The sequence below is a fragment of the Streptococcus infantis genome, from assembly GCF_047460405.1.
In the GTDB taxonomy this organism is placed as follows: Bacteria; Bacillota; Bacilli; order Lactobacillales; family Streptococcaceae; genus Streptococcus; species Streptococcus infantis_Q.
Window position 1 is genome coordinate 1 of the sequence record NZ_JASHGH010000003.1, and the last position, 57,671, is coordinate 57,671.

General features: G+C 39.4%; 45 protein-coding genes, 1 other RNA gene, 1 pseudogene and 1 riboswitch (1 of these 48 running past the window's edge). Of the genes and pseudogenes, 11 read left to right on the top strand and 36 right to left on the bottom strand.

Annotation, left to right across the window (positions count from 1 at the left end):
- Positions 1–7,312: mucin-binding protein (locus tag QM928_RS01770; protein ID WP_414294430.1), on the bottom strand; the 7,312-nt coding region annotated here is incomplete at its 3' end.
- Positions 7,313–7,927: 615 nt separating this feature from the next.
- Between QM928_RS01770 and QM928_RS01775 the strand changes: the two are divergent.
- Positions 7,928–8,728 (top strand): annotated as a pseudogene (locus QM928_RS01775) (transposase); the annotation flags it as partial.
- A 443-nt stretch (positions 8,729–9,171) separates the two neighbouring features.
- Here QM928_RS01775 and QM928_RS01780 read toward each other — a convergent pair.
- From QM928_RS01780 to QM928_RS01860, 17 genes are all read right to left on the bottom strand, one after another.
- A complete protein-coding gene (locus tag QM928_RS01780; RefSeq protein ID WP_398577615.1) occupies positions 9,172–9,354 on the bottom strand; it encodes an alpha/beta fold hydrolase in 183 nt (60 codons plus the stop codon).
- On the bottom strand, positions 9,323–10,129 hold the full coding sequence (locus QM928_RS01785; protein WP_398577614.1) for an alpha/beta hydrolase family protein: 807 nt from the start codon (positions 10,127–10,129) through the stop codon (positions 9,323–9,325). The genes QM928_RS01780 and QM928_RS01785 overlap by 32 nt, the downstream gene beginning before the upstream one ends.
- 40 nt (positions 10,130–10,169) lie before the next feature.
- Positions 10,170–10,802: a response regulator transcription factor gene (locus QM928_RS01790; RefSeq protein WP_075232081.1), complete on the bottom strand. Its 633-nt coding sequence runs from the start codon at positions 10,800–10,802 to the stop codon at positions 10,170–10,172.
- Positions 10,803–10,813: 11 nt separating this feature from the next.
- Positions 10,814–11,812: a sensor histidine kinase gene (locus QM928_RS01795; RefSeq protein WP_414294431.1), complete on the bottom strand. Its 999-nt coding sequence runs from the start codon at positions 11,810–11,812 to the stop codon at positions 10,814–10,816.
- Entirely contained in the window at positions 11,809–12,507 is a 699-nt protein-coding gene (gene liaF, locus QM928_RS01800; RefSeq protein WP_414276714.1) for a cell wall-active antibiotics response protein LiaF, read from the bottom strand. The genes QM928_RS01795 and liaF overlap by 4 nt, the downstream gene beginning before the upstream one ends.
- Before the next feature lie 94 nt (positions 12,508–12,601).
- The gene (gene fni, locus QM928_RS01805; protein ID WP_414294432.1) at positions 12,602–13,603 is read right to left on the bottom strand and encodes a type 2 isopentenyl-diphosphate Delta-isomerase; all 1,002 of its coding nucleotides are present in this window, start codon (positions 13,601–13,603) and stop codon (positions 12,602–12,604) included.
- On the bottom strand, positions 13,581–14,594 hold the full coding sequence (locus tag QM928_RS01810; protein WP_414294433.1) for a phosphomevalonate kinase: 1,014 nt from the start codon (positions 14,592–14,594) through the stop codon (positions 13,581–13,583). Before QM928_RS01810 ends, fni begins: the two co-directional genes overlap by 23 nt.
- A complete protein-coding gene (mvaD, locus tag QM928_RS01815; RefSeq protein ID WP_414294434.1) occupies positions 14,581–15,534 on the bottom strand; it encodes a diphosphomevalonate decarboxylase in 954 nt (317 codons plus the stop codon). Before mvaD ends, QM928_RS01810 begins: the two co-directional genes overlap by 14 nt.
- Positions 15,516–16,394, bottom strand: coding sequence for a mevalonate kinase (mvk, locus tag QM928_RS01820; protein ID WP_414294435.1), 879 nt, complete (start codon positions 16,392–16,394; stop codon positions 15,516–15,518). Before mvk ends, mvaD begins: the two co-directional genes overlap by 19 nt.
- Before the next feature lie 123 nt (positions 16,395–16,517).
- Positions 16,518–17,567, bottom strand: coding sequence for an N-acetylmuramoyl-L-alanine amidase family protein (locus QM928_RS01825; protein ID WP_153225678.1), 1,050 nt, complete (start codon positions 17,565–17,567; stop codon positions 16,518–16,520).
- 95 nt (positions 17,568–17,662) lie between these two features.
- Positions 17,663–18,352, bottom strand: coding sequence for a DNA-binding response regulator (locus QM928_RS01830; protein WP_153225679.1), 690 nt, complete (start codon positions 18,350–18,352; stop codon positions 17,663–17,665).
- An 11-nt stretch (positions 18,353–18,363) separates the two neighbouring features.
- Positions 18,364–19,788, bottom strand: a complete 1,425-nt coding sequence (gene gndA, locus QM928_RS01835; RefSeq protein ID WP_003017375.1) for an NADP-dependent phosphogluconate dehydrogenase — start codon at positions 19,786–19,788, stop codon at positions 18,364–18,366.
- Between the two features lie 76 nt (positions 19,789–19,864).
- Positions 19,865–21,328 (bottom strand): cell division site-positioning protein MapZ, encoded by a 1,464-nt coding sequence (gene mapZ, locus QM928_RS01840; protein ID WP_414294436.1) that lies wholly within the window; start codon positions 21,326–21,328, stop codon positions 19,865–19,867.
- A gap of 12 nt (positions 21,329–21,340) precedes the next feature.
- Positions 21,341–22,498, bottom strand: coding sequence for a THUMP domain-containing class I SAM-dependent RNA methyltransferase (locus tag QM928_RS01845; RefSeq protein ID WP_414294437.1), 1,158 nt, complete (start codon positions 22,496–22,498; stop codon positions 21,341–21,343).
- Positions 22,499–22,579: 81 nt separating this feature from the next.
- Positions 22,580–22,960, bottom strand: an RNA gene (gene rnpB, locus QM928_RS01850) — RNase P RNA component class B.
- Positions 22,961–22,978: 18 nt separating this feature from the next.
- A complete protein-coding gene (gpsB, locus tag QM928_RS01855; protein ID WP_311522587.1) occupies positions 22,979–23,308 on the bottom strand; it encodes a cell division regulator GpsB in 330 nt (109 codons plus the stop codon).
- Positions 23,309–23,377: 69 nt separating this feature from the next.
- Entirely contained in the window at positions 23,378–23,905 is a 528-nt protein-coding gene (locus tag QM928_RS01860) for a DUF1273 domain-containing protein (RefSeq protein WP_414294438.1), read from the bottom strand.
- A gap of 67 nt (positions 23,906–23,972) precedes the next feature.
- Between QM928_RS01860 and recU the strand changes: the two genes are divergently transcribed.
- Positions 23,973–24,569, top strand: coding sequence for a Holliday junction resolvase RecU (recU, locus tag QM928_RS01865; RefSeq protein ID WP_414273236.1), 597 nt, complete (start codon positions 23,973–23,975; stop codon positions 24,567–24,569).
- Positions 24,566–26,728, top strand: a complete 2,163-nt coding sequence (pbp1a, locus tag QM928_RS01870; protein WP_414273237.1) for a penicillin-binding protein PBP1A — start codon at positions 24,566–24,568, stop codon at positions 26,726–26,728. The genes recU and pbp1a overlap by 4 nt, the downstream gene beginning before the upstream one ends.
- A gap of 339 nt (positions 26,729–27,067) precedes the next feature.
- Here the strand turns inward: pbp1a and QM928_RS01875 are convergent, their stop codons facing one another.
- The gene (locus QM928_RS01875) at positions 27,068–29,050 is read right to left on the bottom strand and encodes a peptide ABC transporter substrate-binding protein (protein ID WP_371608133.1); all 1,983 of its coding nucleotides are present in this window, start codon (positions 29,048–29,050) and stop codon (positions 27,068–27,070) included.
- Positions 29,051–29,252: 202 nt separating this feature from the next.
- On the opposite strand from QM928_RS01875, the gene QM928_RS01880 reads away from it, so the two are divergent.
- Positions 29,253–29,735 (top strand): S-ribosylhomocysteine lyase, encoded by a 483-nt coding sequence (locus tag QM928_RS01880; RefSeq protein WP_006151868.1) that lies wholly within the window; start codon positions 29,253–29,255, stop codon positions 29,733–29,735.
- A gap of 58 nt (positions 29,736–29,793) precedes the next feature.
- On the opposite strand, the gene QM928_RS01885 is transcribed toward QM928_RS01880, so the two are convergent.
- Complete coding sequence (locus QM928_RS01885) at positions 29,794–31,896, bottom strand: AAA family ATPase (RefSeq protein WP_414294439.1); 2,103 nt, start codon at positions 31,894–31,896, stop codon at positions 29,794–29,796.
- Positions 31,897–32,375: 479 nt separating this feature from the next.
- On the opposite strand from QM928_RS01885, the gene QM928_RS01890 reads away from it, so the two are divergent.
- Positions 32,376–33,761: an IS1182 family transposase gene (locus QM928_RS01890; RefSeq protein WP_414294440.1), complete on the top strand. Its 1,386-nt coding sequence runs from the start codon at positions 32,376–32,378 to the stop codon at positions 33,759–33,761.
- 109 nt (positions 33,762–33,870) lie between these two features.
- Here the strand turns inward: QM928_RS01890 and pflB are convergent, their stop codons facing one another.
- The gene (pflB, locus tag QM928_RS01895; RefSeq protein ID WP_049527379.1) at positions 33,871–36,186 is read right to left on the bottom strand and encodes a formate C-acetyltransferase; all 2,316 of its coding nucleotides are present in this window, start codon (positions 36,184–36,186) and stop codon (positions 33,871–33,873) included.
- A 236-nt stretch (positions 36,187–36,422) separates the two neighbouring features.
- Between pflB and dinB the strand changes: the two genes are divergently transcribed.
- Positions 36,423–37,484: a DNA polymerase IV gene (dinB, locus tag QM928_RS01900; RefSeq protein ID WP_414294441.1), complete on the top strand. Its 1,062-nt coding sequence runs from the start codon at positions 36,423–36,425 to the stop codon at positions 37,482–37,484.
- A 34-nt stretch (positions 37,485–37,518) separates the two neighbouring features.
- On the opposite strand, the gene QM928_RS01905 is transcribed toward dinB, so the two are convergent.
- Positions 37,519–38,364 carry an undecaprenyl-diphosphate phosphatase gene (locus QM928_RS01905; RefSeq protein ID WP_414294442.1) on the bottom strand — a complete coding sequence of 282 codons (846 nt, stop codon included), beginning with the start codon at positions 38,362–38,364 and terminating at the stop codon, positions 37,519–37,521.
- Positions 38,365–38,425: 61 nt separating this feature from the next.
- Positions 38,426–40,318: a DUF2207 family protein gene (locus QM928_RS01910; protein WP_414294443.1), complete on the bottom strand. Its 1,893-nt coding sequence runs from the start codon at positions 40,316–40,318 to the stop codon at positions 38,426–38,428.
- Positions 40,319–40,448: 130 nt separating this feature from the next.
- Between QM928_RS01910 and QM928_RS01915 the strand changes: the two genes are divergently transcribed.
- Both QM928_RS01915 and QM928_RS01920 read left to right on the top strand, forming a co-directional pair.
- A complete protein-coding gene (locus tag QM928_RS01915; RefSeq protein WP_414294444.1) occupies positions 40,449–42,014 on the top strand; it encodes an ABC transporter substrate-binding protein/permease in 1,566 nt (521 codons plus the stop codon).
- Positions 42,014–42,754 carry an amino acid ABC transporter ATP-binding protein gene (locus tag QM928_RS01920; RefSeq protein WP_000081949.1) on the top strand — a complete coding sequence of 247 codons (741 nt, stop codon included), beginning with the start codon at positions 42,014–42,016 and terminating at the stop codon, positions 42,752–42,754. The genes QM928_RS01915 and QM928_RS01920 overlap by 1 nt, the downstream gene beginning before the upstream one ends.
- A 455-nt stretch (positions 42,755–43,209) precedes the next feature.
- On the opposite strand, the gene QM928_RS01925 is transcribed toward QM928_RS01920, so the two are convergent.
- The 13 genes from QM928_RS01925 to QM928_RS01985 form a co-directional block, all read right to left on the bottom strand.
- The gene (locus QM928_RS01925) at positions 43,210–43,425 is read right to left on the bottom strand and encodes a hypothetical protein (RefSeq protein WP_001140700.1); all 216 of its coding nucleotides are present in this window, start codon (positions 43,423–43,425) and stop codon (positions 43,210–43,212) included.
- Positions 43,426–43,530: 105 nt separating this feature from the next.
- Positions 43,531–44,427: an SPFH domain-containing protein gene (locus QM928_RS01930; RefSeq protein ID WP_281335138.1), complete on the bottom strand. Its 897-nt coding sequence runs from the start codon at positions 44,425–44,427 to the stop codon at positions 43,531–43,533.
- 82 nt (positions 44,428–44,509) lie between these two features.
- Positions 44,510–45,760, bottom strand: coding sequence for a threonine ammonia-lyase IlvA (gene ilvA, locus QM928_RS01935; protein WP_045763620.1), 1,251 nt, complete (start codon positions 45,758–45,760; stop codon positions 44,510–44,512).
- Positions 45,761–45,840: 80 nt separating this feature from the next.
- The gene (ilvC, locus tag QM928_RS01940) at positions 45,841–46,863 is read right to left on the bottom strand and encodes a ketol-acid reductoisomerase (RefSeq protein ID WP_000290683.1); all 1,023 of its coding nucleotides are present in this window, start codon (positions 46,861–46,863) and stop codon (positions 45,841–45,843) included.
- Positions 46,864–46,928: 65 nt separating this feature from the next.
- The gene (gene ilvN, locus QM928_RS01945) at positions 46,929–47,405 is read right to left on the bottom strand and encodes an acetolactate synthase small subunit (protein ID WP_001253809.1); all 477 of its coding nucleotides are present in this window, start codon (positions 47,403–47,405) and stop codon (positions 46,929–46,931) included.
- Complete coding sequence (locus QM928_RS01950) at positions 47,398–49,098, bottom strand: acetolactate synthase large subunit (RefSeq protein WP_414294445.1); 1,701 nt, start codon at positions 49,096–49,098, stop codon at positions 47,398–47,400. The genes ilvN and QM928_RS01950 overlap by 8 nt, the downstream gene beginning before the upstream one ends.
- A gap of 211 nt (positions 49,099–49,309) precedes the next feature.
- Entirely contained in the window at positions 49,310–49,999 is a 690-nt protein-coding gene (gene rplA, locus QM928_RS01955; RefSeq protein ID WP_001085672.1) for a 50S ribosomal protein L1, read from the bottom strand.
- 96 nt (positions 50,000–50,095) lie between these two features.
- Positions 50,096–50,521, bottom strand: a complete 426-nt coding sequence (rplK, locus tag QM928_RS01960; RefSeq protein WP_001085808.1) for a 50S ribosomal protein L11 — start codon at positions 50,519–50,521, stop codon at positions 50,096–50,098.
- A gap of 193 nt (positions 50,522–50,714) precedes the next feature.
- The gene (locus QM928_RS01965; protein ID WP_194251830.1) at positions 50,715–51,197 is read right to left on the bottom strand and encodes a GNAT family N-acetyltransferase; all 483 of its coding nucleotides are present in this window, start codon (positions 51,195–51,197) and stop codon (positions 50,715–50,717) included.
- Positions 51,172–51,591: a chromosome partitioning protein ParB gene (locus tag QM928_RS01970; RefSeq protein WP_153225062.1), complete on the bottom strand. Its 420-nt coding sequence runs from the start codon at positions 51,589–51,591 to the stop codon at positions 51,172–51,174. The genes QM928_RS01965 and QM928_RS01970 overlap by 26 nt, the downstream gene beginning before the upstream one ends.
- Before the next feature lie 26 nt (positions 51,592–51,617).
- Positions 51,618–52,268, bottom strand: coding sequence for a phosphatase PAP2 family protein (locus tag QM928_RS01975; RefSeq protein WP_414294446.1), 651 nt, complete (start codon positions 52,266–52,268; stop codon positions 51,618–51,620).
- Positions 52,258–52,821, bottom strand: coding sequence for an ECF transporter S component (locus QM928_RS01980; RefSeq protein ID WP_248034657.1), 564 nt, complete (start codon positions 52,819–52,821; stop codon positions 52,258–52,260). The genes QM928_RS01975 and QM928_RS01980 overlap by 11 nt, the downstream gene beginning before the upstream one ends.
- Positions 52,822–52,979: 158 nt before the next feature.
- Positions 52,980–53,198: riboswitch (FMN riboswitch) on the bottom strand.
- Between the two features lie 48 nt (positions 53,199–53,246).
- Entirely contained in the window at positions 53,247–53,750 is a 504-nt protein-coding gene (locus QM928_RS01985; RefSeq protein WP_045763706.1) for a tRNA (cytidine(34)-2'-O)-methyltransferase, read from the bottom strand.
- Positions 53,751–54,143: 393 nt separating this feature from the next.
- On the opposite strand from QM928_RS01985, the gene trkA reads away from it, so the two are divergent.
- The 3 genes from trkA to QM928_RS02000 all read left to right on the top strand — a co-directional run.
- On the top strand, positions 54,144–55,493 hold the full coding sequence (gene trkA / locus QM928_RS01990) for a Trk system potassium transporter TrkA (RefSeq protein WP_414294447.1): 1,350 nt from the start codon (positions 54,144–54,146) through the stop codon (positions 55,491–55,493).
- 3 nt (positions 55,494–55,496) lie between these two features.
- The gene (locus QM928_RS01995; RefSeq protein WP_414294448.1) at positions 55,497–56,936 is read left to right on the top strand and encodes a TrkH family potassium uptake protein; all 1,440 of its coding nucleotides are present in this window, start codon (positions 55,497–55,499) and stop codon (positions 56,934–56,936) included.
- A gap of 163 nt (positions 56,937–57,099) precedes the next feature.
- Positions 57,100–57,671 carry the 5' portion of a hypothetical protein gene (locus tag QM928_RS02000; protein WP_281335143.1) on the top strand. Its footprint extends 61 nt past the window's final position, so 572 of the gene's 633 nt are visible here — the first part of the coding sequence; its start codon is at positions 57,100–57,102; the stop codon falls past the right edge of the window.

Below are 57,671 nucleotides of genomic sequence, written 5' to 3' on the forward strand. Positions count from 1 at the left end.
TTGGTACGTAGATAATTGGTGTGTCGTCACCTGGGTTTTCAGGAGTGATTGGTTTTCCTGGTTCTACTGGTTTACCTGGTTTGCTTGGATCTTTTGGATCTGGCAAGTATGGTTTGTAGCCTGGTACATTAGGAACAACTGGTTGACCTGGTTTCGTTGGATCCGTTGGATCATTTGGATACTTCACTTCTGGTGTTGATGGGAAGTTTGGATCGTTTGGTGTCTCTGGTTTTGGAACCAAGTTTCCAAGTGGTTTGTAAGTTACAGTTTCTTCGAGATTTTCTTGAGTGACTGTCTTAGAAGCAACACTTGCTTTATCCGCATAGTATCCAGTAACACTTGGCGTTGGAACTGCATCATAGTTAGTCTTATTAGTTGTCCATGCTTCATCAGGGTTAAGAACTTTACCTGTAACTTTATCAAGTTTTAAGGTACGTGTCCATTGTGCATTTTGAACATTGTCTGCTGGTGTTTGACTACCTGCACCTACATAATGAACAGTTGACATTACATCTTTCTTCCATTGATCTGTCGCTGGGTATTTAGGACTGTTTGGATCATTTGGATTGATTGGATCTGTTGGATTATGTGGATCGTTTGGTCCAACTGGAGTTTCACCATGTTTCAAGGTTACTGTCCAGGTTTGATCTACTGATGCATCGGTATCGAAGTGAACTCCTGCTGGGAATTCATCGCTTACAAGAACATAGCCACGATCTTCATAATACTTGATCTTGTCCGCAGTTGAGTAGTTGATTGCCTCACCTGATTTACCACCGACTTGATCATTGGCAAGGGTTTGACCTGTTGTTTGGTCAACGTACTTGATAATAGCTTTTTGTTCCGCCTTACGGTAGACAACAGGTGTATCAGATCCTGGGTCATTAGGTGTTACACTTGGTGTATCTGTCACATAACCTGGGATAACTGGAGTTGGAGTCTCGCCACCCTTAGTTGGATCTTGTGGATCATTGTTGTACTGTGGAGTTGGTGCTTTAGGAATTGGGTTTCCTTCTGGATCAACTGGAATGATCTTACCAAGTGGTTTATAAGTAACCTTATCCGTAACTTCTGGTTGATCTGGAGTAACTGTCTTAGATCCAGCTTCCTTCTTATCAGCGTAGTAACCTTTAACTACTGGAACTGTTTCTTTACCATAAGTGTGATTAGGTTGATCCCATGTTGTCGTACCATTTTTTTGTTTACCAGTAAAGGTGAAGTTATCTTGAACCTTATCAGCTGGAGTAGCTGTTCCTGCTCCTTCAAACGTTACCGTTTGTTTAGTTGGTTGCGTCACATCATTTGTTTTTGGTACATAGATGATTGGCGTATCTTCCCCTGGTTTATCAGGTGTTACAGGTGTTCTTGGTTGGATTGGTTGACCTGGTTTCGTTGGATCGTTTGGATCTGGAAGGTGTGGTTCATAACCTGGTACATCAGGAACGACTGGTTGACCTGGTTTCGTTGGATCTGTTGGATCGTTCGGATATTTAACACCTGGTGTTGATGGGAAGTTTGGATCGTTTGGTTTCTCTGGTTTTGGAACCAAGTTTCCAAGTGGTTTGTAAGTAACAGTTTCTTCAAGGTTTTCTTGAGTAACTGCCTTAGAAGCAACACTTGCTTTATCAGCGTAGTATCCTGTCAAACCTGGTGTTGGAACTGCAGCGTAGGCTGTCTTATCTGATGCCCATGGTGTCGCTGAAAGTTCTTTACCTGTGACTTTATCCAAGGTAAGGGTACGTGTCCATGTCGCGTTTTCAACATGATCTGCTGGGGCTGCTACCTTACCATCTGATACCACATACTTAACAGTAGATGTGACATCTTTCTTCCATTGATCTGTCGCTGGGTATTTAGGACTGTTTGGATCATTTGGATTGATTGGATCTGTTGGATTATGTGGATCGTTTGGTCCAACTGGAGTTTCACCGTGTTTCAAGGTTACTGTCCAGGTTTGATCTACTGATGCATCGGTATCGAAGTGAACTCCTGCTGGGAATTCATCGCTTACAAGAACATAGCCACGATCTTCATAGTACTTGATCTTGTCCGCAGTTGAGTAGTTGATTGCCTCACCTGATTTACCACCGACTTGATCATTGGCAAGGGTTTGACCAGTTGTTTGATCAACGTACTTGATCACTGCTTTTTGGTCTGCCTTAACATAAACAATCTTCGTATCTTGTGAAATTCGATCTGGATCACTTTCATCATTTGGTTCAATAGTTTTATCAACAATATTGTAACCCCATGCTTGTGGTTGTTCCTCCTTAATCACATATCCTGTTGGTGCATCTGGAATTTTAGTTTCTGCTGCTTCTTTAGGATTCAATGGGTTATTTTCATAAGTCTTAGATACTGAACCTGGAATAACATTTCCTGATTCATCTACTTGAATAATCTTACCAAGTGGTTTATAAGTTACAACATCTTCAGCATTAGGATTGGTTGGAGTGACTGTTTTACTACCTGCTTCAGACTTGTCAGCGTAGTAACCAGAAACTACTGGAACACTTTCCCTACCGTAAGTATGACTGTTTTCAGTCCATGTTGTTGTACCATCAGCTTGATTCTTCTTACCTGTGAAAGTATAGTCATTTTGAATCTTATCTGAAGGTACCTGAGCTTTACCATCTGTACTTGTGTACTTAACAGTTTGTTTTGTTGGTTGCGTCACATCATTAGTTTTTGGTACATAGATAATCGGCGTATCTTTTCCTGGATTTTCAGGGGTGATTGGTTTTCCTGGTTCTACTGGTTGACCTGGTTTACTTGGATCGTTTGGATCTGGCAAGTATGGTTTGTAGCCTGGTACATTAGGCACAACTGGTTTACCTGGTTTTGTTGGATCGTTTGGATCATTTGGATACTTCACTTCTGGTGTTGATGGGAAGTTTGGATCTTTTGGTGTCTCTGGTTTTGGAACCAATTTTCCAAGTGGCTTGTAAGTAACAGTTTCTTCAAGATTTTCTTGAGTAACTGTCTTAGAAGCAACACTTCCTTTATCAGCGTAGTAACCTGTCAATCCTGGTGTTGGAACTGCATCATAGTTAGCCTTATTCGATGCCCATGGAGTAGATGAGAGAACTTCACCTGTCACCTTATCAAGTTTTAAGGTACGTGTCCATTGTGCATTTTGAACCTTATCAGCTGGGGCAGTTGCATTACCGTCTGATACCACATAATGAACAGTTGACGTTACATCTTTCTTCCATTGATCTTCCGCAGGGTATTTAGGACTCTTTGGATCATTTGGATTGATTGGATCTGTTGGATTATGTGGATCATTTGGTCCAACTGGTGTTTCACCATGCTTCAAGGTAACTACGAATTCTTGATCAACTGACTCATCCTTGTCATAGGTAGCTCCTGCTGGGAATCCATCACTTACAAGAACATAGCCACGATCTTGGTATTTCTGAATCTTAGCTGCAGTTGAGTAGGCAATAGCTTCACCTGATTTACCACCTACTTGATCACTTTCAAGTGTTGCACCAGTATTTTGGTCTACATACTTGATAGTAGCTTTTTGATCTGCCTTGCGGTAGATAATCGGCGTATCTTCACCTGGTTTATCCGGTGTTACAGGTGTTCCTGGTTCTACTGGTTGACCTGGTTTCGTTGGATCGTTTGGATCTGGCAAGTATGGTTTGTAGCCTGGTACATTAGGCACAACTGGTTGACCTGGTTTGGTTGGATCGTTTGGATCATTTGGATACGGCACTTCTGGTGTTGATGGGAAGTTTGGATCTTTTGGTATCTCTGGTTTTGGAACCAATTTTCCAAGTGGGTTGTAAGTTACAGTTTCTTCAAGATTTTCTTGAGTGACTGTCTTAGAAGCAACACTTGCTTTATCAGCGTAGTAACCTGTCAATCCTGGTGTTGAAACTGCATCATAGTTATCCTTATTCGCTGTCCATCGTGCATCAGGGTTAAGAACTTTACCTGTAACTTTATCAACATTTAAGGTACGTGTCCATTGTGCATTTTGAACCTTATCAGCTGGGGCAGTTGCATTACCGTCTGATACCACATAATGAACAGTTGACGTTACATCTTTCTTCCATTGATCTTCCGCAGGGTATTTTGGACTCTTTGGATCATTTGGATTGATTGGATCTGTTGGTTTATGTGGATTATTTGGTCCAACTGGAGTTACATCGTGTTCTAATCTAACTACGAATTCTTGATCAATGTTTTCATCATCATCAAATTTCTTTTGATCTGCAGTTGAGTTTGTAAATCCATCTTCTACAAGTTTGTAACCTTTATTAACAAAATCAGCAATCTTAGCATCCGTTGAGTAGTTAATGACTTCACCAGTTGGACCTTCAACTTCATCTTTTGCTAATTCCTTATTATTAGCACTTGTATCAATGTATTTGACAATAGCTTTTTGTTTTACTTTTTTATAGACAACAACTGTTTCATAGACACCCAAATCAGATTTGGCTACAATATTACGCCAATAGGTATCTGAAATAGTACGTCCACCCGCTTGAGATTCAATAAGCGTTTCTGGTGCATTGCTTGAATCATATGAGATAGAAACGGAATCAGCTTTAGCCCCAGCTACTAATCCTGGAACATTACTTGACTTGATTTCTGCTTTATAGCCTTCGAGTTTTGGCGAAGCGATAGTACCATAATTATAAGTACCTGAATTTGTTCCATCAACTTTCCAACCAGTATCAGCTATATGATCTCCATCAATATCAGAAATGTGATACTTAGCCTTACTGTAGGCAGCTAAGAACTCATCACCATTAGTAACACTTGAATTTTTTAAAATCTTTTTAAAGCCTTCTTGGTCAATAGAGACATCCAAGGTACGGTTCCAATTTGATGACTGAATAACATCTTCTTTAACTGGAGTTCCATCTTCGTAAACATATTTGATGACATTTTTATGAACACCAGTAGGGTTGATTTTTGATCCATTTGATACCCAAATATTTTGACGGTTATCACCTACCGGGTCAATACCATAAGTCCTATCTGTGGCAACAACTCCCCCAGTAGAAGAACCTGTTGGTACAGATGTGGCATTAGCAGGTTCTATGTGTGCTCTATTATTTTGGAAACCAGCAATAGACATAGATCCGCCCTGGATATTCATCCAAACAGAACTCTGTTTATTATGACTTTGTGCATCCCTACCATCCTTGTTCATGGAATAAACCGTATAGGTCCCAACACCTGAATTATTTGTCGGACCATTAAATTCGATTCGGTTCCCTGAAGCTTCTGATTTATTTGAGATATAAAGAATATTTCCGTGGCCAATATCCTGTGGATTGTTCCCTTGAGGAATAGTTATTGGTAGTTTCCCGGTAATTTCACCTGCTGATGTACCATCTGATTTTGTGTATCTCATAAAGGAAACATATAGCGGATTATTAAACTGGAAATAAGTGTTTGTACTAGCTCCCAATGCTACTGAGATCAACTCAGCATAGTAGTTAGTATTATCATCTCGAATATCTACAATAGAACCCTTATTCGCTTGAAAAACTGGTTCACTCTTGCGACCATTCCTAGAATCAAGGGAAATCACATCATCCCAGGCATTATCTCCACGATTGTCCATTTGCACACGGAAAGTAGCAAAGTCATCTACAAGAATCTTACCGTTCTCATTTAGACCGATATAGTTATATCCGTCATAACTTCCAGACGGACCACCGCCGCTCTTAGGCCCTTTGCCTACAGAATGGAAGGTATTGTTTGAATGTTTTCCAAAGACTACTCTTGAATCATTTCCGAAATCAAGGGCAACACCACGACCTTTATTTTCAAAGCGAACTTTGGCATTTTGACCTGTGACAAGTTCTGAGTGATTTCCCATCATAATCCCATCACGGCCATGAAATTCAAAAGTTCCACCATCGCCAATAAGAACTCGACTCGGTCCATTTTTTCTACCGTGGTTACCTGCAACATATCCACCGTAACGATCCTTATCAGTGATACCATCAGCTGGACGATTTACACCAATTGAAATCCCTTGTCCGATACTAGTATTCAAGACTAACTTAGAATCCTTACCAGTTTCCACGGTCCCACTATCAGCCATGAAAATACCAGCATTATGGTAGCGAGCATTTTCAGATCGATTGTCAGTGTTCATGTTAATAGTAAGGCTACCTTTATCTTTTACACTGACCTTAGCTCCACTTTCAAGAGTGATAGCATCCCCTTGAGAAGAGCGATTAAGCGTTAAACTAGCTCCCTCAGCAACTGTTACAGATTTAGCATCGTGAATATTTGACTCACGACGTTGGTCTGAACGGCCAGCAGCTCCAACATTGCGTTGTACGTGTTGAGTTTGACCATTTGCAGCTTGATAACTGTCACTAACTGTTGAAGTTGTAGTTCCTTTGATAACAACATGGGTGTTACCACCACCACCATAAAGTGATGAACCAACACTTGTCACGTTTTCAAAGGTTACTGTATTTGACCCACTGGTACTTGATAAATCAATCGGACCTTTAGAATTAGCAGTCGCTATTTTAAGGTTTTTAAGATTTAGTTCCCAGCTAGCTCCTGTCAATTCCAAAGTATGCGACAAAAGATCTAGACGAGCATTGCCGTCCTTACCTTGGATCGTAACTGGGCGAGATTGTGCATGAATAGTAGTCCTACGGTCAACAGATCCTGAACGTCCATTGTCGGTATTACCATTATCACCTTGAGCTACAACATCACCATTTACAGTGATTTCGCTGACATTTCCATCCTCTAAGGCTGAAACAAACTCACTCCAATTTGATACTTCACGTTTATTTTCTGAAGTAGCTCGACGTGTACGTGTTGAACGGCGTGCTTCAGCTGGAGCTTTATCAGTAGACTTATCATCTTTTTCAGCAACTTCAACTTCAGCTTTACCTTCAGTTGTTTTTGCCGTATCTTCACTTGATTCTTTAGCTGATACTTCTGATTTCTCAGATTTTGGACTTTCTGTTGCAACTTTTTCAGAATCTGAAGAAACTTCAGTTGTTTCTGGTGTTACAACAGCTTTATCAGCTACTGTTGGTTTTGAATCGGCAGTTTCTGGTGATAGAGCAGACTTATCTGCTACTGTTGGTTTTGATTCAGAAGTTCTTGGTACTGAAGATTCCGATGTACTTGTTGAACTTTCTGGACTAACAGATACTACGGAGGTGAGCAATGTTTCTGAAACATTTACCTCATCAGCACTAGCAACTTGCCCACTCAAAAAGAAGGCAGTTCCTAAAAGAACAGAGGCTAAACCAAAACTATACTTACGTAAAGAAAAGCGTTGACGCTCATTAAAATGAAACTTCATGTTTATCTCCTTTAATTTTTTTACACAAATTTAGTATATCACTATATTTATAAAAATCAAGTGTTAGCGGTTACTTTTTTATAAAAAACGCACTATATATATTGAATTCAATATTTTTTTACATCTTTTATCGGAAACTTAGTAATTCTTTAACAAATAGAACTAAAGAAACAAACATGCATCTAGTAATGTATTTCAGCCATACTATAAGAGATTTATCCATTTTTATATTCATACAATTTATTTAACAGTATTAAAAATTTTTAGTAAATATTTTTTTCCGAGATTTATAGTTTTATCTTTTAGTTTTTCAACAAATCCTTCTATCTCTGGATATAAAAATGGAGAGAACAACGACTGTCCTCTCCAGATGTTATAGTAGATTGAAATAAGGTATGAACAAATCGATTAGGAAAGTCAAACTAATTTCTAGAAATATTTTTAGCAGTCTTAGTATCCTGTTCTAGATTCATTCTACTATAGCTTTTTTCAACACTACAGTTGAAAAACATACTAAGATTAGTAGTGAGAAAATCTACGACGGGAGAAAGTACTCACTACTTTTTCGTTATGTTAAAGTAGTGGTGTCTTGTTAAGTCGATAAGTCCTTTGGCGCTAACTGAGGATATTGTCTGCGCTAAAAATCGTCTGCACAAGGTTTTACAGGTCACTTTTCCTGAATTGGAAAACATCTTGTCGGCACCAACTGGGGAACAATATTGGAACTTGGTCATGACTTTTCCATGTAATAGTTTTGTACTGGAGTCAGATGACGCCGCATTAAGAGCTATCATCCGTCAGTCTACGGCGAAACGCATCTCTGAAAAACGTGTGACTTACTTAGTAGATAAGCTTACAAAACTAGCTAATCAGTCTTATTGTGCGGTCAAAAAAACCTCTCCAGTGATAGAAGAGGTCAAATACTATGCAGGGGAGTTACTTAGGCTTTCTGAACACAGACAAGGTGTTTTAGAGGAGATGGTAGCATTGGCTCAATCTTTGCCAGAATACGAGATTCTTCTCTCTATTCCTGGAATAGCTGAAACCACAGCGACAAGTATTATTGGCGAACTTGGTGACATTCGTCGATTTCACTCTGCCAATCAAATCAATGCTTTTATCGGCATTGACCTCAGACACTATGAATCTGGAAACTTTCTAGCCAAGGAACATATCACTAAACGTGGGAATCCCTATGCCAGAAAGATTCTCTTTAAGTGCATTCATAACATCGCTTCAGCTAGCCACACCAATCCCTGTCATATCGCAGACTTCTATGAGAAACGGAAAAGACAATCGCAAGTGACTTCAACCAAACCACACACGATTGCCTCTATACATCGTCTCATTAGAACAATGTATTACCTTATAACGCATAACAAACTTTACGATTATACTTCTACCCAAAATCGGTAAAATTGTTTATGCCATATTATTGTAACACCTTATCAAAAAAATCACCAGATAAGGTGTTGGTTTAGTGTACACTTTTTTCACTAAACTTTAGTTCAGAAAAAGACAATTTCCTTAGTTTGACTATGGAAATCAAACTATTTTTCATCAAATACCTTGATATACTTGACAAATGGTAGAAAAGGATTTAGTCTTCTAGCATACCGAACTAAATCCTTGGTCTAAATCCTTGGTCTAAATCATTTGTCTCTTTTTGCAGTCTGAACAACAGCGCTAGGCTCATTTGACAGACATCTTTCTCGAGATGATACTCTCTATTGTCTAGTTGTTAACAACTTCTATTAGCTACCGCCTAATATGTTTTTTTCTGGTTAGAACCGAGTTTTTAGGACTGCTTGAGGTACTTGCTCACTTCTTTGATACTAAGGTCAGCTACTAAAAATTCTTTACTCTGCCAAAAAGTTCTGAATGGCTGGTATGGCGATTTTACCAAAATTCTCATCAATACGATGTCGTCCCCCCTCAACTGTGACCAATTTAGCATTTGGAATTCTTTGACTTGCATCTACTGAATATTGATAGGGAGCAGTTGTATCATTAGTTCCATGTACAATTAGAGTAGGAGCCAATAATCTTCCTCTGTACATCTTCAATATCAATATCTAGTGCATCTGTCAGATAAATTTTACCCAAGCTAGCATTATGACGTGTCAAACTATCAGGGAGTTGATCAAATGATGGACTTCCAAGATTTTGATAAGTTTCCTTCACATCATCAAATAAAACATAAGCGGGGAAAATCAGGCCGAGCTTGTAGATTTGTTCAGGATTAGTAGCTGCATACAGGCTAGCTACCACACCACCCTGACTGACACCTATTATGCTCAGATGATCTTTATCAACATAACTTTCTGATGTCAGTTTATCTACTACATTCGTTAAGTCTATTAACTCTGTTTTAACTGACATACCAAGCATATCTTGACCACCACTTTTAGAATTACGGCTTCCTCCATAATAGTCAAATCCATATACTAAGAATCCTTGTTTCACTAATAATTGAATATAATCCTTATACATATCAAATGTATTATTAAAGCCATGTGAGATAAGTACTACTGGTAATTTTTCATTTTTATAATCTCTAGGTGCAGTGATTTGACCATACAGTTTTTTATCTTCATAAGCAACCGTATATTCCTCGGTAACAATATCTTCTGTCGGAACTAGATGACTCTCTTGAATTTTAGGTGATCGTTTCACTTCTTGACTAGAAGCAGATGAAATACTTTCTTCAACTTGACTACTTGACGACGTATTTTCTCTATTTTTCCAAATAAAGATCGCCCCTCCTAGTATAAGAATAATCGTTAAAATGCTTATAATATATTTCGAAAATTTCATAGATTTTCCCTTATTGTTATTTTTTTATCTTATGCTAGTATTAGAAATCCTCCTGCCCTACTAAGTGGTGCTGAAAGGCATAAACTGCTGCCTGGGTGCGGTCGCTAACCTGAAGCTTCGCTAAAATGTTGGATACATGGGTTTTAACAGTTTTGAGGGAGATGAACAATTCATCGGCGATACGCTGATTTTCATAGCCCTTGGCGATTAGTTGAAGGACATCTCGTTCACGCGCAGTCAGCTCTTCATGTAATTCAATATGATTGCGGTTGTATTCTACCTTTTTACTCACCTCTTGTTCAATAGCGAACTCACCGGCTGCTACCTTACGAACAGCGTGTAACAATTCATCTGCGCTCGAAGTCTTAAGCATATATCCTCTAGCTCCAGCATTCAAGACTGGCATGATTTTTTCATTATCTAGGTAAGATGTCACAATCAAGATTTTAGCCTCTGGCCATTCTTTGAGAATAGCTAGTGTCGCATCAATCCCATTGACTTCAGGCATGACAATATCCATGACAATCACATCTGGACGAAGCTCCAAGGCCATGGAAATTCCTTCCGCACCATTGGTTGCTTCTCCTACAACCTCTACATCATCTTGTAATTCAAAATAACTTTTCAAACCAAGACGCACCATTTGGTGGTCATCTACCAATAATAGTTTCATCTTACTTCCTCTTATCTATCCAAATCAAGCAAGGGAATACGAATATCCACTGCCAAACCTTGCTTGGGAGCTGTTAATAATTGTATAGTCCCAGCCATATCTTCCACTCGTTCTTTGATATTTCGCAGACCATAGCTCAGTTCATCAACATCATCCAGCTGAAAACCACGACCATTGTCTGCAACCTTCAACTGTAATTCCGTTTCCGTTTGATAAAGGTAAACATCTAGACATGAAGCTTGTGCATGCCGAAGTGTATTACTAATCAATTCTTGTACAATTCGGAAGACATGCTCCTCAATCTTTTTAGGTAGTGCAGTTACCTGATATTTAAAACTTACCTTCAGCTCACTTTTTTCTTCTAGCTCTTTGAGGAGTAGCTGAATCCCCTCCACCAAGCTTTTTTGTTCCAGTTCAATTGGTCGTAGATGCAAAAGAAGAATGCGCAAGTCTCTTTGAGCTGTCTCTAAAATGGCAGTCACACTATGAAGCTGAGTTTGCATCTTCTCTCTGTCTAATTTAAAAGCTTGTTGGCTGAGCCCCGATAAAATCATGTGGGCAGCAAAAATTTCTTGGCTGACTGTATCATGCAAGTCACGCGCGATTCGCTTTCGCTCCTTTTCGATAATCTGTTCTTCCTTGATCAAGGCTTGATTGTCCGCTTTTTGAATAGCTTCTGTCAATAAACCAAACTTGCCTGACAAGTTTCTAAAACTTGCGTCTAAGTCGGCATCCCCAAGACTTTTAATATCTTTACCAGCCAGCAGATTCTTAAGGTTTACTTGGATTTTTCTACGTAAAATCTCGTCAACCATTGTCCAAAACAAGACCAATAAAAAGGCTAGGGCAAGACTAAACATCAGGGCTAGAAAAAGGACTTTTTCTGTCTTCTCTATATCCTGGAAAAGAGAAGTCCACTCCAAATCTAAGATCTTAAAAATACTTCGAAACAGAAAAGCGACAAAGAGAAAAGAGGTGAGTCCAATTAAAATATAGGGTTGCTTTTTCATCCTCTCACCACCTCAACATCTCCAACCATAGTTGTCAAAAGAATCTTAACACTCTTAGGACTCTTGAGATAGTCTCTCGTTTCTTGATGAAATTGCTCATTACGCAAAGCACGTTTAGGCTGGTCAAAAAAGGTTAAGTCTCCATACAGAGAATTGACACTAAGGCTGACTTCAACATCCACTGGTACGATAATTCTTGTCGTACCCACCAGTTTTCTCAAAATGATGACATTATCATGATTGCTCAAAATCACATGCTCTAGATGAATGGTATCCTTCCCCATAAGGCGAAAGAGATTGATATCATCAAAACGACAGGTCTGATAGCTTGAGAAGTGATGAAGACTTCCAAACCAGCGATTTTTCTCCCTCTTTACTGTCACTACTTCTTCAAAGAACAGATTGGTTTCTTCTCTTTCCTGGTTCATCATAGGATAAAGCAGGAACAGGCTGTATATCAAGGCCACAAAGATAGCTAAAATGACAAAGGGATTGAGCATGATGATAAAGAAAAATAGGATGCTCACCGCCACTAAAATAAAGTTATTCCCCTGTTTTCCAGTATAGTATCGAATCAGCAGTAAAAACAAGAGCAAAATCAGTAGAAAACGGGAAAAATGCTCTGATACCATCATAATCAGAGCTCCTGTCAATAAACAAGCTTCAATAAATAGAAAAATTTGAAATTTTCGCATGTAACCGTCCTCTCTATTTTATTGTATCACAAAACCAAAATGTCACATCAGTCTGAGGAATGATAAAAAGACCGGGACCAAAATCCCGACCTCCTTATAGTTGATCTTTTGCTTCTTTTAATTTTCCATACAGGAGATAGTCAACCTCTTGTAAATCCTCAATTCTTGCACAATTAAGGGCGCACATAATCAAACGTAGGTCTTCCTTCCAGCTTTCAACAATAGAGATAACGACATCTACTGGGTAGTTTTCGACCAACTCTAACATGGTGCGTGATAGCCCAACTGCCCTTGCTCCAAAGACCAAGCATTTGATAATATCTAGTGGATTGCGAACCCCTCCGCTTACCAGAAGCTCTATTTTATCTTTCCAGTCTTGGGCATTGATAAGAGCCTGCATAGTTGATTGCCCCCAATCATTGAGGTAGTCCCGTTGCCCGCTACGACGGTTTTCGATATAGGCAAAGCTGGTTCCCCCACGACCAGACAAATCAACCGTACGTATGCCTATCTCGTATGCCTTAGCAATGGTCTTCACATCCATGCCAAAGCCGACTTCTTTTAAAATAAGGGGCACAGAGATTTGATCAGCATAATCTTTCAGATTATTTTGCCACAATCTAAATTGACGCTCACCTTCTGGCATGAGCAATTCCTGCATGACATTAACATGGACTTGTAAGAGAAGAGGATTCATCTCTTTTACCGTTTGTATCCCCAATTCAACAGGCTTGTCTAAGCCGATATTGGTTCCAAGAAGGAGGTCAGGATGATTTGACTTGACAGAGAAAGAGTCATCCGATGGGTTCTTTAGGGCAGCGCTGTAGGAACCTGTCACAAATAAAATCCCACAAGCCTCAGCCACCTGGGCTAATTTTTGATTGATTTCTTTCCCCTTTTCACTCCCACCTGTCATGGCATTGATATAAAAAGGAAAGTCCCATTTTCGCCCTGCAAATTCTGTCGAAAGATCAATTTCATCTAAGTCATATAAGGGTAGCGAGGAGTGAATCAATTCCACTTCATCAAAACTATTATAAGTACTGTTTTGTTCAAGGGCATAGCGGATGTGTTCATCCTTCCGATTTATCGTCATGTCCCATCCTTTCTTGATACAAGAGCTCAATTCCTAAATCAGCCCAGCGTTTTTTCAGTAATGTGGTCGAATCTTGGCCAAAGCTAAGTGCAATCCCACAGTCTCCTCCACCAGCACCACTACTCTTAGCAACAGCTTTTAAGTCTCTACTGGCATCTTTTAATTGTCTGAGCGAAGGTGTGTAAATATCTGAACTCAAGCCTTCTAAAAGTCGGCTGGCTTGTCCCAGCAAGTCAATAATGGTTTCTTCTTGACCTACCTCCAAAGCCTTTACCAAATTAGCTACTGTTTCTTTTGAAGCCTGTAAAAAGCTAGCGTTCATATTATCCTTGATTTGCTTGACCATATGACTTGATACAGCCACTTCCTTGGTCCAACCAACCAGAAAATCAAATTTCAAAGCTGGTTCAACACTCCTAATAGAAAAGCCCCAGTCACGTGCTAATACAGCTTGCAGTTCTTCTTTTTCTAGCCATTGTGCCACTTTCTCACGGTCAAATGACTGATAGAGGACGAGGTCTTCTGATACGATACAGGCAATATCCCCCATGGAGCCATTGTCCCCACGTTTAAGAAGTACAGCACTCGCCAATTTAAACAAGAGTTCTCTGTCAGCTAATCTTTCATAGAAGGTAAGCATGGCCTTGATGACCAAGACAACTACACTGCCACTAGAACCCAGGCCGAACTTCTTGCCCTCACGCTCCATTTTCCCACGAATGTCTAGGGAGAAAGGCTGTAGTTCAACTCCTTGAGCAGTCAGGTATTCCTCTACTATGGCAACTGTTTCTTGAATCAAGGCATAAGAAGAATCCGGTCGCAAATCTACACTATAGGAAAACATATCTGAGTAGAGTCGATAAACATCAGACGCTTTAATCTCAGCCGTCATATAGATGGGAATAGCCTTTATTAGTGCCAACTGTCCTGGTTCTAAAATGGCATACTCACCAGCCCAATAGAGTTTCCCACAAGTTTTAACAATCGTCATCTTGGCTCAAGTCCTTTGTTTTTGATACGATCAAGCGATAGCGTTGGCCTAAGAGTTCTGATAGATGTTCCAAGTCTTTTTCTAAACAAAGAACCTTGACATTAGGCCCCGCATCCATAGTAAAGTAGCAAGATTCACCTTGTTCTCTAAGCTGACGAACGAAATCCATAGCCTCATAACTCGCATCTGTCAGATATGAGAAGGATGGAGTTGCTGTCTTTGTCGTCGCATGCATAGCTAGAGCATTCTTCTCTGTTAATTCCCCAACTTTTTTAAAGTCATTTTCCTTGAGGTAGACCAACATATCCTTGTAGTCTTGTTCAGATTGACGAATCCACTCATCAAAAGTCGTTGAAGTTTCCACACAGAGTTTCATCCCATCTCGACTAGAGATTGGTTTTTTCTGGTCTTCCAAGACCAACATAATCATGGCTAGTTTCAAGTCAGTTTCAACAGGATAGATTTCTCCACTATCCTTGTCCCAAGCTGCTAAGGGGCCATAAAAACTACGTGATGAAGAACCCGATGCAAATTTAGCTTCCAAGGCCAACTCTTTACGATCTAGTTCTAATTGGAAATAGGCATTACAGGCTTTTACCAAGGCAGACAAACCACTGGAACTTGAAGAAAGACCCGCCGCTGTTGGCATATTGTTCTTAGTGTCAATACGAACAAAACCTGCTCCTTCAGGACGGTAGCGGTCAATGATTTTACTCATCTTGGCATGCTCTGCCTCGTTTTGCAACTGACCATTGATGTAGAAAGCATCCGAGCTTGCATCTGCTGGTAAAGGAGAAAGTGTTGTCTCCGTATACATATTTTCTAAGGTTAGAGAGATACTGCTAGTCGCAGGAACCATCTCTTTTTCTGCTTTCTTACCCCAATATTTGATAATGGCAATATTGGCATAGGAACGTACTGTTACAGGCTTTCGATCCATGTCTGAACAGCTCCTTTCTCTTCTAATCTTTCTGCTAGTTCTTGCGCTTGGTTTACATTAGCAACCAAGGCGATGATGCAGCCTCCTAGACCACCACCACTCATCTTGGCACCTAGAGCTCCATGTTCAAGAGCAGTTTCAACCAAGGCATCAGCCTCAAGGCTACTAACTCCAATTTCCTTTAGATTTCCATGAGCTTTGGTTAGACTTTCTCCCAGCTTCACGGCATTTTTTATTTTTATTGCTTCTTCAGCTTGCTGGGTCAACTCTCCTAGTGCATGCAAGAAAGGTAAAGCTTCCTTTCCTTTACTCTCTACAACTTGGATAGCTTCCCGAGTATGTCCATAGACTCCCGTATCAGCAATAACCAGATAGGCAGATAAATCCATGGCTAATTCTTCAAAACCAACATTCTTGATAAAACGAATAGGCTGGTCACTTAGACAAGTCTTGGCATCCAATCCACTTGGATTCATATGGGCAATCATCTCTGCACGATTCACCAAAATTTCTAAAACATCATGCGGAAGTTCGGCTTCAAAAAAATCAAATACCGCACGAATGGCTGCAATGCTTATGGCCGCTGAAGACCCCATCCCACGTTTTTCAGGAATAGCCGAATCAATTTGACAACGGATGCAAGCATCTTTGATATTCAGATACTCGAGAGAAGCATAGACAGCCATAGACAAGGTATCCTCTTCAAAAAGACGCCATGGTGTCGCTGCAGGAACTACCCGACAAGTCACCTCTACCTCTAAAAGCGGCAAAGAGATTGCTGGGTAGCCATAAACCACCGCATGCTCTCCTATTAAAATAATTTTACTATGTGCCTGACCGACACCAACTTCTTTTGTCATTTAATCCTACTATCAGATGAAAATCATCTGTTTCTAGATAAAATTTTAGAACTTTATTCCTTTCTATTTTATTATATTTTCACAAAAAAAGCGATTGTTTCCTTTCACAATCGCTTGTTTTCATTATTGTACCCACTCACCATTATAGTTGACGTAGTAGCCACCTACTGTGGTATTTACAGCTAAGGCACCAGAACTATAGGCATAGTACCATTTACCATTAACTTGGAACCAGCCTGTCACCATAGCTCCTGACGAACGAAGATAATACCAAGTATTATCGACATAAATCCAGCCAGTTTTCATATCACCATTTTCAGCATCTAGATAATACCAAGTTGAACCTTCTTGATACCAGCCTGTTGCCATGGCTCCTGATGAACGGAGATAGTACCAATAGCCATTGATAGACACCCAACCTGTTTTCATATCACCGTTTTGAGCATCTAGGTAATACCAAGTCGAACCATCTTGATACCAACCTGTCGCCATAGCACCTGATGAACGAAGGTAGTACCATTTGTTACCAAGATATTGCCAACCTGTTTGCATTGCAGCAGTTGTTGGATCGAGATAGTACCAAGTTGAATTGTCTTTAATCCAACCAGAACGTTTCTCACCACCAAGGTAGTCTTTCCCTGAAGAACCTGTTTTTGCTAGGTAATACCAGTTAGACTGATCATAAAGCCAACCTGTTTTTAAAGAATGGTCTTGATCAAAGTAATAGTATGCTAATTTAAGAACTTCTGGGCCTTCAAAGCCTTCACCATGTTTTTTGCCAACATTTAACGAATCCTTAGCCTCTAATTGTTGCCAACCAACAAATTCTTGTAGTACGCCATCTTGATTAAAGTAATACCATTTTGACATTGGCATATATTCTAATCTGATACCATTGGGGTAAGGACCAATGGTACTACCTTCATCTGGCATAGGAATATACTGCCAACCTACTACCATTTCTCCCATATAGTCAAAAAAGTAGGTTTTCCCATCGATCACTCGCCAGGCCGTTTCTTTGATGTCACCCTTCTTGTAGTAGGTTCTACCATTTTCTTGAACAAATTTCCAGCCTTCAGAATTCAAATCATCCGCAAATACTGTACTTGTTGCTAACAGACCAAAGAAGAAGACTGCTAGAGCAACTTGCATCATTTTTTTCAAAAATTTCATTCTTGTTTCCTCCAAAATGATTCTAGCAAAGTTCAAATCATATGTCAACATTTCAATGACTCAAAAAAAGCAGTTACAAAACTGCAACTGCTTTTCTATTCTTGCATGGTATAACCAACACCACGCACGGTTTTAATGTAGCTCTTTTGACCTTTCACGTCAAGTTTGCTACGTAGATAACGGATATAAACATCCACAATATTGGTTTCGGTCGCACTTTCATACTTCCAAACACTTTCCAGCAATTGCTCTCGAGTTAAAACCTTCTTACTTCCCATAAGGGTAGCCAAAAGATCATATTCACGCCGAGTCAGGGCAATCATTTCCTCGCCACGATAGACGGTATGATGTTCTACGTCCATACGCAGATTGCGATAGGCTGTCGGAACTTTCATCTGACTACAGTGTTGGTCGATGAAATCTCGACCTCGGAAGATAGCTGAAATACGACTGACCAAATCATCGATAATGATTGGTTTATAGATGTATGAAACAGCGAAACGCTGGATTGTTTCAAGTTGGTCTTGCAATTCTTCTCGATGGTCCACGACCATGATTACCGAAGCTGGCTTGGTCCGACTCAAGTTATCCGCAAAATCCTGGGCTGTCATATCCCCTAGGTAAGCATTCAGTAAAATCAAGTCATAGTCAGTCTGAAGAGCCATGGAGAGGGCTTTTTGTCCCTCTTCTACCTGATCAACTCGGTATTGCTCTTTTTGGAGTTCCAGACTTAAAAAATGAGCTAGATTTCTTTCTTTCTCAAGTAATAAAATCCGTTTCCCCATGGCTGACCTACTTATTTTTCGTCATACCAAGAGTAGTGGAATGTTCCTTCTTTGTCTTTACGTTGGTAAGTGTGGGCACCAAAGTAGTCACGTTGTGCTTGGATCAAGTTCGCTGGAAGGTCAGCTGAACGGTAGCTGTCAAAGTAAGTGATAGCTGCTGAGAATGTTGGTACTGGTACACCAGCTTGAACAGCAAGAGCTACGATATCACGAACTGATTGTTGGTACTTAGCAGTTACGTCCAAGAAGTACTCATCCAAAAGAAGGTTAGCAAGATCTGCATCACGGTTGTAAGCATCTGTAATCTTTTGCAAGAAACGTGAACGGATGATACATCCATCGCGCCAAATAGAAGCGATATCTGCAAATGGCAAGTTCCAGTTGTTTTCTTTAGAAGCTACACGCAATTGCGCAAAACCTTGTGCATATGAGATGATTTTTGAGAAGTAAAGGGCTTGACGGATTTTTTCAATCAATTCAGCCTTATCGCCTTCAAATTTGAAAGCGGCTGGTTTTGGAAGCACCTTGCTTGCATGAACACGTTCTTCTTTGTAAGTTGAGATGTAACGTGCAAATACTGACTCAGTAATGAGTGACAATGGCACACCAAGATCAAGAGCTGATTGACTAGTCCATTTACCAGTTCCCTTGTTTCCTGCAGCATCCAAGATGTAGTCTACGATTGGTCCATCTTGACCTTCATCGTCTTTGCGTCCAAGGATATCAGCTGTAATTTCAATCAAGTAGCTGTCCAATTCACCCTTGTTCCACTCAGTAAAGATTTCAGCCATGTCTTCTGCAGAAAGGCCAAGCAAGTGTTGCATAAGATCGTAGCTTTCTGCGATCAATTGCATATCACCGTACTCGATCCCATTGTGGACCATTTTTACATAGTGACCAGCTCCATCAGGACCGATGTAAGTTACACATGGTTTTCCATCTTCTGGTGCTTTAGCAGAGATTTCTTCAAGAACATCTGCTACCAAGTCATAAGCTTCTTTTTGTCCACCAGGCATAATAGAAGGACCTTCAAGGGCACCTTTTTCTCCACCAGAAACACCTGTACCGATAAAGTTGATACCTGAGTTTGCCAATTCTTCATTACGACGGATGGTATCTTTGTAGAAAGTATTCCCTCCATCAATCAAGATATCACCTTTATCCAAGTGTGGAAGAAGGGCTTGAATGGTCGCATCTGTACCAGGTCCTGCTTGAACCATAAGCATGATACGACGTGGTTTTTCAATTGAGTTTACGAAACTTTCGATATCATAGCTTGGCACGAAGTTTTTATCAGGGTGGCAAGCAATCACATCTTCAGTTTTTTCTTTACTACGGTTATAAATAGCAACTGTATAACCACGGGATTCAATATTAAGGGCAAGGTTACGACCCATTACGGCCATACCAACAACACCAAAGTTAGCTTTTGTCATGTGACACTCCTCTTGTTTAATATGTTTTATTTTATCATGTTTATCTGTGAAAAGAAAGAATTTTGTAACAATTTGACTAGTAGTCTAAATCATCCGCATGTCCAGAACCATTCCCTACAAAGTAACCTGTCTTACAATTAAGGGTAAAGAGATAGGTTCCATCTGGTTTATAAAGATTATAGTAGCCATTGCCATTAACAACATTCACAGGTTCCAAAATGTATTGGTTACCCGTAATGTAGCCACGCGCACGTGAGGTCGCAAGGATTTGCTCCAGAACACCATCCGTAAATTCCCAAGCAGGATTACTGCTATCATTAATAGCTGATTGGTTATAAGGAACACGACTAACACCTCTTTGTAGATTGACGCCATCACTTGATAATCCACTATCAAGGATATTGTTAGCCGAAGCAGATTCACCAGTGGAAGTTGATGGACTAGTGGAGTTGCTAGCATTACTTTCAGTTGCTGAGTTTGACTCTGTTTGGCTTGATGAACTTGATTGACTACTGCTTGAGCTTGTAGAACTTGAAAGTTGACTCTTACCGAGACTAATGGCCTTATCTAGCAGTTTATCAATTTCAGTATTCCCAGTCTTAACTTCGGTAAATTTAGCATCTGCCTTTACTTTAGCATTTGTATTTAGAACACCATCTGTGATAGCTGGTGTTTCAAATTGAGCATTAACATCTTGTACCGCTTTGATTTGTGTTTCAAGGCTATCGTATTTTGATTTGGCAAGAGTATGCTCACTAGCTCCCTCAAGTTTATCTAAAAGTTCTTTGAGCTGATTCAGTTGACTAAACTGACTATTTTTTAGGGCAGTTTTATTCTCATCAGTATAAAAAGTATCATAAAGACTGTTAAATTGATTGAGAATTGTTTGATTGCTTACCAAACCTGCATCAGATGACTGAGACTGAATTTCTTGAGAAGAACGAGTAATCTGACGATAAACGTAGTAGCTACCCCCAATAATCAAGACAATAATCGCTAAAAGAGTTGACAAGATGACCCACAGCTTTTTGTTTTGTGGCTCATCTTCTGCTTGAGCAGAGCGAGATAAGGATTGATATTCCTCTTGCAAAGCATCATCATCCTCGACCACAAGGGGCTCAGTTACAGGTTCCACTAGGTTTTTATCCATAAGTAAGGTTTCTTCAAGGGGTGGAAGGAGAAATTCTTCCATTACTACTTCCTCTTCTTCAGCATCAATCTCTAAGTCAGGGACTTCTTCTACTGGTTCAACCTCTTCATCAATTGTTTCTTTGGCGTCTTGAAGCAAATCATCTAGACTTCGAAGTTCCTCTTTCTTCGCCTGAATGTTAGTAAATTTATCAGCTTCGATTTCTTCACGGTGTTGTTTAATGTATTTGTCCAAAATCGTATCATCAGGAGTTACTCCTGCTTCGATTTCTTCATTTTTTCGAATAACCTGTCCAACTGTCAGATCCTTAGCTTCTTCAAAATCAAACTGAGGCTCCTGAAAGGTTTTCTCAGGTTCTAACAACTCTTCTTTTTTATCCTTTGGATCCATGGCAACTCCTTTCTAATCTGTCAAATTTCTTTTGACACGTTGACCAAAATATTGATATAAATCAACTTTCAAAGTACCATTGTAGAGTTTTCGTTTTTTGTCCGCCTGACTACCATATTTGCTTTCAAAGGCTTCGTCACTAGTCAGGATAAACTTACTCCACGTCTTGAGAGGCTCAAAAACCTCACCCATTTCAGCATAGAGCTTGGTAACCCCTGCATCATCTGACAAGCGTTCACCATAAGGCGGGTTAGAGATAATCACCCCATTAATCTTATCCGTACGCAAATCCTGTACGCGCATCTGTTTAAAGAGAATATCTCCAGATACTCCTGCTGCCTGGGCATTGGCCTTGGCAATTTCTACCATACGACCATCAATATCACAGCCCATAATATCCAGTTCAATCTCTCGATCTATCTGCTTACTAGCTTCAGTTCTGACTTCTTGAATCAAACGGTCACTGACCCAGTTCCATTCTTCAAAGGCAAAGGAACGACGTAAACCAGGCGCCATCTTGCGCGCAATCATAGCCGCCTCAATACAAAAAGTTCCCGAACCACAAGTTGGATCAATCAAAGGCTTATCAGGGTACCAGTTAGAAAGTTGCAAAATCGCAGCTGCCATATTTTCTTTGATCGGAGCTCCACCTTTTTCAGTACGGTAACCACGTTTAAAGAGACTTGGCCCAGTTGTATCAATCATAACAGTCGCTACATCTTTCAAAATGGAAACTTCAATCTTGAACTCTGGACCATTTTCCATGAGAGGAACGCCCTCTGGTCGTGCATAATGTTTTTGTAATTTCTTAACAACTGCCTTCTTAGAAATCGCCTGCACACTTGGCTCATTGTGTAATTTTGATTTGACACACTTAGCCTTTGCAATTGGGAAACGTGCTCCAAGTGAGAGATAGTTCTCCCAATCTAGAGCAAAAACACCTTGGAAGAGTTCTTCAAATGTTTTTGCAGGAAAAGTTCCCACGACGATTTTGATTCTATCCGCAGCTCTTAGCCACAAGTTTGTTTGGATGATTGCTTTCACATCACCTTGAAAACGGACACGACCGTTTTCAACCTGACAATCGTAGCCCAAATCTCTTACTTCACGCCCAACTACAGCTTCCAAACCCGCCGCAGCAGTCGCAATTAAATTAAATGTTGTTTTCATTTCAGTCTTTTATAGACCTTTCTTTATTCACTTTAAAAAATGAGGTTGAGAATATATCTCAGCCCCAACCTATATGCAATTTTCTATAAGCCATGTTTTGTTCCAGAAGTGACTAGGACCACTTCCTTCGATAATCATCTGTCTACCACTAGCAGCTCTAGCTGATAGCAGTCAGAGTACTACGTTCGTTTCCGCGCACTCCATGCCCCGACCAAAATTTGGGTTGCTAGCTTGAGGGGTTTACCGCGTTCCACTCTCTCCGTTTCCAGAGAGACTCCGTCACTGTGGCACTTTCAAGCCTACTCTGACCTATCAAAAGACTTAGCCATTTCAACTGCCGTAACGATTTCTCGTCCCTAGGCTTATGGTTTCGCCTAGCACAAACACTACAGGCATCACAGCCTGTGCTAGCATGGACTTTCCTCATGAAAAGAAATTCTCTTCACGCGATTATCCAAAAATTGCACAACAAAATCATTCTTAGAAATCAGAATTATCCAAGATTTGTTTACCAAATACTTCTTTTTCAAGACGATTCAAACGTTTCAAAATATCAAAGTTTGTCATAGAAGTCGTACTTCCATGATCTGCTGATTCAGAAGTTGCTGGTGCCACTTGAGGTTTTTTCGCCAATTCTTCTTTGAGCTCCGCGATTTCTGAACGCAATGATTTTACTAATGCTGCATAAGTTTCATAATCCTTGATGACATCATCCAAGAATTCATCAACCTCTGCTTTACTATATCCACGTACTTCTCTTCCAAAATCCTGCTCAAAAATATCTTTTGCTGTAAAAATAATACTTGCCATGTCTCTCTCCATTCTCAGTTGCTAGTATTATTATATAAAAAAAGGCAAACAAAAAGCAAGGTCAAAGGCTCAATTTTCGGAAAAATTTTCAGCTACTTCGTTTAATTCCTCAAATGTTAATCTTTTTGTAATATAGTTGTCTTTCTTTTTCATCAGTTCGTAAAAATACTTCAGTTTTGTTTCATTTTCTTCATCATAAAAAAGATAGGCTCCATCTGTATTTTCAAGTAAGAAAAGTTGATAGTCTCGTAATTGACCCTTGTGTTCATAGTTCGGATAGGCGTATTTTACAAAATCAACTTGTTTAAATTCACTCAGTTTGACCTGATTCCCCTCATTCCAGTTTGCCCCATGAGTTTCGAAATCAAAGATAGTCGCAAGTTGGAAACCAAAGTCATCTTTCATATCTCTGGCCACCTCTAAAACCCAGTGTTCAAATCCCAGAGTTCCCGTAAACACCAACCATTTCAACCCTTCATCTGCTAGTTTTTCTAAATCTCTACGAATGGCTTTTTTAATAATTTTTAAACGAATATCTTTGTCATTAAACAATCCTAAATCAAAGCTAGAATAGCCTAAAACCAAGGCTGTATGCATTTTTTCACCCTTTCTGTTCACTTTTATGGTATAATAGAGTGATGTTATTGTACCAATAAGGAGAATTATGGTCAACTATCCTCATAAACTTTCATCGAAAAAAAAACAAGAAGTCACCTCACAAACTAAAAATTTCGCAAATCGTGGGATGACCTTTGAAAAGATGATCAATGCTACAAACGAGTATTATCTGACACACGGTTTGGCTGTTATCCACAAAAAACCAACTCCTGTTCAGATTGTCCGCGTAGACTATCCTCAGCGTAGTCGGGCTAAGATTGTTGAAGCTTATTTTAGACAAGCATCAACTACCGATTATTCTGGAGTTTATGAAGGGTTTTACATCGATTTCGAAGCCAAGGAAACCAAGCAAAAACATGCGATTCCGATGAAGAATTTCCATCCTCATCAGATTCGGCATATGGAACAAGTCCTTGAACAAAAAGGGATTTGCTTTGTCCTTCTTCATTTTTCTTCTTATCAAGAAACGTATTTATTGCCGGCACTTGACCTCATCCGTTTTTATCATCAGGATATGGGTAAAAAGTCAATGCCGCTTGACTATATCAAAGAATTCGGTTATGTGATTGAGCAGTCTGCTTTTCCACAAATTCCTTACCTTGATACAGTCAAACAACATTTACTAGGTGGTAAAACAATATGAACAAACAAACTATCTTGCGCATCGTTAAATACCTCAGCATTGTTACGATTAGCTTATTTATCGTAGCTTTCCTACTTGGCGGTGGTGTATTTCTTCACTATGCAAACAAGGCTCCTGAACTCTCTGAAAGCAAACTTGTTGCAACTACATCAAGTAAAATTTATGATAGCAAAAATGAACTCATCGCAGATTTAGGTGCTGAACGTCGTGTCAATGCTCAAAGTAGTGACATTCCTACTGATCTTGTCAATGCGATTGTCTCTATCGAGGATCATCGCTTCTTTAACCACAGAGGAATTGATAGCATTCGAATAGCAGGAGCTTTCCTACGTAACCTCAGTAGTAATGGTGGTCTTCAAGGGGGATCAACCTTGACCCAGCAGTTAATTAAGCTGACTTATTTTTCAACATCAACAGCTGATCAAACCCTATCCCGTAAAGTTCAAGAGGCTTGGTTGGCTATCCAGCTAGAGCGAACTGCAACTAAGCAAGAAATCTTGACCTATTACGTCAATAAGGTCTACATGTCAAATGGTAACTATGGTATGCAGACAGCTGCGGAAAACTATTATGGTAAGGACCTCAAAGACTTGTCCATCCCACAACTTGCACTCTTAGCAGGTATGCCACAGGCTCCAAACCAATACGATCCCTATTCTCATCCCGAAGCAGCCCTTGAAAGACGAAACCTCGTTTTGTCAGAAATGCAAAAGCAGGGCTACCTTACCGCCGAGCAATATGAAACAGCAATCAATACCCCAATCACAGATGGACTTCAAAGTCTAAAATCTGTTAATAGCTATCCACAGTACATGGATAACTATCTTAAAGAAGTTATTGACCAAGTAGAGCAAGAGACAGGTTATAATCTATTAACAACAGGTATGGAAGTCTATACAAACGTCGACCAAGAGGTACAAAAACGCCTTTGGGATGTTTACAATACAGACGAATATGTTGACTATCCAGATGATGACCTTCAAGCTGCTTCTACTATCGTTGATGTTACAAATGGTAAAGTCATCGCTCAACTTGGTTCTAGACACCAATCAAGTAATGTTTCATTCGGTATCAACCAAGCCGTCGAAACAAACCGTGACTGGGGTTCTACTATGAAACCTATCACAGACTACGCTCCTGCACTTGAGTACGGAATCTTCGACTCTACTGCAGCAACGATTAATGATGCCCCTTATAACTATCCTGGAACAGACATTCCTGTCTATAACTGGGATAAGACCTACTTTGGAAATATCACTCTCCAGTACGCAATTCAACAATCTCGTAACGTACCAGCCGTTAAAACACTTGAAAAAGTTGGATTAGACCATGCTAAGACCTTCTTAAATGGTTTAGGAATTGATTACCCATCAATGGTATACGCAAATGCTATCTCAAGTAATACAGTTGAATCTCATAAACAGTACGGAGCAAGTAGTGAAAAAATGGCTGCTGCCTATGCTGCCTTTGCTAACGGCGGTATCTATCACAAACCAATGTATATCAATAAAGTTGTCTTTAGTGATGGCAGTTCAAAAGAGTTTTCAGACCAAGGTACTCGCGCCATGAAGGAAACAACCGCCTACATGATGACAGAAATGATGAAAACCGTATTAACTTACGGAACTGGTCGTGGAGCCTACATGTCATGGCTTCCACAAGCTGGTAAAACTGGTACTTCAAACTATACAGACGATGAAATTGAGAACTACATTAAGAACACTGGGTATGTTGCTCCAGATGAAATGTTCGTAGGATATACCCGTAAGTATTCAATGGCCGTTTGGACTGGTTACTCAAACCGTCTTACTCCAATCGTAGGAGATGGATTTAGAGTCGCTGCAAATATCTACCGCTCAATGATGGGATATCTGTCAGAGGATGATCATCCTGGTGATTGGACAATGCCTGAAGGTTTGTATCGTAACGGAGAATACGTCTTTAAGAACGGTGCTCGTAACAACTGGATTCCACAGTCAACTCAAGCAAGTTCGACAACAGAGAGCTCAAGTTCAAGTACAACTTCAACAACTGAAAGTCCAATCTCTTCGAATGATAATACGAATGGCACTACCAATCCAAATGCCTCAGTACCAAACACAACTACAAATAGTCAACAACAAAATCCAGCCCCACAAAATACACAAGGGCAGCAATAAAATATAAAAAACTGAGGATTTATTCTCAGTTTTTTGTATGCAGTTTTTTATGGTGGAATCTTAATTTCTACCAGGTCAAACTTTTTAAAAATATGTAGAGAAACAACTGAACAGGTTAATATCTCAATCGCAACCTTATCCCAAACACAAGTTAAATAGTCGGGAAAACTGTTTAAAATTATAGATAAAAGATATCTTACTTTTATGTAATACTGGAGCGTGACTTAGAATGTCTGTTCTACTACTTCAATGCAGTGCTTGAACTAATAACCAAAATATCAAACTGATGTCTCAGCAATGATATCAAAAGACCAGACTTTTTGTCCGGCCTCTTTTTTCTTATTTGACATGATTTGCAAGATCTTCTTGCGCTTTTTTATTAGATTCTTCTTTTTCTTTCTTCCATTTATCTTGAGCTTTTTGATATTCATCAGCAGTTACTGGTTTATCTTGAAGTTCAAGGTACTTGTACAAGAGGGCTTCACTCATACCCTTGTTACCTGAGTATGCAAATGGAAGGGTGAATGGTACCATCTTAGACAACATTGGACGTCCAGTTTTAGAAGTTGTTGGAATAATCAATGCACTATCTGTCAACCAAGCTTGGGCTGCAGCATATTTATCATAACGTTTTGAAACGTCAGTGTCTTCATTTCCAGCTTCAACAACCATCTTTTCGTAATCTTCCAAACCAACTTGTTTGGCGGCAGCGTTATTTGTACCTGAATCAAATCCTAGGTAAGTCTTAGTATTTTCACCTACTGATGGTTTGATGATATCAAGGTATGTAGATGGGTCGATGTAGTCCGGAGACCAACCAACGTTATCTGAAAGATCCCAATCTTCCCCAGCAGCTGATTCTGCAAAGTAAGTGACATTGAGAACTTCATCTTTTTGAAGTTGTTGGATATCAATAACGACATTGTCAGTTCCTAATGTTGCTTCAAGCGATTGTTTCAATGATTGAACACGTTGAACTTTTGTAGTATTGGTTTGGTCAACTGGCATATCCAAGTGGATTGGGAATTGAACACCCTCCGCTTGGAGAGCTGTCTTAGCCTTAGCAAACTCTGCTTTTGCTTTTTCAGGATTGTAAAGACCGTCTTGAGCGTCTTCTAGATTAACATCTTTCCACTCATCACCATAGGTCACCAATTTTTCCTTAACTAAGTCACCAAAGTTTTTACCATCTGCTTGAACAAATGTTGGTGGTACGAACAAGTTACGAAGGAGTTTGCTTGCTCCACTTTCTCCATTAACTTGAGAAGCATAAGCTTTTCTATCAAAACCAAAGGCGATGGCTTGACGGAAGTCTTTGTTAAGAAGAGCTTTCTTAGTTGAAGTCTTTTGCTCGTCTGTAGTCTTAGAAGTATATTTGTAAGACTGACGGTCAATATTCGTACCGACTAAGAAAGTTGTAGAATCTTGTGTTGTATAAACGATGTTATCCTTAAACTCTTTTTCAAGTTCAGAGTAGCTTCCACTTGTTGGGAAGAGAAGGGCCATTGAGAAACCACCATCTTTAAAGGTTTCTGCAAGTTTGTTATTGTCTTGACCATCCCAGAATGAAAGTTTTACTTTATCAATATGAACATTGTCCTTATCCCAGTAGTTTGGATTCTTTTCAAATTCTACTGAAGATTTTGCTACCAATGATTTCAACAAGAAAGGACCGTTGTAAAGAATACTGCTTGGATCTGTTGCTTTAGCAAAGTCACTTCCTTTAGAAGTAAGGAATTCTTCATTGACTGGTGCAAGAATTCCCATGGTTGTCTTAGAGTTCCAGAAGCTTTCTGGTTTGTTCAAAGTGTATTGAACTGTTTGATCATCTACAGCCTTGATTCCAACTTCTGAGAAGTCTTTAACTTCACCTTTTACATAAGCATCCAAACCTTTAATAGATTCTTGAACAAGATAAAGGGCTTCTGACTTATTGTCAGCAGCATACTTAAGACCTGTTACAAAGTCTTGCGCTTTAACTGGTGCATACTCTTCGCCTTCAGAAGTGTACCACTTAGCATCTTTACGGATTGTGTAAGTGTAAGTCAACCCGTCTTTAGACACTGACCAATCTTCTGCCAAAGATGGCACGAAGTTACCGTAGCGGTCATTCTCCATCAAACCGTCAACGACATTACTTGTGATATTAGCAACCGCAGCCTTACCAGTTGTCAGATAGTTGAGACTATCTGGATCTGTTTCATAAACATAAGAAAAAGTTTTCTCACCCTTTGCACTAGAGCCTGAACCTGAACAAGCTGCCAAAACACCAGACGCTAACAGAGTCACCCCTGCTAGGGCCATTACTTTTGAAAATTTCATAATAAACTCCTTTTTGACTTTTTATACATTATAATCCCTTTTCAGCCAAGTGTCAATACAATTTTCAGAATTTTTCAAATTGATTTAAAAACATTTTTATGAGAAACTTTTCTAAAAACCAACTGAGAAAAAGTTCTTTTATTGACAGTTCTCAAACAAATCTTTATGATATAATGAAAAGAGAAAATTGAAAGGAAATACCATGTCAAAAGAAGTTATTGTTGAAAGTTTTGAACTCGATCACACCATTGTTAAAGCACCGTATGTCCGTTTAATCGGAGAAGAAACAGGTCCTAAGGGAGATATCATTTCTAACTTTGATATTCGCTTGGTTCAACCAAATGAGGACTCTATCCCTACTGCTGGACTTCATACTATTGAGCACCTCTTGGCTAAGCTAATCCGTACTCGCATCGACGGTATGATCGATTGTTCACCATTTGGTTGTCGTACAGGGTTCCATATGATTATGTGGGGACGTCATACTAGCGCAGAAATCGCTGCTGTCATCAAGGATTCACTCAAAGAAATCGCTGAAACAACAACTTGGGAAGATGTCCCAGGAACAACCATTGAATCTTGTGGTAACTACAAGGATCATAGCCTATTTTCAGCTAAAGAATGGGCAAAATTGATTCTCCAACAAGGAATCTCAGACGATGCCTTTGAACGTCATGTCATCTAATAATAAAAAAGAAACCAGCTTTTGAACTGGTTCCTTTTTTTATTTTCAAAATCTTGATTTAGGCTTTTTCACGAATGACCAAAACACCATCTTCCATGTCAGCTTCTAGGTGTTTAGCATCAAGGTTATCCAAGTGGAAGTCTGTGACTTTGTCACGGATTTGTTGTTCAATCACACGACGGAGTGGACGAACACCCATGACTTCATCGTAACCTTCTTCAGTCATGTATTCTTTAGCAGCTTCGCTCACTACCAAGTCAATGTCTTTCTTAGAAAGCGTCTTGTTAACTTCAACCAACATAAGGTCTACAATCTTAGAAAGATCTTCTTTGCTCAAGTGTGAGAATTCGATGACAGCATTGAAACGGTTAAGGAATTCTGGACGGAAGTAAGGTTTCAAACGATCCATAAGTTCTGGTTTATCAGCATCTTCTGTCAAGTTAGCTTCGTAACCAAAGCCTGCGTTTGAAGTTGCGATAATCACCGTATTCTTGAAGTTGACAGTGTTACCTTGACCATCTGTCAAACGACCATCGTCCAAAACTTGGAGGAGAAGGGTGATGACTTGAGGGTCAGCCTTTTCAATCTCATCCAAAAGTACGATTGAGTATGGATTGCGACGGACGCGTTCTGTCAAGGTATTGTTGTTGTCATCGTAACCAACATAACCTGCAGTTGTACCAATCAATTTAGATACGGCTGTACGGTCGCTATATTCTGACATGTCCAAACGGATGATGGCATCTTTCGTTCCGAACATATCAAGAGCCAATTGTTTGGCCAACTCAGTCTTACCAACACCAGTAGGACCTACAAAGAGGAAGCTACCGATTGGACGGTTACCTTCATCAAAACCAGCACGGTTACGACGGATAGCTTTTGCTACTGCCTCAACAGCTTTGTCTTGACCGATAACTTTCGTTTGCAAACGGTGACCCATATCTTTCAATCGTTCAATATCGGTTGCACCCATTTGTGATACTGGGATTCCAGTCATCCGTTCGACAGACTCAGCTACATCATTTACAGTGGCTGTAACCTTGTGATCTTCTGTATGATTAGCAATTTGTTTTTCAAGTTCTTCGATACGAATTTTTGCATTAAGGGCTGCTTCGTAATCTTCTTTAGCAGCTGCAGCTTCTTGTTTAGCTTTTTCTTCTTCAATTTCATGTTCCACAGCATGTACATCTGTCACTGGGTGTTGTGCTGCCAAGTGAGCAGCTGTCACATCTACCAAGTCTATAGCCTTATCTGGCAAGCTACGTTGTGGAATATATTGAACAGAATAATCAACAGCCGCTTTCAATACTTCATCTGGCAAGATAACATTGTGGTGTTGTTGATAAAGATCACGGATCCCTTGGAGAATCTTGAAAGTATCTTCAGCAGATGGTACATTAACTTTTACTTCGTTGAAACGACGAGCAAGAGCAGCATTTTTCAAAATAGTGTTGCGATATTCATCTTGAGTTGTTGCTCCAATCACTGTCAATTCACCACGTGAAAGAGCTGGTTTCAAAATATCAGCAAGCCCCTTAGATCCTTGACCATCCCCTGTGCTACCTGCACCAAGGATTTGGTGGATTTCATCGAAGAAGAGGATAATATTTCCAGCTTCTTTAACTTCTTTTACCAAGTTCTGAATATTTTCTTCAAAGCTACCACGGTATTGAGTACCAGCTTCAAGTCCAGAAATATCAATAGAAATAATCTCTTTGTTCTTGATTGCTGCTGGAACATCACCATTCACGATAGCTTGAGCCAAACCTTCAACTACTGCCGTTTTACCAACACCAGCATCCCCGACAAGAACTGGGTTATTCTTTGTACGACGAGAAAGGATTTCAGATGTTTCTTGAATTTCCTTGTTACGTCCAATAACTGGATCTAACTTACCTTCACGGGCTTCAGCAGTTAAGTTACGTCCAAGTTTAGCAAGAATACCGTCTTGTTTCATGGCTTTACCTTGAACATATTGAGCTTGTTCACTTCCTTCGCCTGGAAGTTGACCAGTTTGACGGTAAATAGCGAATTCTTCAGGTGTTACTTCACGGCCGTTAATCAAGTAACGACGGTTTTCTGAACTATATCCACGCATACCACCCATCAATTGGTTAAATAAATCATCCATGTTGTTAAAGTTATTAAAGTTGTTATTCATATTTCATACCTCGTTTGTTTTCAAATTTACTTGTCAAAATAATTTGACTTTCTCTGACCTTTGTTTCAAAAAATTTAGACTAGCTATTTGCTACTCTACGTATAATTTCAGGTTTTTCTTTATCCAATACAGGTTTTTCGATTGGACTTCTAAAAATACTAATGTTAACCATAGGTTGTACCTCTTTTCTAAGTTTTACCCATACTTTGACCTTAAGATAAATTACACAATCACCTTAAAATCAAGGTTTTCTAAGGATTTCCTTATCCTTATGTTCTTAGTATATCACTTTGGTCAGTATTGGTCAAGAGGTTTGACCAACTTTGACCAACTTTTTTTAAAAATTTTTTTATAGCAAAAAACCAGTCAAAATGACTGGTTTCAGATTGAAGACAAAGTCCTTAGAACTCAAGTTTCTAAGGGCTTTTCTTTGTGTAAAGTCGTATAATAGAGGTAAGAAGAGTTGTGAGGTAATCCCTATGTTTCACAAAGAAAAACCTGATTATAATCGTAAGCAATATGGTTTCTATACGATAGATGAATTGGTCCCCAAAGATCACTTTCTTCGACAAGTAGATTCAAAGGTTGATTTTGACTTTATTTATGACTTGGTAGAAGATACCTATAGTCCAGATAATGGTCGTCCTAGTCTTGATCCTGTCATGTTAGTCAAAATTCCTTTGATCAAGTGTTTTTATGGTATCCGTTCCATGCGCCAAACCATTAAAGAGATTGAAGTAAACGTAGCCTATCGTTGGTTTCTCGGACTAACTTTAGATGATAAGGTTCCTCATTTTACTACCTATGGCAAGAATTACAGCCGTCGTTTTCAAGATAAAGAACTCATTTCTGAGATTTTTTCCCAAGTTCTCAACCAAGCTTTGTATGCTGGCTTAATTGATCCTTCTGAAATATTTGTGGATGGTACCCATATCAAAGCGGCAGCTAATAGTCACAAGTATCGTAAGGAAATGGTAGACCAACAAGCTAAATTTATGAGTGAACAATTGGCAGTTGAGATTGATTTAGATCGGAAAAAACACGCAAAAAAGTCCTTAAAGCCCGCAAAAGAAAGTGAGGCAAAAGAAAAGAAAATCTCAACAACAGATCCCGAGTGTGGTTGGTTTCACAAGGGCGAACACAAGGAAGTATTTGCCTATTCTGCTCAAGTTGCTTGCGATAAGCATGGTTGGGCCTTAGCTTATACGGTTGAAGCAGGAAATGTTCATGATAGCCAGGCTTTCCCTGCCTTATTTTCAAAGTTAAAGCCTTTCTCTCCACGCTATATAATTGCGGATTCAGGCTACAAGACCCCAGCTATTGCCCATTATTTATTAGAACGTAACATCATTCCTGTCTTTCCTTATACTCGTCCAAAGGGAGTAAAGGGGAACTTAAGACCTAGTCAGTTTGTTTATGATGCAAGTCATGACTCTTATATTTGTCCAGAGAATCAAGTATTAAGCTATCGCACTACCACTCGAGAAGGCTACCGTGAGTATAAGAGTAATCCCAAAGTATGTGTTGCCTGTCCTTTATTATCCGTTTGTACCCAAAGCCAAAATCATCAAAAAGTAGTAACGAGACATGTCTGGAAAGATGCCCTTGAATTTTGTGAGGAGATTCGTCACCAAAGAGAAATGAAAGAGCTCTATAAGAAGCGCAAAGAAACAATTGAACGGCTTTTTGGGACGGCTAAGGAGTACCATAATTTGAGATACACTAGAGAGAAAGGAAAGTCCAAAATGGAGGATCAGGTTGGGCTTACTTTGGCATGTTTAAATATCAAAAAACTGGTGAAATGGATAGAGAATATCCCTTTTTATTTTGTTCTAAATCCGATTTTTGAATGGAATATCAGATGATGAGACAACATATTTTTGAAAAGAGAAAAAGACAAACGCCAAAAATGACGTTTGTCTTCGTTCTGAAACCAGTCAAAATGACTGGTTTTTGTTTTACTATTTATGATTCTTAGCTCAATGCATCATCCATTGAAAGAACTTCGTGGAAGACACGTTGTGTCAATTCAGTTTTTTGTTCTGGAGTGAGGTACTTAGTATTTACACAGTATCCAGAGATACGTACGATAACGTCTTCACCTGACATGATCTTTTCGTAAACATCGTTCAAGTCCATAACGTTCAAGTTAACGTGTTGTCCACCGTTTTCGAAGTAACCATCAAGGATTGTTACCAAGTTATCAACTTGTTCGTCACGAGTTTTACCAAGAGCGCGAGGTGATACTTGAGTTGTCAACGAGATACCATCAGCTGCATAACCAAAGTCAAGGCTAGCAAGTGAGTTCAAGTTTTGCAACCATCCACCTTTAGCTTTGTTAGATGGGTTAGCACCTGGTGAGAAGAATTCCAATTTAGACAAGTTCACAGAACCATCTTCGTTGAGGTATACACCTTTGTGGACTGGTGAGTTACCAGTTTGTTTAGAGTAAGCAACGTTAGATGTGATTGTCAAAAGTGATACTGTAGCTTCTGCGTCTTTGTAAAGTTTGTGGCTACGTAGACGAGTTGTGTAAGCTTCGATCAACCATTCTGCCAATTCGTTTGAACGTGGGTCATCTTCACCCCAACGTGGGTATTCACCGATTGTTTCGTAATCGTAGATGTAGCCATTTTCGTCACGGATTGGTTTAACTGTAGCATACTTGATAGCTGACAATGTGTCAACAGTGTTAGCGAATCCACAGATACCGAATCCCATGTTAGCACGTTGTTTAGTTGGCAAGAAGGCCATTTGAACAGCTTCGTAGTTGTACTTGTCAGTCATGTAGTGGATGATGTTCAAAGCATCTACGTAAGTGTCAGTCAACCAGTCAAGAGATTTTTCAAAGTTAGCTTTAACTGATTCGAACTCAAGGACTTCGTCACGGATTGGTTCGATATCAAATACTTTGTAGTCTTTATGAACATCGTCGTAACCACCGTTCAAACCAGTAAGAAGGGCTTTCAATACGTTTACGCGAGCACCGAAGTACTGGATGTTGTGACGTTGTTCTTCATTTTCTGGGTCAAGTGGAGATACACAACATGAGATACAGCTCATTTCACCGTATCCATCTTTAGCCATTGTTGTAACACCTTCGTATTGGATTGAAGAGTGTTTGTGGCTCATGTGCATACAGTAGCGACGGAAGTTGTATGGCAATTTGTCAGTCCAAAGAACTGTCAAGTTTGGTTCTGGAGAGTTACCGATATTGTCAAGAGTGTTCAAGAAACGGTAGTCCATCTTAGTAACACGGTGACGACCGTCGTTACCCATACCAGCCATTGAAGTTGTGATGAAGGTTGGGTCACCTGAGTACAATTGGTCGTAAGCTTTTGTACGAGCAAATTTAACTGTACGAAGTTTCATAACGAAATCATCAACAAATTCTTGGATTTCTGATTCAGTAAATGTACCACGAGCAAGGTCACGTTCTGCAAAGATATCCAATACGATTGGTACACGTCCAAGAGATGTAGCCGCACCGTTGATAACACGACAGACAGCCATGAAGGCGATATTAACCCATTGGATTGCTTCTTTAACGTTCATCGCTGGTTTGCGAACGTCAACTCCATAAAGGTCACCCAAGCGAACAACTTGTTGCAATGCTTGGTATTGAAGGTTGATTTCTTCACGAAGACGGATTGTTTCTTCATCGATTTCTTCGATTGAGTTCCAGTCGTTTACTTTTTCTTGCATCAAGTAATCTGCACCGTAAAGAGCAAGACGTGCGTAAACACCGATGATACGTCCACGTGAGTATGCATCTGGAAGACCAGTTACAGTGTGTGCGTGACGAGCGCGACGGATATTTGAAGTGTAAGCACGGAAGATACCGTCATTAACAGTTGTTACGTATTTAGTGAAGATTTCGTGAACAGCTGGATCTGGTTCGTATCCATTTTCTTTCAAAGTAGTTTCAGCCATACGGATACCACCTTTTGGCATGAAGTTCAATTTGAAGAGTTCATCGTTTTGGATACCATAAATCAATTCGTTTTCTTTGTCGATAAATCCAGCAGGAATATCAGCAATAGAAGTTGGACGAGTGTCCATTGGGAAACGAGTTTCTTCGTAGTGTGCTTTAGTTTCTTCTACGATTTTTTTGATGTGGAGTGAACGTTCTGTTGGTCCTGCAAGGAAGCTTTCATCTCCATCATAAGGAGTGTAGTTTGCTTGTACAAAGCGTGATACACTTGCTTTTTCTTTCCAGTCAACACCTTTAAAGCCTTCCCAAGCTTTGTCAAAAATGTCCTGTGCTTCAACAACTGTCTTAACAACCATGTTAATTCCTCTTTTTTCTTTCTAGTAACAGCCATCTGTTACATTCATGTATTCAGTATAACACACAGTAAACGATTTCAACAACTAAAAACTCACTTTTTTAATACTTTCTTTTCTAATACAGTTCAAAATATATCACAAACTGTATTATATTTTTGAAAGAGGTTATTTGATTTTCATTTTTTCAGAAAAAGAGTATAATAAAATTAAACAAACTAGCACTGAGAGGTTTCTCCATGTTGATTTTTCCACTAATGAATGATTTATCTCGTAAAATCATCCATATTGACATGGATGCCTTTTTTGCTGCTGTTGAAATTCGAGACAATCCCAAACTTAAAGGGAAGCCAGTTGTGATTGGTAGTGATCCTAGAAAAACTGGTGGTCGAGGAGTTGTTTCTACCTGTAGTTATGAAGCGCGAGTCTTTGGCATCCACTCAGCTATGAGTTCTAAAGAAGCCTATGAACGTTGCCCTCAAGCTGTTTTCATTTCTGGAAACTACGAAAAATATACTGCTGTCGGTCAACAGATTAGAGCTATTTTCAAACGTTATACGGATAATATCGAGCCTATGAGTATCGATGAAGCTTATCTAGACGTGACTGAAAACAAACTCGGTATCAAGTCAGCTGTTAAAATCGCTCGACTAATTCAACAAGATATTTGGCAAGAACTTCATCTGACCGCTTCTGCTGGTGTGTCTTATAATAAATTCTTAGCTAAAATAGCCAGCGATTACCAAAAACCTCGAGGTCTGACAATTATTCTCCCTGATGAAGCTGAAGATTTTCTCAAACAAATGGATATCGCTAAATTCCACGGTGTAGGTAAGAAAACAGTTGAGAAATTGCATCAAATGGGGGTATTTACAGGTGCTGATCTTTTAAATATTTCTGAAATTAGTCTCATTGATCGTTTTGGTCGACTCGGTTTTGACCTGTATCGCAAGGCTCGTGGAATTGATAATTCTCCCGTCAAATCCAATCGCATTCGTAAATCTATTGGAAAAGAAAAAACTTATAGTAAAATTCTCAATCTAGAAGAGGATATCAAAAAAGAGCTAACTCTCCTTTCGGAAAGAGTTGCCCTGAGTCTTCAAAAACATGAAAAATCTGGAAAGATTATTATTTTAAAAATCCGCTATGCTGACTTCTCTACAATGACTAAGCGGAAAAGCTTATCTCAAAAGATCCAAGATGCTGAAACTATTTCACGAATGGCTATCCAACTTTACGAATCTCTGACAGATAAAGATAAAGACGTTCGCTTATTGGGTGTCACTGTGACTGGATTTTAAAACCTTGAAGGAAGCTTCCCTCAAGGTTTTTTTCTTATACAAATAATCGAATAAAGCTATAAAGTAGCAAGACACTACCAAGGACAATACGGTATTTACCAAACATCGTAAAGTCGTGTTTTTTAACATAGCTGGTCAAGAAACGAATGGCAACCATGCTGACTGCAAAAGCTACTACCATGGCTACTAAGAGCAAGAAGAATTGACCAAAACTCAAAATTTCTCCTGCCTTGATGAATTTAAAAATCTTCAAAGCACTGGCTCCAAACATAACTGGAATTCCTAGGTAGAAGGTAAACTCAGTTACTACTGAACGACTAGTTCCATTTAACAAACCACCAACGATAGTCGCACCGGAACGGCTAGTCCCTGGTAAAAGGGCCAAGACTTGGAAAAGTCCGATATAGAGGGCCGTTTTATAAGGCAACTTGTCTAGCTCTGTGACTGTTGGCTCAATTGCTTGCGCTTTGTTGCGTTTTTCAAGATAAATAAAGGCAACCCCATAAACAATCAACATAATGGCTACTGAAACCATATTATGGAAGTGAGTATCAAACCAATCATCAAACTTAAAGACTAAAAGAAGAGGAAGAGTCGCTACAAAAACTTTGGACCATAACTGCCAAGTTCTACGGATTTCCACTTTATCCTTACCAGGTTTGAAGGGATTAAGCTTGTTAAAGTAGATAACCATAACCGCTAAAATAGCTCCGAGTTGAATAACTACGTTAAACATAGACATGAAGGCTTCATTTTGATCTTTATACTGGATAAACTCTTCTGCTAAAATCAAGTGACCAGTACTTGAAATCGGCAACCATTCCGTAATTCCTTCAACGATCCCAAAAAAGATAGATTTTAAAATTTCAATAAGATACATAGATAACTCCTTTTTCTATCCTCCATTATATCATACTTTTATAAGCTGTGTTGAGTTTTCTTTAAAAGGCACCGATGCTGCCACCGCCACCGCCTCCAGAGAATCCACCACCAGAACTTCCACTACTAGAAGATACTGAGTAAGTACTTGCTGTATTTGCAACACTGGCATAATGGCTCATTTGCGCTGTTGAATGATAAAACATGTTATGCCAGCCATAAGCTACATAGAGATTGATATCTGGATTTTCAACTTGGATCTGGTGAACCTTCATCAAATGGCTCACCTTGTCAGCACAGCCAAACAAGGTTGCATACACCAGTAGGCGATTCCAGACTACAATACTTTCCAATTCAGCCTGATCCAATCGTGCAATCTCCCGCAACATATTTTCAAAGCTCGTCCAAAGATAATAGACCTCTGCTCCTGCTTCATTTAGAACACCATCACGATTATCTAGTCGAAGCTTCCAATAGTAGAAAGCAGCCAAAACTAAACCTATTAAGCCAAGTATTGGCAAGGGGAGGTAGAGATAGCCATGAACGTCCAAACTGTACAAGAACAAACCAAATCCGATGATTAGTGGGAAAATAGTAGAAACACCCATACTCACTTGCAAGACCTTTTCCCCGCTAGTCAAGGGACGATAATAAGCTGGTAGCCCCAAGAAAGAGACTCGGTCCTTCACCCCTTCTTGCATCTCTTTCAATGCTCTTTCAAAAGAATATTTGAGCTTACGGCCTTTTGTTTGAATCCGTTTTTCATCAGTAGCTTTCGCTCCACGATAAAGGCTCTCAGATACCTTATAATCTGCAAACAAATCGGAAACAGCAACGTCTTTTTTACCTGAAAAGGCCAGATTTAGACAGGTCCTCTCAAAGTTTGCCAAGCCATCTTCTTTTACCAACCTTAAAGTAACTGCATCTCCTTCTGAAATAATAGAGACATTACCACGGTCGATTACATCTAGTAAGGTAGCCTGAATAAGCTGGTTGAAGGTGAATTTGCCTGCTCCTTTGATTAGAGGGCTTACTTCCTCCAAGGAGGTCGAGTAAACAGCTTCAGATAAAACCATAGGCTCTAATTCCATCGGCGGTTCATAGAGACGATGATTTTTGGCATATTTGACTGAAGGAGTGGTTTTTCTTCTATAAATAAAATAGAAGCAGATACTCAATAACAAGGAGATGGAAAGTATTGAAGGAAACACCCAAGTAACGAGTTGTTTACTCTGCTCTTTTTCTCTAACAATCGAGTCTTCTATCTTATTAAACTCTTCTAAACGATTCCCTTTTAAGCCCTGATCCATAGCGCTAGCAAAATCGGTTCGAGGCCAGTAGGCATGCAACTCAACTCCGCGCTTAGACGGAAGATTGTCTAAGCGAATAGTATAGTCATGACCACTCTGTTCAATCCTTCCCTCTCTATAAAGTTGACCTGTGTGGAAAAAGAGTTTTTCAGCCCCCTTCTCTCCGCTTACATGAAACTCAAACTTTTCAATAGATTCTGAACTGTCTGTTAAGGGTTGCCAATTTAATTCAGCGATATCATTATACAAGAAAAGAAGGTTTTTCAATTGCCAGGTAAGTTCCACTTCGACCCTGTCCCCTTCCTGACCTGGATTATAGACTTTAACAGTATAACCATTCGTTTCTTCTGTCACTTCGCTAGTAACATCTGTCAGTTCAGCACCATTTTTCGAGGCCTCAACCTTTGGATGAGGATCAATTTCAAACCCGCTAGGCATCTTGCCTGCACGACCAAGTCCCACGATTTGGCCATTAAAATCATCCTCAAACTGGTAAACTATCTTCTGCCTAAATTCCGCTGTATTGTCTGCATGAATATACAGTTCTCCTTTATAGGATGGAATGCTGAAATCCACGGCAAAAACCAATTTTGGAACAATTATCAGACAAGTAAATATAAGTACTATTAACCATCTTTTTTTCATAATATAGCCTCTTTTGACCTTTTTCTCATTATATCATTTTTTTCCAAGTAAGGGTTTACTAGGATTGAAAAACTTGCTAATTTTCGATACAATAGAGAGAAGCAATTTTAGACTAGAAATAGGAGAAATCATGAAAAAATTATGCTTAACTATCCTTGCTAGCCTGGCCCTTACTTTAGGACTAGTTAGCCAGGTCCAAGCCGATGAATATTTACGTATCGGTATGGAGGCAGCCTACGCACCCTTTAACTGGACTCAAGATGACGACAGTAACGGCGCTGTCAAAATCGATGGAACCAACCAATATGCTAATGGTTACGACGTCCAAATAGCTAAAAAGATTGCTAAGGACCTAGGCAAAGAGCCCTTGGTTGTTAAAACCAAGTGGGAAGGACTTGTCCCAGCCCTTACTTCTGGTAAGATTGATATGATCATTGCAGGTATGAGCCCAACTGCTGAACGCAAACAAGAAATTGCATTTTCAAGCAGCTACTATACTAGCGAACCAGTACTTTTGGTCAAAAAGGATTCTGCCTATGCAAACGCCAAATCACTAGAGGACTTTAGCGGAGCAAAAATCACTTCTCAACAAGGTGTTTACCTTTATGATTTGATTTCACAAATCTCAGGCGCTCAGAAGGAAACTGCCATGGGAGATTTCGCCCAAATGCGTCAAGCTCTTGAAGCTGGTGTCATTGATGCCTACGTTTCTGAACGTCCTGAAGCCCTAACTGCCGAATCAGCAAACGCTAAGTTCAAAATGATTCAGCCTGAACCTGGTTTTAAAACTGGTGAAGAAGATACGTCTATCGCTATTGGACTTCGTAAAGATGATGACCGTATCAGCCAAATCAACGCCAGTATTGAAACCATTTCTAAAGATGAACAAGTTGCGCTCATGGATCGTATGATCAAAGAGCAGCCAGCAGAATCTACAACGACAGAAGAAAGCAACAGTAATTTCTTTGGCCAAGTCGCTAAAATTCTGACTGAAAACTGGCAACAACTCTTGCGTGGTGCTGGTATTACCCTTCTCATTTCAATTATCGGTACCATCGTTGGTCTCACTATTGGTCTTGCTATCGGTGTTTTCCGTACTGCACCTCTATCTGAAAACCAATTTATCTTTGGCATCCAAAAACTAATCGGTTGGATTCTCAATATCTATATTGAAATTTTCCGTGGAACACCTATGATTGTACAATCTATGGTTATCTACTATGGAACTGCTCAAGCTTTCGGGATCAACCTAGACCGTACGCTAGCTGCTATCTTTATTGTTTCTATCAATACCGGTGCCTACATGACCGAAATCGTTCGTGGTGGTATTTTGTCTGTTGATAAGGGACAATTTGAAGCGGCAACTGCACTTGGTATGACTCATAACCAGACCATGCGTAAGATCGTTTTGCCTCAAGTTGTTAGAAATATTCTACCAGCGACTGGTAATGAGTTCGTCATCAACATCAAGGATACTTCTGTATTGAACGTTATCTCTGTAGTAGAACTTTACTTCTCAGGAAATACAGTAGCAACACAAACCTACCAGTACTTCCAAACCTTTACCATCATAGCAGTTATCTACTTTGTCCTCACCTTCACAGTAACGCGTATCCTCCGCTTCATCGAAAAACGTATGGATATGGATACCTACACGACAGGTGCTAACCAAATGCAAACGGAGGATTTGAAATAATGAGTCAACCAATCCTTGAAATCAAACACCTCAAAAAATCCTACGGGCAAAACGAGGTCCTAAAAGATATCTCTCTCACTATTCACAAAGGTGAAGTGATTTCTATCATCGGTAGTTCTGGTAGCGGTAAATCAACCTTCCTACGTTCTATCAATCTTCTCGAAACACCAACTGAAGGTGAAATCCTTTATCACGGTGAAAATGTCCTCGAGAAAGGCTATAATCTCACTCACTATCGTGAAAAACTAGGTATGGTTTTCCAATCCTTTAACCTCTTTGAAAATCTCAATGTTCTTGAAAATACGATTGTTGCACAGACAACCGTTCTCAAACGTGAACGATCAGAAGCAGAGAAAATTGCTAAAGAAAACCTTGAAAAAGTTGGAATGGGAGAGCGCTACTGGCAAGCTAAACCTAAGCAACTTTCAGGTGGTCAAAAGCAACGTGTCGCCATTGCTCGCGCACTTTCTATGAACCCTGATGCCATTCTCTTTGATGAGCCAACCTCAGCCCTTGATCCTGAAATGGTCGGTGAAGTTCTAAAAATCATGCAAGAACTAGCTCAAGAAGGCTTGACAATGATCGTTGTAACCCACGAAATGGAATTTGCTCGTGACGTATCACACCGTGTCATCTTTATGGACAAAGGTGTGATTGCAGAAGAAGGCAAACCTGAAGATTTATTTACAAATCCTAAAGAGGAACGTACAAGAGAATTTTTACAACGCTATTTAGGATAAGACAAAAGTGGTTGAAAACACCTCTTAAACTAAGAGTTGTTTTCCTATTCAATCCCAATCACCATTGAGTCAAAGGCTCATGAACATAAAAATCAAGGTCGGAGTTTTTTATCCCGACCTCTTTTTATACTTTAAAAATCACTTTTATCCCTTCCTATGTTTCCTGAGCAAGTATTGCTTGTAGCTATATTCCTAATCTTTTATTTGATTTTCATGAGTGATACTCAATGAAAATCAAAGAGCAAACTAGGAAGCGAGCCGCAGGCTGTACTTGAGTACGGCAAGGCGAAGCTGACGTGGTTTGAATTTGATTTTCGAAGAGTATGAGATTACTCAGCTCCCTGTCAACCTACTTCATTCTAACAAATAGATTTGTTGAGTAGGTCATAGCATGGCTATTTCTCCATTCCATAAATAAAAGCAGACCCTAATTAGAGTCTGCTTGTATCCAAAGATTAATCTTCAAATTTTTCATGATTTTTTTCATAGAAATCAATTAATCCAAGGGCTGTTTCAAAGGAAATATTTTTAACTTTTGCACGTCCTTGAGCTAGAGCAATGATAGACATTTCACGTGCATTCGTTTCTTTAGAAATACGATAACCAGTGATCTTCTTATCACGAACCCAGCTAACAACTGATTCTACTTTTTCAAAGTTAGTCTTAGCCATGTTTTTCTCCTATTTTATTCTTTACGATATTTAATTGTATACGTTTTTATGGCATTTGTCAATAAAAAAACATATATCCAATCAAATAAGACGTTAAGATTTAGTTTACTTGGCTTTTAAAGCCGATAATATATGGGTTCGTATATCTTCAACTCCGTTAGGATTTGCTGGTAAGAAAATTGCATTATTACCTTGTTTTTCTGCAAAATTATTCAATGTATCTAAATACTGGTTAGTTAACAAGATTGACATGATTTGCTCTTCAGTTAATTCAACATTGGCCCCTTTTAACTCTTTAATAGAATCAGCAAGTCCATCAACAATTGCTTTTCGTTGCTCTGCGATCCCTACACCATGTAGGCGATCCTTTTCTGCCTCTGCTTCGGCCGCTGTTACGATCTTAATTTTATCTGCTTCGGCCAATTCTTGTGCTGCTACTCTCTTACGTTGAGCAGCATTGATTTCATTCATTGATTGCTTGACTTCCGCATCCGGCTCTACTTTGGTAATGAGCGTTTTGACGATAATGTACCCATACGTTGACATTTCTTCCGCTACTTGTTTTTGAACTTCTAATGCAATTTCATCCTTTTTCTCAAACAATTCATCCAAAGTTAACTTAGGAACTGATGAGCGCAATGCGTCTTCAATATAAGATTTGATTTGAGCCTCAGGTCTCATTAGTTTATAGTAAGCATCTGTAACATTTTGTTCATTTACTCGGTACTGTGTCGCAACATTCATCGTCACAAATACGTTATCTTGAGTCTTGGTTTCCACAACGATTTCACTTTGCAAGAGACGCAGTTGGACACGAGCTGCAATTTTATCAATCCCAAATGGTGCTCTTAGGTGAATACCACTATTGCTCAATTTTTGATACTTACCAAATCGTTCAATGATAGCTACTGATTGTTGTCGAACAACATAGATTGAGCTCATTAATATAGCTCCTACAATAAGCATTAGAATAATTAGAACAAGTATAACTTTTAAAACCATGGGAATCTCCCCCTTTCTTCACTTACATTATAGCACTAGTAAATAGGTTAGGCAAATAATATGATAAAAATTTCATAGCATATTAAACAAGCATATTATATAAGGTCTCATTCCCATTCAAGTTAATATAAGACGGGTCGAATTTTTCCATCCGGTGAATCAATCCCGCATAATCATGTTTATCAGCAAGTGCAATCCCTATTAGTACTGGACCAGTTCCCTTGCTAGCTCGTTTGATATATTCAAAACGAGTAATATCATCATGAGGTCCTAAGATATCATTTACAAACTCTCGAAGTGCTCCCGGACGTTGTGGGAAATTCACTACAAAGTAATGCTTGATACCATCATAAATCAAGGCACGTTCTTCCATCTCTGGCATACGGTTGATGTCATTATTCCCTCCAGAAATGATACAACAAATGGTCTTGCCCTTAATATAATCGGATAATACTTCTAGGGCTGCAACACTAGCAGCCCCCGCAGGTTCTGCTACAATTCCTTGTTTAGAATAAAGATCAATTAAGGTCTCAGAAATCAAACCTTCATCCACTCCGATAAGAGTTTCTACATGTTTGCGTGTTGCTTCATAGGTCAACTGTCCTACTTTTTGCACGGCAATCCCATCCGCAAACTTATCAATTTCTTTAAGTTTAACCGGTCCTCCAGCTTCAAAGGCAGCCTTCATAGAACGAGCACCTTCAGCCTCTACTCCAATGACCTCAATCTGAGGATTTGTTTCTTTAATATAAGTAGAAACACCTGAAATGAGACCTCCGCCTCCAACAGGTACCAAGACAGTATCAAATTCAATAGATTCTTTACGAGCTTCTTCTAAAATTTCATAGGCTACCGTACCCTGACCAGCTTGAACATAAGGATCATCAAAGGGATCAATAAAAGTACGATTTTCAGCTACGGTAAAGTCTTGAGCAGCCTTGGCTGAAGCATCAAAAGTATCCCCTACTAATTTAATGGTTACAAAATCTCCTCCAAAGAAACGAACCTGACCAATTTTCTGTTGAGGTGTCGTAATTGGCATAAAGATTGTTGCAGGAATCTTCATCTCATTACATGTGTAGGCAACTCCTTGAGCGTGATTTCCCGCTGAAGCACACACTACACCACGTTCACGTTCCTCTTTTGTCAATTGGGAAATTGCGTAATAAGCCCCACGAATTTTAAAAGAACGGACACGTTGAGCATTTTCCTTTTTAAGATAAATTTTCGCTCCGTATTTTTCGGATAAATAATGATCGTAGTCAAGTGGTGTATTGGCTACTACACCACTCAAAACCTTGTGGGCTTTCACCACATCTTTTGCACTTAGCATAATCTCCTCCTCGATGAGTTTTCAAGATAAAAAACGAGTTAGGTTCCCCCCAACTCGCCTTCTGTTTATATTCTTAAAAATTAGTTGTAGATCTTGAATGCATCATCGTCGTTTTTACCGACAAATGGCATTGCTTTACGCAATTCTGCACCAACTTTTTCAATTTCAAGGTTAGCTGCTTGTTCACGGTAGGCAGTCAATTTTGGACGTCCAGCTTTGTAGTCATTTACAAAGTCGTTGGCAAATTTACCATTTTGGATGTCCGCAAGAACTGCTTTCATGTTTTCTTTGACTTGTTCAGTGATTACACGTGGACCTGATACATAGTCACCGTATTCAGCAGTGTTTGAAATTGATTGACGCATTTTTTTGAATCCACCTTCATAGATCAAGTCAACGATCAATTTCATTTCATGAAGAACTTCAAAGTAAGCCAATTCTGGAGCATATCCTGCTTCTGTCAAGACTTCGAAACCTGCTTCGATAAGGGCAGTCAAACCACCACAAAGTACAGCTTGTTCACCAAACAAATCTTCTTCAGTTTCTTCTTTGTAAGTTGTTTCAAGAAGACCTACACGAGCTGCTCCAACACCTTTACACCAGTCCATAGCAATGTTTTTAGCATTTCCTGTTGCATCTTGGTAGACAGCGTAAAGCGCTGGAACACCAAATCCTTCTTCGTAAGTACGACGTACCAAGTGTCCTGGTCCTTTAGGAGCACACATGAAGACGTCAACATCTGCAGGAACTTTGATGAATTCGAAGTGGATGTTGAAACCATGTGCAAATCCAACAGCATTACCAGCTTCCAAGTTTGGTGCAATTTCTGCTTCATACAATTCTTGTTGGATTTCATCTGGTGCCAAGATCATGATAACATCAGCCAATTTAGTTGCTTCTGCTACTGTGTAAGTGTCAAAACCATCTTCTTTTGCTTTATCAAAAGATTTACCTGGACGTACACCGATGATCACATCGCGACCTGAATCACGCAAGTTTTGAGCGTGAGCATGACCTTGTGAACCATAACCGATAACGGCGATTTTTTTACCGTCAAGTGCTGCTACTTTTACATCTTTTTCGTATTCCATTTGAACTGCCATAGTTTTTCTCTCTTTTCTATTATTTATTGCCTTTTAGGCTAGTTTAACAAATTTAAGTTGGATTTTTAGTCGCGGGTAAATCCAGTTGCACCCGTACGAGCGATATTCTTAATACCATATGGTCGAATCACTCGAATTAAGGCTTCACTCTTTTCTGCATTCCCAGTCATCTGAATGGTAATGGAACTTGGAGCTACATCGACTACTGTTGCACGGAAAGGTTGGATAATAGCCAAAATTTCTGCACGTTTTTCAGCAGGAGCTGAAACCTTTATAAGAATCACTTCTCGTTCTAAGTGGGGTTGATCCGTGATATCACGAATGCGAATCACATCAATCTGACGATTAAGTTGTTTGATAATTTGCTCCACTTCATCATGTGAGGCAACATCAATGATAATGGTAATTCGTGATACATTAGGATTTTCCGTTGCGCCAACAGAAATGCTTTCGATATTGACTTGACGTCTCGATAAGACTCCTGTGAAGCGATTGAGAACACCTGAACGGTTTTGAAGTTTGGCTGTTAACATTCTACGCATTAAACTTCACCCCCAACATCTCATGATTACTCTTACCAGCTGGTACCATCGGTAAAACATGTTCTTTCCGAGAAATATCTACTTCGATGAACATTGGTACATCTTCCATGATGACTTCCAAATCCTTCTCAAGAGTTTCAGGATTATCAAACTTATAATTCTTAATCCCGTAAGCCTGTGCCATCAATTGAAAATCTGGAAGGCTATCAAAGACTGATTCAGAAGTTCGACCATCATAGAAGGCTTCTTGCCACTGGCGGACCATTCCAAGTGAGTGGTTGTTAAGCATGATGACCTTGATTGGAATCTTGTAAATATTTAAGATTGCTAATTCTTGATTGGTCATCTGGAAACCACCATCTCCGACAAAGAGAACAACTTCTTTATCTGGATTGGCAATCTTAGCACCAATAGCTGCAGGGACTCCGAATCCCATAGTTCCTAAACCACCTGACGTAACCAATTGACGCTCGTTTTGGTAAGGATAGTATTGAGCCGTCCACATTTGGTGTTGCCCAACGTCTGTTACGACAATGGCGTCACCATTGGTCAACTCACCGATACGTTCAATAACTGCTTGGGGTTGTACAACACGTTCTTTCTTATCATATGAACGAACACGATTCTTATCTTTGGTAACTTTTTCAATCCATTTTTCAGTATTGTTTCGAACAATTGGCTCAGCTAGCAACTGCTGCAAAGCCTTTTTCGCATCACCAACAACCGGAATATCAACTGCGATAATCTTACCAATCTCTGCAGGATCGATATCTATATGCGCTACTTTTGCATTCTTAGCAAAGGTTTTAGGATTTCCTGTCAAACGGTCATCAAAACGACAACCAATAGAAATCATAAAGTCAGCCTCAGTCATGGCAATATTAGCTGCAAAGGAACCGTGCATTCCACCCATTCCCAAAAATAGTGGATGGCTAGTTGCGATTGTTCCCTGTCCCAAAAGACTTGTCACAACAGGAATTTGATAACGCTCTGCAAATTCATTTAACTCTGCTGCAGCCTCAGCGTAACTAATCCCACCACCAGCTAGCAAAACTGGCTTTTTAGCCTTAGACAACTGTTTCAAGATTTTCTTGATCTGCATGTCATTTGGCTCAAGTGTTGGCTGATAACTTGGTAAATCTATCTCTGGAGAGTAAATAAAGTCTGTCTCAAGCGCAGAAACATCTTTTGGAAGGTCAATGACGACTGGCCCTGGACGACCTGTAGTCGCAATATGCACAGCTTCCGTAATAATCCGTGGAATATCCGCAGTTTCTCGAACCTGATAATTATACTTAGTGATTGGCATGGTGATACCAACGATATCAGCTTCTTGAAAAGCATCTTTCCCAATTCCAGCACGTGCCACTTGGCCAGTAAAGACTAAAAGGGGAACACTATCGCTCATAGCATCTGCGATCCCTGTAATGGCATTTGTAGCTCCTGGTCCACTTGTGACGACTGCAACACCCAGTTTTCCTGTTGACTTAGCATAACCTTCAGCTTCGTGAAGACAGCCCTGCTCATGGCGACCTAGAATATGGCGGATTCCCTTAAAATTATAAATAGCATCATATAAAGGAAGTACCGCTCCACCAGGATAACCAAAAATCGTATCGATTCCTAAGTCACGAAGTGTTTCCAAAACAAGATCCGATCCCGACTTAGGTGAGTCTAAAATGATTTTCTCCATCGTTCCCCTTTCTCTTCTCTTAAAAATAGCTTGTTACTATGATACCATTTTTTCAAAAATTTTCAAGGGAAAAGAGCAAATTTTCTGAATTTTCTATCTAGATACTTTACAATATCAAATAGATTAGAAAGTTTATACGTATTTTTATTTTTTAATAGAAAAAAGGTTGAGACAAACTTGTCTTCAACCTTTCATGTTAAATCATTACTAATTAAAGTGAGTTAACGTCAACCTTGATACCCACACCTTGAGTAGTTGTGATTGTCAAGCTTGTTACGTAAGTACCTTTAGCAGTAGCTGGTTTAGCTTTTTGGATTGTTTCGTTGAATGCTTTGAAGTTTTCAACCAACTTGTCAGCTTCAAATGAAACTTTACCGATGATCGCTTGTACGATACCTGCACGGTCTGCACGGTAAGTGATTTTACCACCTTTAGACTCTTCAACTGCTTTAGCAACATCCATTGTTACAGTACCAGTTTTAGGGTTTGGCATCAAGTTACGTGGTCCAAGGACACGTCCAAGACGTCCAACAAGAGCCATCATGTCAGGCGTAGCGATAACTACGTCGAAGTCCAACCAACCGTCGTTGATTTTAGCAACAAGATCATCTTCACCAACGAAGTCTGCACCAGCAGCTTTTGCTTCTTCAGCTTTTGCACCACGTGCAAATACAAGAACGCGAGCTGTTTTACCAGTACCGTTTGGCAATACCATTGCTCCACGGATTTGTTGGTCAGCTTTTTTCACGTCGATGTTCAGGTTGTAAGCAACTTCTACAGTTGCGTCAAATTTTGCGAAGTTAGTTTCTTTTGCAAGAGCTACAGCTTCTTCTACGCTGTATGCTTTTGTGCTGTCGATCTTCTCAAGAGCAGCACGAAGTTGTTTGCTTTTTTTAGCCATTTTCTATTCTCCTTGTAAGTGGTTCAATCGATTTTCATCTCCCACGTCACTTCTCGAAATGATGAAGTCTTGCGGGTTATATAGGGATGTTATTGATTAGTCAACAACAGTGAATCCCATAGAACGAGCAGTACCTTCGATCATACGCATTGCAGACTCAATGTTTGCAGCGTTCAAATCTGGCATCTTAGTTTCTGCAATTTCTTGTACTTGTGCACGAGTAACTGTAGCAACTTTAGTTTTGTTAGGTGTACCTGATCCTTTTTCAACACCTGCAGCTTTTTTCAAAAGAACAGCAGCTGGTGGTGTTTTTGTAACGAAAGTAAATGATTTGTCTTCGTATACTGAGATAACAACTGGAATGATCATACCAGCTTGGTCAGCAGTACGAGCGTTGAACTCTTTTGTGAATCCCATGATGTTGATACCAGCTTGACCAAGAGCAGGTCCAACCGGTGGAGCTGGTGTAGCTTTACCAGCAGGGATTTGCAATTTTACAAGTTTTTCGACTTTTTTAGCCATTTTTAAATCCTCCTTTGTGGTTTTGGCGGTAATTTAGAGATTTTTACCTCCCACAAGTATGCTTTACACATACCCATCTATTATACACTATTTTTTAAAAAATGCAAGAGAAATTTTTATTTTTGATATTTCTTTATGTTACAATTTTTTGGTGAAATCAATCTTCAGAATCTTCTATCACGATGGAGTGAATTCATTCAATCAAAGTCAGTACAAAGCTCACTCCATTTTCAGTAGTACCACTTTCCACAAATCCAAGAGACTCAAAACATCTTCTAGAGATACGGTTGAAAGTGTAGATTTCTTGAACTTTCAATTGTTTCCAACCCTTTTGCCGAGCTAGATCAATCAAAGCCTTCAAAACCTTGCGTCCAAGTCCCTGATGTTGATAAGTTGGATTGCCAATCACAATAGGAAGATTCTCCTGAGATAAGGTGACATCCCCAATTGGAAGCCACTCTCCCTTTTCTCGAAACTCAATCCAGAACAAATCCCCGTGTCTTTCTAAATAGGAATACATGGCATTTAATTTTTCTGAACTATAGGGTATTTTAATACCGTCTACAAGTTCCACCAAATCCATATCTTGATACCAGGCCAAAGCTGCATCATGATGATCTGCTAAAAAATAGGGAACTAGACGCAAGGAATTATCTATCTGAATGATTTTTGTCATCATTTTCTACTCCTAATACTAGCTCCGCTGCTTGATTAAAACCATCACACCAGTTATACCATCTTGCTTCATATTCATCTTGAGGTAAGATATGATTTTTTAAATCCAGAACAGAGTATATCTTTCTTTTCTCACAAGCTTGCGCATAGAGATGATATAGTTCATCACCTCCATCTCTATCCCACTCAGCAGAAATTGTATCCTGGCCTACCAACAAAGCCTGATAAGCCCTGTGATGGCCATCTGTAATCAAGAAGCAATTTCCAAACGCAAGAACGCTAATTGGATTGATATTGGGCTTTTCTTTCGACTGATAAAGCATCTGGATATCTTGTAACTTCTTTTCTGATAAGTATAGTTGAGTCGGATGAAGATCTTTTATGTTGACTTCCATTTTATCTCCTCAAGAAGGGGCAATTCCTACTTCTGCTTTCCTTTGAAGCGCCATTGAAAACGCAGTTTATCGTAGAAAGGAAACTCCATAAACAAAACTCCTAGGCCTACACAAAGGCTGGCAATCACATCTGATGGGTAGTGAACTCCCAGATAAATTCTTGATACCAATACACTGACTAAGTATATACCAAGTCCGATTTGCACGACTTTTCTCCAGGTTGTATTCTTAATCCGTTGGCTCAAAATCACAATCAAAGATCCAACCATAATCGTTACTGCCAGAGAATGTCCGCTTGGAAAAGAAAAACCTTTTTCTTCTACCAAGTGTAGAATTTCTGGCCGTGGTCTTTGGTAGATATTTTTAAAAGTTACGATTAAGATTCCAGCTAAAGTCAAATTCCCCAGCATGAGATAACTTTCCATCTTCCATTGCTTACGATAAAATATAAAAGCTACAATTAAAACCCAGCTAATAATGACTGGGATATCAATTAAGTGCGTAATTGCCCGAAAAAGAAGCGTTAAGGTCTCAGGTAAATCACCTCTAATGGCAGTCTGAATCGGCTGATCAAAACCGACCAGCATTTCTGGATAAAATTTGACAATATAGCCAATAATCATAAAAAGTAAAAGGGCAAAAGAGCCCTTCATCATAAATGTTTGTTTATCTTTCATAGTATTTTAAAGTTGGTTTCAAAAGGACAAACAACAACCAGAAAGAGATGGCAAAGATAATACCTTCAATCAGATTAAAAGGCAAAACCATAGTCATCAGGTAGTTGCTCAATCCTAAGATTTTCTCAATATCAAAATTAGCAAACTTAGCGTACAAAGGAACAGCATAAACATAGTTTAGAACTAGCATAGCTAGAGTTAAACCAAGCGTACCAGCTAGTGAAGCTAGGACGAAACGCATGGTTGTTCGCTCTTTTTCCCAAATCAAACCAAAAGCAAGTACAAAGACTCCCAAGGCAACAATATTCATCGGTAAACCAATATAGGTACTAACCCCTTGATTGTTCAGAAGGATTTTCAACAAGGACCGAAGGAAAAGCACTCCAAAAGCTGCTGGTAAATCCAAGACTACCAAGCCCACAAGGACCGGTAAAATACTGAACTCAATCCTCAAAAAGGATGCCGCTGGCAAAAGCGGAAAGTCAAAGTACATCAACACAAATGAAAGTGCTGATAGAATTGCAATGGTCGAAAGTCGACGTGTGTTTGTCATAACAGGTTCCTCCAATTTTCTATAAAATCAGAAGAAGTTGGAAAGGATTCCTCTATCTATCCTTTATTTTTATATTCCAAAAGTTCCCCCTCACTCTTTTTTTAGCAAGCGGTTGCAATTTACCTATAAAAAATCAATTAGAATAGACAAAGCCATTCTTTCGTCTTCTCCCATCCAGACTATACTGTCGGTTGTGGAATCTCACCACATCAGCTTGCGCTCGCGGACTTATTTGGCTAAGATATTTTAGATTTATCTAGGCGTCGTAGTCGAAGATAATACTTAAAGTATATCGAGACAAGACAACGACGAGAAAGCTAAAATAGCTAGTCAAATTTACCGCCGGTCGGGAATTTCACCCTGCCCTGAAGACCCCTTTATGATAACAAAAAAAGCTTGCAAGCGCAAGCATTTTATCTAAGTGTTTATTTCAACTTATCTGTTTCGTAAGTGTGAACCAGTTCGAGACCCGCAAAGTTTTGTTGACGAAGTGCTTCATAAACAATCATACAAACTGTATTTGAAACATTGAGACTACGAACATGCTCATCATTCATGGGAATGCGGAGAGCTTTTTCTGGATGCTCACGCATAAATTCCTCAGGCAAGCCCTTATCTTCTCTCCCAAAAAGAAAATAATGATCTCCTTCTGTCGTGAAATCTGCATCTGAATAGACTTTTTCTGCAAACTTGGAAATCAAGTAGAGCTGACCATCCATTTTTTCCATAAAATCGGCCAAACTATCATAAAAATGAATCTCAAGCTTGTCCCAATAATCTAGACCTGCTCGCTTCATCTTACGGTCATCGATCGGAAAGCCCATCGGTTTAATAATATGAAGGGGCGCATTCGTTGCTGCGCAGGTACGAGCAATATTACCCGTATTTTGTGGAATTTGGGGTTCAAATAATACAATGTGATTTGCCATGCCTTGTTTCCTCTCACTAGTGCAAAAAAATAGCCACACTGCCCGGAGTCTAGCTCAGCAAACAGCGTGGTTAAGGCATCGTTAACTTACCTCACAACAGGTTTGAAGTAAATCAGCGAAACTACTGTTTTAGTATATCACTTTCAGCTTGATTGTCAATAGAAATGACTTGATTTTTTCAATTTTTTTACAAACATATTTACATTAGTTAAAAATGCTTCTATATTCATTAGAATTACACGAAAATAGCTGATTTATATATTAAATTTTTAATAAGGAAGATTATCAATGGGACAATTTCCCACCCTAATAATGAAAAGAGTCGGTTGCCGAGTGCATTTTATTCTAAAAAAGAGTATGATAGATACATATTGAAAAAGTAGGTTATATAACATGAAGATTATTCTTGTCGGAGGGGGGAAAGTTGGTTCTGCCCTTTGTCGTTCACTTGTCGCTGACAATCATGATGTTGTCTTAATTGAACAGAACGAAACCGTTCTTAATTACATGACAAGCCGTTTTGATATTATTGGAATTGCAGGTAATGGGGCTGACTTTGCCATGCTAGAAGCTGCCAATGTTCAAGACTGCGATATTTTCATCGCTATGACTCAATATGACGAGGTCAATATGGTCTCTGCTGTCTTAGCTAAAAAGATGGGGGCTAAAGAAACCATCGTCCGTGTCCGCAATCCTGAGTATTCCAACCCCTATTTCAAAGAAAAAAATATTCTCGGATTCTCTCTCATTGTCAATCCAGAACTCCTAGCGGCTCGTGCTATTGCTAACATCATCGACTTCCCAAACGCTCTTTCTGTTGAGCGTTTTGTAGGTGGTTTGGTTAGTTTGATGGAATTCAAGGTTCGAATTGATAGTAATATTTGTCAGATGTCTATTGTTGATTTCCGTAAAAAGTTTGGTAATGTTATCGTTTGTGCCATTGAGCGCGATCATAAACTGATGATCCCTAGTGGCGACCTTATTTTAGAAGATAAAGACCGTATCTTTGTAACAGGTCATCGTGTAGACATGATGCTTTTTCATAACTATGTCAAATCTCGTGTCGTTAAAAGTTTACTCATTATTGGAGCTGGAAAAATCGCTTACTACCTTGTTGGTATTTTGAAAGATAGCCGTATTGATACCAAGGTCATTGAACTTAATCCAGATCGTGCAGCATTTTTCAGCCAAAAATATCCCAAACTCTATATTGTGCAAGGTGATGGAACCGCAAAAGATATCCTCCTAGAAGAAAGCGCCCAACACTACGATGCTGTCGCAACCCTCACTGGCGTTGACGAAGAAAACATTATTACATCTATGTTCTTAGATAGTGTTGGTGTTCAGAAAAACATCACCAAGGTCAATCGAACTAGCCTTTTAGAGATTATCCATGCACCTGAGTTTTCTAGTATTATCACACCCAAAACCATCGCTGTAGATACTATCATGCACTTTATCCACGGTCGTGCCAATGCCCAATATTCAGATCTTCAAGCGATGCACCACCTTGCAAATGGACATATTGAGACTCTTCAATTTCTCATCAAGGAAGCCAATAAAATGACTGGCAAACCCTTGTCTCAATTGAAACTCAAAAAAGATATTTTAATTGCTGCTATTATCCGCAACGGAAAAACAATCTTCCCAACAGGTGAAGATAGCCTTCAAGTCGGTGATAAGTTAGTTGTCATCACACTACTATCAAATATCACCAAGATCTATGATCTGTTAGAGAGGTAAGCTATGAATAGAAGTATGGTACGATTTCTTCTTGCAAAGCTACTCTTGATCGAGGCTGGTCTACTCTTAGTTCCAGTTAGCATTGCTATTTATTATCAAGAATCGAGTCAAGTTTTTACAGCTCTTTTCTCTACCATCGGAATCCTTGTTGTTCTAGGTCTTCTGGGAATTATCAGTAAGCCTAAAAAACAGCGAATCTATGCAAAAGAAGGGGTCTTAATTGTTGCTCTCTGTTGGATTCTCTGGTCATTCTTTGGTGCCCTTCCATTTGTCTTTTCAGGACAAATTCCCAATATGATAGACGCCTTCTTTGAGATTAGTTCTGGCTTCACAACAACGGGAGCAACCATTTTAAATGATGTTTCTGTCTTAAGCCGTTCCCTTCTATTTTGGAGGAGTTTTACTCACCTTATCGGAGGGATGGGGGTGCTGGTTTTTGCCCTAGCTATTATGGACAATGCTAAAAATAGTCACCTAGAAGTTATGAAGGCTGAGGTTCCAGGACCAGTATTTGGTAAGGTTGTGTCTAAGCTAAAAAATACAGCCAAAATCCTTTACATCCTCTACCTGGCTATGTTTGCCCTCTTTGTAGTTATTTATTACCTTGCTGGGATGCCACTCTACGATAGTTTTGTTATTGCTATGGGAACCGCTGGAACTGGAGGTTTCACTGTCTATAACGACGGTATTGCCCACTATCACAGTTCTCTCATTACCTATCTGACAAGTATCGGGGTTTTGATGTTTGGTGTCAATTTCAACCTCTACTACTATCTCATGCTCCGTCGTATTAAGGAATTCTTTTTTGATGAAGAACTCCGAGCCTATCTCTTGATTGTAGCCATATCAACTGGCTTAATCACGCTTAACACACTCCACCTCTATAGCGGAGTTTCACAAAGCTTTGAGATGGCCTTCTTCCAAGTATCTAACATCATTACCACTACCGGTTTTGGATATGGGGATATCACGAACTGGCCTTTGTTCTCTCAATACATCTTGCTAATGCTGATGGCAATTGGTGGTTCTGCCGGCTCCACTGCAGGTGGTCTCAAGGTTATTCGCGGAGTCATCCTATCTAAAATTGCTAAAAATCAAGTCTTGTCTACCATATCACCTCACCGTGTGTTAACCCTTCAGGTTAATCAAACGGTTATTGATAAGGATACCCAGCACAAGATTCTGAAGTACTTTGTGGTTTATATCATGATTTTACTCAGTTTGATTTTCATCGTCAGTTTAGATACCAATAATTTAATGGTTGTTACGAGTGCTGTTTTCAGTTGTTTTAACAATATCGGTCCTATTTTAGGAACAACTGCAAGTTTCTCAATTTTTAGTCCATTTTCAAAACTTCTACTATCCTTTGCTATGATTGCAGGACGTCTTGAAATCTATCCAATCATACTACTCTTTATGAAGCGAACCTGGTCTAAACGTTAGAACAATCAACTGTACACCCTATCTCCCCTCTTCAAGAAACCCTTGAAGGGGGATTTTTAGGGCTCAAAAGACAAGACAGCTCTAAAAATCGACAATTGGGAATTTAAGGATTTTTCTCTCCTATCTTTTAGCTATAATAAGAAAAAAATATAGGGGATACTTTATGGAAAAAGTCATGAAATCAATTCGACTACTCTTATTCTTTGCCTTAATCCAACTGGCACTTTGTAGTTGTATCTTTTGGTCTGGAACCTCTCTAGCCCTCAAACAATCCTGTTTTTATTTTCTACTAGCTTTATTGGGCTTATCTGGGTCTTGTGCCTTTATGCATTATTTATCTAGTCACAACCTGAAAAGAGATAGACTGATTGATAGGAGTCGCTTTATCTTTTTATTGTATAGTATGATGGTTATTGTCAATCTCTGTGGTGTCGGACTTGTTCTGTCAGAGAGTATCGTCACTGTTAACTTACTTCAAAAAGAAGCTGTAGAACTCATCCTTCCCTCCTTCTTTTTTCTCTTTGGAGTTGATCTCGTTACCTTTCTCCCCTTGAAAAAATGGAGAAGGTTACAAAAAGATTCCAGTAGCAAGGAAGTGAGATTTTCCGTCATCATCATTTCTATTTTAATCTTCCTACGTAATCCAATCACCATTTTATCGATTGCTTTTTATATTGGCCTTGGTGCTCTATTTCTCAGTTTTTTATTCCCAAAAAATTTGAGACAGGAGGTATC

Bases quoted from the DNA above. Each gene is read 5' to 3' on its own strand.
- QM928_RS01785 (WP_398577614.1), bottom strand. From the start codon at position 10,129: ATGAAATTTTCGAAATATATTATAAGCATTTTAACGATTATTCTTATA.
- QM928_RS01790 (WP_075232081.1), bottom strand. From the start codon at position 10,802: ATGAAACTATTATTGGTAGATGACCACCAAATGGTGCGTCTTGGTTTG.
- QM928_RS01795 (WP_414294431.1), bottom strand. From the start codon at position 11,812: ATGAAAAAGCAACCCTATATTTTAATTGGACTCACCTCTTTTCTCTTT.
- liaF (WP_414276714.1), bottom strand. From the start codon at position 12,507: ATGCGAAAATTTCAAATTTTTCTATTTATTGAAGCTTGTTTATTGACA.
- fni (WP_414294432.1), bottom strand. From the start codon at position 13,603: ATGACGATAAATCGGAAGGATGAACACATCCGCTATGCCCTTGAACAA.
- QM928_RS01810 (WP_414294433.1), bottom strand. From the start codon at position 14,594: ATGACGATTGTTAAAACTTGTGGGAAACTCTATTGGGCTGGTGAGTAT.
- mvaD (WP_414294434.1), bottom strand. From the start codon at position 15,534: ATGGATCGAAAGCCTGTAACAGTACGTTCCTATGCCAATATTGCCATT.
- mvk (WP_414294435.1), bottom strand. From the start codon at position 16,394: ATGACAAAAGAAGTTGGTGTCGGTCAGGCACATAGTAAAATTATTTTA.
- QM928_RS01825 (WP_153225678.1), bottom strand. From the start codon at position 17,567: ATGAAATTTTTGAAAAAAATGATGCAAGTTGCTCTAGCAGTCTTCTTC.
- QM928_RS01830 (WP_153225679.1), bottom strand. From the start codon at position 18,352: ATGGGGAAACGGATTTTATTACTTGAGAAAGAAAGAAATCTAGCTCAT.
- gndA (WP_003017375.1), bottom strand. From the start codon at position 19,788: ATGACAAAAGCTAACTTTGGTGTTGTTGGTATGGCCGTAATGGGTCGT.
- mapZ (WP_414294436.1), bottom strand. From the start codon at position 21,328: ATGGATCCAAAGGATAAAAAAGAAGAGTTGTTAGAACCTGAGAAAACC.
- QM928_RS01845 (WP_414294437.1), bottom strand. From the start codon at position 22,498: ATGAAAACAACATTTAATTTAATTGCGACTGCTGCGGCGGGTTTGGAA.
- gpsB (WP_311522587.1), bottom strand. From the start codon at position 23,308: ATGGCAAGTATTATTTTTACAGCAAAAGATATTTTTGAGCAGGATTTT.
- QM928_RS01860 (WP_414294438.1), bottom strand. From the start codon at position 23,905: ATGCATACAGCCTTGGTTTTAGGCTATTCTAGCTTTGATTTAGGATTG.
- recU (WP_414273236.1), top strand. From the start codon at position 23,973: ATGGTCAACTATCCTCATAAACTTTCATCGAAAAAAAAACAAGAAGTC.
- pbp1a (WP_414273237.1), top strand. From the start codon at position 24,566: ATGAACAAACAAACTATCTTGCGCATCGTTAAATACCTCAGCATTGTT.
- QM928_RS01875 (WP_371608133.1), bottom strand. From the start codon at position 29,050: ATGAAATTTTCAAAAGTAATGGCCCTAGCAGGGGTGACTCTGTTAGCG.
- QM928_RS01880 (WP_006151868.1), top strand. From the start codon at position 29,253: ATGTCAAAAGAAGTTATTGTTGAAAGTTTTGAACTCGATCACACCATT.
- QM928_RS01885 (WP_414294439.1), bottom strand. From the start codon at position 31,896: ATGAATAACAACTTTAATAACTTTAACAACATGGATGATTTATTTAAC.
- QM928_RS01890 (WP_414294440.1), top strand. From the start codon at position 32,376: ATGTTTCACAAAGAAAAACCTGATTATAATCGTAAGCAATATGGTTTC.
- pflB (WP_049527379.1), bottom strand. From the start codon at position 36,186: ATGGTTGTTAAGACAGTTGTTGAAGCACAGGACATTTTTGACAAAGCT.
- dinB (WP_414294441.1), top strand. From the start codon at position 36,423: ATGTTGATTTTTCCACTAATGAATGATTTATCTCGTAAAATCATCCAT.
- QM928_RS01905 (WP_414294442.1), bottom strand. From the start codon at position 38,364: ATGTATCTTATTGAAATTTTAAAATCTATCTTTTTTGGGATCGTTGAA.
- QM928_RS01910 (WP_414294443.1), bottom strand. From the start codon at position 40,318: ATGAAAAAAAGATGGTTAATAGTACTTATATTTACTTGTCTGATAATT.
- QM928_RS01915 (WP_414294444.1), top strand. From the start codon at position 40,449: ATGAAAAAATTATGCTTAACTATCCTTGCTAGCCTGGCCCTTACTTTA.
- QM928_RS01920 (WP_000081949.1), top strand. From the start codon at position 42,014: ATGAGTCAACCAATCCTTGAAATCAAACACCTCAAAAAATCCTACGGG.
- QM928_RS01925 (WP_001140700.1), bottom strand. From the start codon at position 43,425: ATGGCTAAGACTAACTTTGAAAAAGTAGAATCAGTTGTTAGCTGGGTT.
- QM928_RS01930 (WP_281335138.1), bottom strand. From the start codon at position 44,427: ATGGTTTTAAAAGTTATACTTGTTCTAATTATTCTAATGCTTATTGTA.
- ilvA (WP_045763620.1), bottom strand. From the start codon at position 45,760: ATGCTAAGTGCAAAAGATGTGGTGAAAGCCCACAAGGTTTTGAGTGGT.
- ilvC (WP_000290683.1), bottom strand. From the start codon at position 46,863: ATGGCAGTTCAAATGGAATACGAAAAAGATGTAAAAGTAGCAGCACTT.
- ilvN (WP_001253809.1), bottom strand. From the start codon at position 47,405: ATGCGTAGAATGTTAACAGCCAAACTTCAAAACCGTTCAGGTGTTCTC.
- QM928_RS01950 (WP_414294445.1), bottom strand. From the start codon at position 49,098: ATGGAGAAAATCATTTTAGACTCACCTAAGTCGGGATCGGATCTTGTT.
- rplA (WP_001085672.1), bottom strand. From the start codon at position 49,999: ATGGCTAAAAAAAGCAAACAACTTCGTGCTGCTCTTGAGAAGATCGAC.
- rplK (WP_001085808.1), bottom strand. From the start codon at position 50,521: ATGGCTAAAAAAGTCGAAAAACTTGTAAAATTGCAAATCCCTGCTGGT.
- QM928_RS01965 (WP_194251830.1), bottom strand. From the start codon at position 51,197: ATGACAAAAATCATTCAGATAGATAATTCCTTGCGTCTAGTTCCCTAT.
- QM928_RS01970 (WP_153225062.1), bottom strand. From the start codon at position 51,591: ATGGAAGTCAACATAAAAGATCTTCATCCGACTCAACTATACTTATCA.
- QM928_RS01975 (WP_414294446.1), bottom strand. From the start codon at position 52,268: ATGAAAGATAAACAAACATTTATGATGAAGGGCTCTTTTGCCCTTTTA.
- QM928_RS01980 (WP_248034657.1), bottom strand. From the start codon at position 52,821: ATGACAAACACACGTCGACTTTCGACCATTGCAATTCTATCAGCACTT.
- QM928_RS01985 (WP_045763706.1), bottom strand. From the start codon at position 53,750: ATGGCAAATCACATTGTATTATTTGAACCCCAAATTCCACAAAATACG.
- trkA (WP_414294447.1), top strand. From the start codon at position 54,144: ATGAAGATTATTCTTGTCGGAGGGGGGAAAGTTGGTTCTGCCCTTTGT.
- QM928_RS01995 (WP_414294448.1), top strand. From the start codon at position 55,497: ATGAATAGAAGTATGGTACGATTTCTTCTTGCAAAGCTACTCTTGATC.